53 protein-coding genes are annotated in these 53,077 nt (G+C 57.7%); 10 read left to right on the forward strand and 43 right to left on the reverse strand.

Going from position 1 to position 53,077, the window contains the following annotated elements:
• The 4 genes from L972_RS12690 to ampD form a co-directional block, all read right to left on the reverse strand.
• Positions 1-232 (reverse strand): biotin/lipoyl-containing protein (locus L972_RS12690; protein WP_047438641.1); only part of this gene is annotated, 232 nt, incomplete at its 3' end.
• Positions 233-351: 119 nt separating this feature from the next.
• Positions 352-3,012 carry a pyruvate dehydrogenase (acetyl-transferring), homodimeric type gene (gene aceE / locus L972_RS12695; RefSeq protein ID WP_005355086.1) on the reverse strand — a complete coding sequence of 887 codons (2,661 nt, stop codon included), beginning with the start codon at positions 3,010-3,012 and terminating at the stop codon, positions 352-354.
• 79 nt (positions 3,013-3,091) lie between these two features.
• Complete coding sequence (pdhR, locus tag L972_RS12700) at positions 3,092-3,856, reverse strand: pyruvate dehydrogenase complex transcriptional repressor PdhR (protein WP_005336127.1); 765 nt, start codon at positions 3,854-3,856, stop codon at positions 3,092-3,094.
• A gap of 278 nt (positions 3,857-4,134) precedes the next feature.
• Positions 4,135-4,704, reverse strand: coding sequence for a 1,6-anhydro-N-acetylmuramyl-L-alanine amidase AmpD (gene ampD / locus L972_RS12705; protein ID WP_047438643.1), 570 nt, complete (start codon positions 4,702-4,704; stop codon positions 4,135-4,137).
• A gap of 123 nt (positions 4,705-4,827) precedes the next feature.
• Here ampD and L972_RS12710 point away from each other — a divergent pair, with 123 nt between their 5' ends.
• The 9 genes from L972_RS12710 (at position 4,828) to yacG (ending at position 12,638) form a co-directional block, all read left to right on the forward strand.
• The gene (locus L972_RS12710; protein WP_040068932.1) at positions 4,828-5,298 is read left to right on the forward strand and encodes a retropepsin-like aspartic protease family protein; all 471 of its coding nucleotides are present in this window, start codon (positions 4,828-4,830) and stop codon (positions 5,296-5,298) included.
• A gap of 3 nt (positions 5,299-5,301) precedes the next feature.
• The gene (gene nadC, locus L972_RS12715; protein ID WP_047438645.1) at positions 5,302-6,171 is read left to right on the forward strand and encodes a carboxylating nicotinate-nucleotide diphosphorylase; all 870 of its coding nucleotides are present in this window, start codon (positions 5,302-5,304) and stop codon (positions 6,169-6,171) included.
• 285 nt (positions 6,172-6,456) lie between these two features.
• Complete coding sequence (locus L972_RS12720) at positions 6,457-6,921, forward strand: pilin (RefSeq protein ID WP_047438647.1); 465 nt, start codon at positions 6,457-6,459, stop codon at positions 6,919-6,921.
• 2 nt (positions 6,922-6,923) lie between these two features.
• Positions 6,924-8,630: a PilB family type IVa pilus assembly ATPase TapB gene (gene tapB, locus L972_RS12725; RefSeq protein ID WP_047438649.1), complete on the forward strand. Its 1,707-nt coding sequence runs from the start codon at positions 6,924-6,926 to the stop codon at positions 8,628-8,630.
• 240 nt (positions 8,631-8,870) lie between these two features.
• Complete coding sequence (locus L972_RS12730) at positions 8,871-10,112, forward strand: type II secretion system F family protein (protein WP_005336136.1); 1,242 nt, start codon at positions 8,871-8,873, stop codon at positions 10,110-10,112.
• A gap of 61 nt (positions 10,113-10,173) precedes the next feature.
• Positions 10,174-11,046, forward strand: coding sequence for a prepilin peptidase (locus L972_RS12735; protein WP_047438650.1), 873 nt, complete (start codon positions 10,174-10,176; stop codon positions 11,044-11,046).
• A 13-nt stretch (positions 11,047-11,059) separates the two neighbouring features.
• Positions 11,060-11,674: a dephospho-CoA kinase gene (gene coaE, locus L972_RS12740; RefSeq protein ID WP_047438652.1), complete on the forward strand. Its 615-nt coding sequence runs from the start codon at positions 11,060-11,062 to the stop codon at positions 11,672-11,674.
• A gap of 37 nt (positions 11,675-11,711) precedes the next feature.
• Entirely contained in the window at positions 11,712-12,434 is a 723-nt protein-coding gene (zapD, locus tag L972_RS12745) for a cell division protein ZapD (RefSeq protein WP_005336141.1), read from the forward strand.
• A 9-nt stretch (positions 12,435-12,443) separates the two neighbouring features.
• Entirely contained in the window at positions 12,444-12,638 is a 195-nt protein-coding gene (gene yacG, locus L972_RS12750; RefSeq protein WP_005336142.1) for a DNA gyrase inhibitor YacG, read from the forward strand.
• Positions 12,639-12,715: 77 nt separating this feature from the next.
• On the opposite strand, the gene mutT is transcribed toward yacG, so the two are convergent.
• The 18 genes from mutT to mraZ all read right to left on the reverse strand — a co-directional run bounded on the left by mutT (position 12,716) and on the right by mraZ (position 33,798).
• A complete protein-coding gene (mutT, locus tag L972_RS12755; RefSeq protein ID WP_019444787.1) occupies positions 12,716-13,120 on the reverse strand; it encodes an 8-oxo-dGTP diphosphatase MutT in 405 nt (134 codons plus the stop codon).
• A 74-nt stretch (positions 13,121-13,194) separates the two neighbouring features.
• A complete protein-coding gene (gene secA / locus L972_RS12760) occupies positions 13,195-15,915 on the reverse strand; it encodes a preprotein translocase subunit SecA (RefSeq protein WP_005336144.1) in 2,721 nt (906 codons plus the stop codon).
• A 59-nt stretch (positions 15,916-15,974) separates the two neighbouring features.
• A complete protein-coding gene (locus L972_RS12765; RefSeq protein ID WP_047438654.1) occupies positions 15,975-16,880 on the reverse strand; it encodes a M23 family metallopeptidase in 906 nt (301 codons plus the stop codon).
• Between the two features lie 140 nt (positions 16,881-17,020).
• A complete protein-coding gene (lpxC, locus tag L972_RS12770) occupies positions 17,021-17,944 on the reverse strand; it encodes a UDP-3-O-acyl-N-acetylglucosamine deacetylase (RefSeq protein WP_005336146.1) in 924 nt (307 codons plus the stop codon).
• A gap of 99 nt (positions 17,945-18,043) precedes the next feature.
• Positions 18,044-19,195, reverse strand: a complete 1,152-nt coding sequence (gene ftsZ / locus L972_RS12775) for a cell division protein FtsZ (RefSeq protein ID WP_005336147.1) — start codon at positions 19,193-19,195, stop codon at positions 18,044-18,046.
• Positions 19,196-19,234: 39 nt separating this feature from the next.
• Positions 19,235-20,494, reverse strand: coding sequence for a cell division protein FtsA (gene ftsA / locus L972_RS12780; protein ID WP_005336148.1), 1,260 nt, complete (start codon positions 20,492-20,494; stop codon positions 19,235-19,237).
• The gene (locus tag L972_RS12785) at positions 20,475-21,227 is read right to left on the reverse strand and encodes a cell division protein FtsQ/DivIB (RefSeq protein ID WP_005336149.1); all 753 of its coding nucleotides are present in this window, start codon (positions 21,225-21,227) and stop codon (positions 20,475-20,477) included. Before L972_RS12785 ends, ftsA begins: the two co-directional genes overlap by 20 nt.
• Before the next feature lie 97 nt (positions 21,228-21,324).
• Positions 21,325-22,779, reverse strand: coding sequence for a UDP-N-acetylmuramate--L-alanine ligase (gene murC, locus L972_RS12790; protein ID WP_005336150.1), 1,455 nt, complete (start codon positions 22,777-22,779; stop codon positions 21,325-21,327).
• 111 nt (positions 22,780-22,890) lie between these two features.
• The gene (murG, locus tag L972_RS12795; RefSeq protein ID WP_043821958.1) at positions 22,891-23,973 is read right to left on the reverse strand and encodes an undecaprenyldiphospho-muramoylpentapeptide beta-N-acetylglucosaminyltransferase; all 1,083 of its coding nucleotides are present in this window, start codon (positions 23,971-23,973) and stop codon (positions 22,891-22,893) included.
• The gene (gene ftsW, locus L972_RS12800; protein WP_005336154.1) at positions 23,973-25,154 is read right to left on the reverse strand and encodes a cell division protein FtsW; all 1,182 of its coding nucleotides are present in this window, start codon (positions 25,152-25,154) and stop codon (positions 23,973-23,975) included. Before ftsW ends, murG begins: the two co-directional genes overlap by 1 nt.
• Entirely contained in the window at positions 25,151-26,434 is a 1,284-nt protein-coding gene (murD, locus tag L972_RS12805) for a UDP-N-acetylmuramoyl-L-alanine--D-glutamate ligase (RefSeq protein WP_047438659.1), read from the reverse strand. Before murD ends, ftsW begins: the two co-directional genes overlap by 4 nt.
• Positions 26,435-26,438: 4 nt before the next feature.
• Complete coding sequence (mraY, locus tag L972_RS12810; RefSeq protein ID WP_005355120.1) at positions 26,439-27,521, reverse strand: phospho-N-acetylmuramoyl-pentapeptide-transferase; 1,083 nt, start codon at positions 27,519-27,521, stop codon at positions 26,439-26,441.
• Positions 27,515-28,870: a UDP-N-acetylmuramoyl-tripeptide--D-alanyl-D-alanine ligase gene (locus L972_RS12815; RefSeq protein WP_047438662.1), complete on the reverse strand. Its 1,356-nt coding sequence runs from the start codon at positions 28,868-28,870 to the stop codon at positions 27,515-27,517. The genes mraY and L972_RS12815 overlap by 7 nt, the downstream gene beginning before the upstream one ends.
• Positions 28,867-30,399, reverse strand: coding sequence for a UDP-N-acetylmuramoyl-L-alanyl-D-glutamate--2,6-diaminopimelate ligase (gene murE / locus L972_RS12820; protein WP_052200060.1), 1,533 nt, complete (start codon positions 30,397-30,399; stop codon positions 28,867-28,869). The genes L972_RS12815 and murE overlap by 4 nt, the downstream gene beginning before the upstream one ends.
• Positions 30,332-32,086, reverse strand: coding sequence for a penicillin-binding transpeptidase domain-containing protein (locus L972_RS12825; RefSeq protein ID WP_047438665.1), 1,755 nt, complete (start codon positions 32,084-32,086; stop codon positions 30,332-30,334). The genes murE and L972_RS12825 overlap by 68 nt, the downstream gene beginning before the upstream one ends.
• Entirely contained in the window at positions 32,083-32,397 is a 315-nt protein-coding gene (ftsL, locus tag L972_RS12830; protein WP_047438666.1) for a cell division protein FtsL, read from the reverse strand. Before ftsL ends, L972_RS12825 begins: the two co-directional genes overlap by 4 nt.
• 3 nt (positions 32,398-32,400) lie before the next feature.
• The gene (gene rsmH / locus L972_RS12835; RefSeq protein ID WP_047438668.1) at positions 32,401-33,339 is read right to left on the reverse strand and encodes a 16S rRNA (cytosine(1402)-N(4))-methyltransferase RsmH; all 939 of its coding nucleotides are present in this window, start codon (positions 33,337-33,339) and stop codon (positions 32,401-32,403) included.
• Entirely contained in the window at positions 33,340-33,798 is a 459-nt protein-coding gene (gene mraZ / locus L972_RS12840; protein WP_013723406.1) for a division/cell wall cluster transcriptional repressor MraZ, read from the reverse strand.
• Positions 33,799-34,475: 677 nt separating this feature from the next.
• On the opposite strand from mraZ, the gene L972_RS12850 reads away from it, so the two are divergent.
• A complete protein-coding gene (locus L972_RS12850) occupies positions 34,476-35,450 on the forward strand; it encodes a lytic transglycosylase domain-containing protein (protein ID WP_407060762.1) in 975 nt (324 codons plus the stop codon).
• Here the strand turns inward: L972_RS12850 and L972_RS20950 are convergent.
• The 21 genes from L972_RS20950 to flgC form a co-directional block, all read right to left on the reverse strand.
• Positions 35,383-35,844: a hypothetical protein gene (locus L972_RS20950; protein ID WP_081990729.1), complete on the reverse strand. Its 462-nt coding sequence runs from the start codon at positions 35,842-35,844 to the stop codon at positions 35,383-35,385. The genes L972_RS12850 and L972_RS20950 overlap by 68 nt on opposite strands.
• The gene (gene lafU, locus L972_RS12855) at positions 35,831-36,778 is read right to left on the reverse strand and encodes a lateral flagellar motor protein LafU (RefSeq protein WP_047438670.1); all 948 of its coding nucleotides are present in this window, start codon (positions 36,776-36,778) and stop codon (positions 35,831-35,833) included. The genes L972_RS20950 and lafU overlap by 14 nt, the downstream gene beginning before the upstream one ends.
• Positions 36,778-37,635 carry a lateral flagellar motor stator protein LafT gene (gene lafT, locus L972_RS12860; protein ID WP_019444796.1) on the reverse strand — a complete coding sequence of 286 codons (858 nt, stop codon included), beginning with the start codon at positions 37,633-37,635 and terminating at the stop codon, positions 36,778-36,780. The genes lafU and lafT overlap by 1 nt, the downstream gene beginning before the upstream one ends.
• Positions 37,636-37,685: 50 nt before the next feature.
• Positions 37,686-38,402 (reverse strand): lateral flagellar system RNA polymerase sigma factor LafS, encoded by a 717-nt coding sequence (lafS, locus tag L972_RS12865; protein ID WP_047438672.1) that lies wholly within the window; start codon positions 38,400-38,402, stop codon positions 37,686-37,688.
• A 7-nt stretch (positions 38,403-38,409) separates the two neighbouring features.
• Positions 38,410-38,832: a lateral flagellar basal body-associated protein LafF gene (gene lafF, locus L972_RS12870; protein WP_269428984.1), complete on the reverse strand. Its 423-nt coding sequence runs from the start codon at positions 38,830-38,832 to the stop codon at positions 38,410-38,412.
• Positions 38,833-38,903: 71 nt separating this feature from the next.
• Entirely contained in the window at positions 38,904-39,986 is a 1,083-nt protein-coding gene (locus tag L972_RS12875; protein ID WP_047438673.1) for a flagellar hook-length control protein FliK, read from the reverse strand.
• On the reverse strand, positions 39,977-40,378 hold the full coding sequence (locus tag L972_RS12880; protein WP_231560925.1) for a LafX: 402 nt from the start codon (positions 40,376-40,378) through the stop codon (positions 39,977-39,979). Before L972_RS12880 ends, L972_RS12875 begins: the two co-directional genes overlap by 10 nt.
• A 59-nt stretch (positions 40,379-40,437) precedes the next feature.
• Complete coding sequence (lafC, locus tag L972_RS12885) at positions 40,438-40,830, reverse strand: lateral flagellar export chaperone LafC (protein WP_005336195.1); 393 nt, start codon at positions 40,828-40,830, stop codon at positions 40,438-40,440.
• 48 nt (positions 40,831-40,878) lie between these two features.
• Positions 40,879-42,165, reverse strand: a complete 1,287-nt coding sequence (lafB, locus tag L972_RS12890; protein ID WP_047438675.1) for a lateral flagellar capping protein LafB — start codon at positions 42,163-42,165, stop codon at positions 40,879-40,881.
• Positions 42,166-42,286: 121 nt separating this feature from the next.
• Positions 42,287-43,444: a flagellin N-terminal helical domain-containing protein gene (locus L972_RS21925; RefSeq protein ID WP_047438677.1), complete on the reverse strand. Its 1,158-nt coding sequence runs from the start codon at positions 43,442-43,444 to the stop codon at positions 42,287-42,289.
• A 249-nt stretch (positions 43,445-43,693) separates the two neighbouring features.
• Positions 43,694-44,701 carry a hypothetical protein gene (locus tag L972_RS12900; RefSeq protein ID WP_231560926.1) on the reverse strand — a complete coding sequence of 336 codons (1,008 nt, stop codon included), beginning with the start codon at positions 44,699-44,701 and terminating at the stop codon, positions 43,694-43,696.
• Between the two features lie 14 nt (positions 44,702-44,715).
• Positions 44,716-45,615 (reverse strand): lateral flagellar hook-associated protein LfgL, encoded by a 900-nt coding sequence (lfgL, locus tag L972_RS12905; RefSeq protein ID WP_047438680.1) that lies wholly within the window; start codon positions 45,613-45,615, stop codon positions 44,716-44,718.
• A gap of 11 nt (positions 45,616-45,626) precedes the next feature.
• On the reverse strand, positions 45,627-46,970 hold the full coding sequence (gene lfgK / locus L972_RS12910; RefSeq protein WP_047438681.1) for a lateral flagellar hook-associated protein LfgK: 1,344 nt from the start codon (positions 46,968-46,970) through the stop codon (positions 45,627-45,629).
• Positions 46,970-47,368, reverse strand: a complete 399-nt coding sequence (locus L972_RS12915) for a rod-binding protein (protein ID WP_005336207.1) — start codon at positions 47,366-47,368, stop codon at positions 46,970-46,972. Before L972_RS12915 ends, lfgK begins: the two co-directional genes overlap by 1 nt.
• 8 nt (positions 47,369-47,376) lie before the next feature.
• Positions 47,377-48,483 (reverse strand): lateral flagellar basal body P-ring FlgIL, encoded by a 1,107-nt coding sequence (gene fgIL, locus L972_RS12920; RefSeq protein ID WP_047438683.1) that lies wholly within the window; start codon positions 48,481-48,483, stop codon positions 47,377-47,379.
• Between the two features lie 8 nt (positions 48,484-48,491).
• Entirely contained in the window at positions 48,492-49,163 is a 672-nt protein-coding gene (gene flgH, locus L972_RS12925; protein ID WP_047438686.1) for a flagellar basal body L-ring protein FlgH, read from the reverse strand.
• Positions 49,163-49,948, reverse strand: coding sequence for a lateral flagellar basal-body rod protein LfgG (lfgG, locus tag L972_RS12930; RefSeq protein ID WP_047438688.1), 786 nt, complete (start codon positions 49,946-49,948; stop codon positions 49,163-49,165). Before lfgG ends, flgH begins: the two co-directional genes overlap by 1 nt.
• Positions 49,949-50,026: 78 nt before the next feature.
• The gene (lfgF, locus tag L972_RS12935) at positions 50,027-50,761 is read right to left on the reverse strand and encodes a lateral flagellar basal-body rod protein LfgF (protein ID WP_047438690.1); all 735 of its coding nucleotides are present in this window, start codon (positions 50,759-50,761) and stop codon (positions 50,027-50,029) included.
• A 9-nt stretch (positions 50,762-50,770) separates the two neighbouring features.
• Complete coding sequence (flgEL, locus tag L972_RS12940; RefSeq protein ID WP_047438692.1) at positions 50,771-51,982, reverse strand: lateral flagellar hook protein FlgEL; 1,212 nt, start codon at positions 51,980-51,982, stop codon at positions 50,771-50,773.
• Between the two features lie 18 nt (positions 51,983-52,000).
• Positions 52,001-52,708, reverse strand: a complete 708-nt coding sequence (locus L972_RS12945; protein ID WP_047438693.1) for a flagellar hook assembly protein FlgD — start codon at positions 52,706-52,708, stop codon at positions 52,001-52,003.
• A 4-nt stretch (positions 52,709-52,712) separates the two neighbouring features.
• A partial coding sequence (gene flgC, locus L972_RS12950; protein WP_047438695.1) for a flagellar basal body rod protein FlgC occupies positions 52,713-53,077 on the reverse strand: 365 nt, incomplete at its 5' end.

Raw genomic sequence — 53,077 nt, forward strand, 5'->3', positions numbered from 1 at the left:
CTTCGGCTTCGAAGATCATGATCTGGGAACCGGTGGCAACCTTGTCGCCCACCTTGATCAGGATCTCTTTGACGATACCGGCTGACGGGGCCGGAACTTCCATGGAGGCCTTGTCGCCTTCTACCGCGATGATGGACTGGTCCAGCTCGACCTTGTCACCCACGGCCACCATGATCTCGGTGACTTCAACCTCATCGGCGCCGATATCCGGCACCATAATCTGTTTGGACATTGTGCTTTATCCTCTTGCGTCGATCCGCGTGGCTGGCTGATGCCGCCACGCACATCTCGCGTTAACCGTTTTAAATCCTGGCAGGGTCACGCCGCATGACGGCGCGACCCTTGATCCACTTACGCGTACAGCGGGTTGACCTTGTCGGCATCGATGCCGTACTTGGCGATGGCGTCGGCCACAACCTGCTTGTCTACCTCGCCGCGCTTGGCCAGTTCGGTCAGGGCAGCAACCACCACGTAGAACTCGTTCACTTCGAAGTGACGACGCAGGTTGGCACGGCTGTCGGAACGGCCGTAACCGTCGGTACCCAGCACGCGGTAGTTCTCGGTCGGAACAAAGGCGCGAACCTGATCGGCGAAGGACTTCATATAGTCGGTCGCAGCGATGGTGGCTTCAGAACCCAGTACCTGAGCGATGTACGGTACGCGAGCTTCGGCAGTCGGGTGCAGCATGTTCCAGCGATCCGCGTCCTGACCGTCACGAGCCAGCTCGTTGAAGGAGGTGACGCTGAATACATCGGAACCGATGCCATACTCGCTGGCCAGGATCTGGGCAGCCTTGCGCACGTGACCCAGGATGGAGCCACAACCCAGCAGCTGAACTTTCGCCTTGGCACCGGCGACGGATTCCAGCTTGTAGATACCCTTGCGGATGCCTTCCTCGGCGCCTTCCGGCATGGCCGGCATGGCGTAGTTCTCGTTCAGGGTGGTGATGTAGTAGAACACGTTCTCCGGGTTCTCACCGTACATGCGGCGCAGGCCGTCCTGTACGATCACCGCCACTTCATAGGCGTAGGACGGGTCGTAGGAGATGCAGTTCGGGATGGTGTTCGCCAGGATGTGGCTGTGACCATCTTCGTGCTGCAGACCTTCGCCGTTCAGGGTAGTACGACCGGAGGTTGCACCCAGCAGGAAGCCACGGGCTTGCTGGTCACCGGCTGCCCACGCCATGTCGCCGATCCGCTGGAAGCCGAACATGGAGTAGTAGATGTAGAACGGGATCATCGGGCAATCGTTGGTGCTGTAAGAGGTCGCAGCAGCCAGCCAGGAGGACATGGCGCCCAGCTCGTTGATACCGTCTTGCAGAACCTGACCCTGCTTGTCTTCCTTGTAGTAGGAGACGATGTCGCGGTCTTGCGGGGTGTACTGCTGACCGTGCGGGCTGTAGATACCGATCTGGCGGAACAGACCTTCCATACCGAAGGTACGGGCTTCGTCAGCGAGGATCGGAACGATGCGCTTGCCGATGGACTTGTCTTTCAGCATCACGTTCAGGGAACGCACGAACGCCATGGTGGTGGAGATTTCGCGCGCCTGCTCACCCAGCAGCGGGCCGAAGGCATCCAGTGCCGGGATTTCCAGCTTGGTGGTGCTTTCGCGCAGACGGGTCGGCACATAGCCTTTCAGGGCGGTGCGACGGTCGTGCAGGTATTTGTGCTCGGCAGAACCGGCTTCGATCTTCAGGTACGGCAGATCGGCCAGCTGCTCGTCGGCCACCGGCAGGTTGAAGCGGTCACGCAGGTGACGCACGGAGTCCAGCTCCATCTTCTTGACCTGGTGAGCGATGTTCTTGCCTTCGGCCGCTTCACCCATGCCGTAACCCTTGATGGTCTTGGCCAGAATAACGGTCGGCTTGCCCTTGGTCTGGGTCGCCTTGTTGAATGCGGCGAACAGCTTGCGAGGATCGTGACCACCGCGGTTCAGGGCGAAGATCTCCTCGTCGGTCATGTCTTTGACCAGCGCGGCAGTTTCCGGATAACGGTTGAAGAAGTGCTCACGGATGTAGCCACCGTCGCGGGACTTCATGGTCTGGTAGTCACCGTCCACGGTCTCGTTCATCAGCTGGATCAGCTTGCCGGAAGTGTCTTTCTTCAGCAGCTCATCCCACTTGCGACCCCAGATAACCTTGGTGACATCCCAACCGGCGCCGGCGAACAGGCCTTCCAGCTCGTTGATGACCTTGCCGTTACCGACAACCGGACCATCCAGACGCTGCAGGTTGCAGTTGACCACGAATACCAGGTTGTCGAGCTTTTCACGCACGGCAACGGTCAGGGCTCCCTTGGCTTCCGGCTCGTCCATCTCGCCGTCACCCAGGAAGGCGTAAACGGTCTGCTCGGAGCAATCCTTGATGCCACGGTCGGTCAGGTACTTCAGGAAGCGAGCCTGATAGATGGCGGCGATGGGGCCCAGACCCATGGAGACGGTCGGGAACTGCCAGAAGTCCGGCATCAGTTTCGGGTGCGGATAGGAAGGGATACCCTTGCCGTCCACTTCCTGACGGAAGTTGTCCAGCTGCTCTTCGGTCAGACGACCTTCAGCAAAGGCGCGAGCATAGATGCCCGGGGAGATATGACCCTGGAAGTAAACCAGATCGCCACCATCCTTCTCGTTGCGAGCACGGAAGAAGTGGTTGAAGCAGACATCATAGATGGTCGCAGAAGAAGCGAAGGAAGACATGTGACCACCCAGGTCCAGGTCTTTCTTGGACGCGCGCAGCACGATCATCATGGCGTTCCAGCGGATGATGGCGCGAATGCGGCGTTCCATCTCCAGGTCACCCGGGTAGTCCGGCTCATCGCTGGACGGGATGGTGTTGATGTAATCGCGATTTGCCTTGGCAGCCACGTCCACACCGCTTACGCGGGCTTTCTCGGCCAACTGTTCAAGGATGAACTGAGCGCGTTGCGGACCCTCTTCACGCAGCAGGGATTCCAGAGAGGCAAGCCACTCCAGCGTTTCTATCGGGTCCACATCGTTCTTCAGGATATCAGACATGGCTGGTTCCTATGTTGTTGTGATTGCACGGCATTGCACGGCGAAGGGCGCAAGCATTCGACAATAAAGCCTTGTGGGATTAGTTTTCCTGCTGACGGATCCGACGCATGGATCGCTGGATCCGGCTGTCTTCCCTCTGCATATCCAACAAGGTGTCCTCGATAAAGGCCAGATGCTCATGACAAGCTGTTCTGGCCCGCTCCGGAGCCCCCGAAAGAATAGCCTCGATCAGATTCGCGCGATGGCGACGTATCTTGGCTACCACTCCCGGGCGGCGATTCAAAATCTCGTTATTCTGCAGAATGTTCTGTTCGAGCATCGGGCTCATGGCCCGCAGCAGGTGCAGCAGCACCACGTTGTGGGACGCCTCGGCCACCGCCAGATAGAACTGGGTGACGGCTGCCGATTCGGCCACCAGCGAGCCCAGCTGGCCCGCCTCTTCGATGGTGGTTTGCACCTGACGAATACGCTCGAAATCAGACCCGGTTCCCCGCAAGGCCGCGTAGTAGGCACAGATGCCTTCCAGCGCGTGGCGAAATTCCAGCAGATCATACTGGGCTTCCGGGTGGGTACTGAGCAGTTCGAACAGGGGATCGGCGATCCCCTTGCTCAGGGCATTCTGCACATAAGTGCCGCCGCCCTGACGGCGATAGAGCAACCCGCGCGCTTCCAGTCGCTGGATGGCTTCGCGCAGGGAGGGGCGCGATACCTGAAACTGGATGGCGAGTTCGCGTTCGGGAGGCAATTTCTGCCCCGGCTGCAAACTGCCTTCCAGAATCATCTGTTCCAGCTCGGCGACAATGGAGTCGGCCAGCTTGGGTTGCGTAATCTTGCGATAGGGCATGAGGCTACTTTGTTAAATTGGTATTACCAATTTCATGGATGGGGCGAAAATTAGCAGAGGCCTTTTGAAAAGTCCACTCAAAAGATGATCTGAGTCAAGAATCCACCTCACCACTTAAGGGGTAAAGCAGAGGAAACATGATTTAGCTCATAGAAAATGGTCTGACCAATATTCTTGATTACGCTCACAAATAACATTTGCGCAACCAAAGACAAAAATGGCCTGCCAGATAGGCAAGCCATTGATTTTAAAATCCAAACTAAATTTGAATATTTGCTTTAGCTGTTTAGCAACTGCCGGTAGTAATCCCACTGGAAACTGGCGCCGGGATCCGTCTTGCGCCCTGGCGCTATATCGCAATGGCCGACAATTTTTTCGTGGGTAATCGCCGGATAGCGATCTGATATGGCTCGGGTGAGCCTCACCAAAGCCCGGTACTGAGCCTCGGTATAGGGTATTTCGTCGGTCCCTTCCAGCTCGATGCCGATGGAGAAGTCATTGCACGCCTCCCTCCCCTGCCAGCTCGATACTCCCGCATGCCAGGCTCTGGCACCAAACGGCACATACTGCACCAGCTCGCCATCACGGCGGATCAGGCTGTGGGCCGAAACCCGCAGCTGATGGATACCGGCAAAATAGGGGTGAGCCTCGGGGTCGAGCCGCCCCATAAAGAGGTCGTCGATAAAGGGGCCGCCAAACTCCCCCGGCGGCAGGCTGATGCCATGCACCACCAGCAGGGAGATATCGTCCGGCACGGCCCGCTCGTTGTGATGGGGAGAAGGCACCCGGCGCGCCTGCTGGCACCAGCCGGCATCATCGATGGAAAACATGGAGTCAGAATGAGTCATCGGCTACTCGATACGAGTTGAACAGAAAAGCGCGATCCGGGCAGGCATCTCGTCACCAAGCCGCTGAATCAGTGGAAAATTGTGTGTTAGGCTGAGTCATCTTCCGCTCGCAATGGATGGGATATGCAGCACACGGCACGCTGGATGTGGTTACTGGCCTGGCTCTCTCTGATGGGCCTGCTGACCCTCTATTTTCACTCCCGCAACCAACCGAGCGTCACCGCCAGCGGCGAGCTGTTGCTGCGGGCCGACCAGAGCGGCCACTATCGTCTGGAGGGTGCCATCAACGGCCAACCGGTGCAACTGCTGCTCGATACCGGCGCCACCCGCATCACCATTCCGCAGCAGGTTGCCGAGCGCCTCGGCCTGACCGCTCATGGCAGCAGCCAGGTCAATACCGCCGCGGGGCAGATCCGGGTCGGCAACGGCACCATCGAAACGCTGGCGATGGGGCCATTGACCTTGTACGATCTGGCCATCTTTATCAATCCGGCGGCAGACGGTGACGAAGTGCTGGTTGGCATGAACGCCCTCGGTCGGCTGGAGCTGGTTCAAAAAGAGCGGCAACTGCTGCTCAGACCCTTGCAGGAATAAGGCATGTTTCAACAGGATGTCAGCCGCGCCGTGCGCGCCGCACTACTCGAAGATCTGGGCGATGCCCTCACCGCGCTGGACCAACCGGATGCCAGCGTAGATATCACCGCCCAGCTGATCCCGGCCGACCGGATGGCCAGCGCCCGGGTGATCACCCGCGAAGCCGGCATATTCTGCGGCCAGCCTTGGGTGGATGAGGTCTTCTTGCAACTGAAGACCCAACTCGGCGGCGAGGTGAAGGTGGAGTGGAAGGTGCAGGATGGGGAAGTGCTCTCCCCCAATCAGGAGCTGTTCCGCCTCCACGGCCCTGCCCGCCTGCTGCTGACCGGCGAACGCACTGCGCTGAACTTTGTCCAGACCCTCTCCGGCGTCGCCACCCTCACTGCCCGCTATGTCGCTGAACTGGCGGGCACCGACTGTCGTCTGCTCGACACCCGCAAAACCATCCCCGGGCTGCGCACCGCCCAGAAGTACGCGGTCACCTGCGGCGGCGGCAAGAATCATCGCATCGGCCTCCATGACGCCTATCTCATCAAGGAGAACCATATCCTCGCCTGTGGCGGCATCGCCGAAGCGATTAACGAAGCTCGCCGGCTCAATCCGGGCAAACCGGTGGAGGTGGAGGTCGAATCGCTGGCAGAACTGGGACAGGCGCTGGCGGCCAAGGCCGATATCGTGATGCTCGACAACTTCGACGTGACCATGATGCGCGAAGCGGTCGCCATCAATCAGAGCCGTGCCAAGCTGGAAGTCTCCGGCAATGTGACGCTGGATACCCTGGCCGAGTTTGCGGCCACCGGCGTCGATTTTATCTCGGTCGGGGCGCTGACCAAGCATGTGCGGGCGCTGGATCTGTCGATGCGGATGATCTGAAGCGAGACATTGCGCGGCCCGCCAACATAAACCGCTCGTCGACTTGCAAAAGGTGCCCCCGGCACCTTTTCTTTATATGTCGTACCCGTCACCCAGGCAGGGAGGTGATTAAACAGAAACAGGTCAGTTTGCGCGCTTTTTTCACCCAATTAGCGGATTGGATCAAAAACTTTAACGACGGACCGGCACACGGGTTGCCAAGCTCGTCCGCTCGGATAAGATATTGACGTGTGGATAGTTTTCCACCGTCACTTCCCAGGAACCAAGGATAAAAGGATATTTAAAATGAAGAAACAGTCAGGCTTTACCCTTATTGAATTGATGATTGTGGTCGCGATTGTGGCCATCTTGGCGGCTATCGCGCTACCTGCGTATCAGAACTACACCAAAAAAGCCAAAATGACTGAATTAGTTGCAGCCACTGGTTCAGTCAAAACAGCCGTAGAAGTCTGCGCACAAACCAAGGCCACTACCACTGATTTCAAAACAAAGTGTGTAAATGGCCAAGCAGGAATTCCCGCGGATATTACTTCTGGTAATATCACAACGAAAACCGAAGGCGGTGCAACAAACGCTGAAGTCAAGATTACAACAGCTGTAAATGGTTCGAATTTATCACCATTAATTGATGGTGATAGCTACGTCATCACCGGCACTATGGATTCAACAAACAAAGTCACCTGGGTGGGTGCCTGCTTAGGTAAAGCGAATGCCAGTGGTGCACAAGCAACTTTAGAGTACTGCCCATAATAATGACCTCTAGTCCCCATAGCGGCCTGGCGTTAAGCCTGGCCGCCTCTTCACTGATCAGTGAAGAGGAGTCCCAGCGCTATCTGAGCCAGGCCAAGGCCCAGCGCAAACCCTTTGTCACCTTTCTGATAGAGAACGACATCCTCGACAGCAAGGCGCTCGCCGATTTTTGCGAGCTGGAGTATGGGGTACCTCTGCTGGATCTTGCCGCCTTCGACTTGGCCGAGATCCCGCAGAAGTACCTCAATCAGAAGCTGATTGAGAAGCACCACGTGCTGCCCATCTACACCCAGGGCCACACCCTCTATATCGCCATGTCGGATCCGACCAATGTGTCGGCCCTGGAGGACTTTGGCTTCAGCTTCGGCCTTCATACCGAGGCGCTGCTGGTGGAGGAGAACAAGCTCACCGCCGCCATCGGCAAGCTGCTGGAGAGTGAAAACGACGCCCTCGGCATGGAGGATATCGACGAATCCGAAATTTCGGATCTCGAGGTCTCCGACGAAAACAGCCGACTCGACGAGAGCGTCAATACCGCTGATGACGATGCCCCCATCGTCAAGTACATCAACAAGATCCTGATGGATGCCATCAAGCGCGGCGCCTCCGACCTGCATTTCGAGCCTTACGAGTTCAAGTATCGGGTCCGCTTTCGCATCGACGGCATTCTGCATGAAATCGCTACGCCGCCGGTCAACCTCTCCAACCGCTTCTCCGCCCGCCTTAAGGTCATGGCGCGACTCGATATTGCCGAGCGGCGGTTGCCGCAGGATGGCCGCATCAAGTTGAAGCTGTCGCGCAACAAGTCGATGGATATGCGGGTCAACACCTTGCCCACCATGTGGGGGGAGAAGATCGTTATCCGTCTGCTCGACTCCTCGGCGGCACGCCTCAATATCGAGCAACTCGGCTTTGATGACCGGCAGAAGGCGCAGTACCTGCGCGCCCTCTCCAAACCGCAGGGGATGATACTGGTCACCGGCCCCACCGGCTCGGGCAAAACGGTCTCGCTCTATACCGGCCTCAATATTCTCAACACCACCGAGGTGAACATCTCAACCGCCGAAGATCCGGTAGAGATCAACCTGCCCGGCGTCAATCAGGTGCAGGTCAATCCCAAGGCGGGGCTCACCTTCGCCAGCGCCCTGCGCTCCTTCTTGCGGCAAGACCCGGATGTGGTGATGGTGGGTGAAATACGGGATCTAGAAACCGCCGAGATCGCCATCAAGGCGGCGCAGACCGGCCATCTGGTGCTCTCCACCCTGCACACCAACTCCGCCGCCGAGACCCTGACCCGGATGATGAACATGGGGGTTCCGGCCTTCAACATCGCCTCCTCGGTGACCCTGATCATGGCCCAGCGGTTGGCCCGTAAACTGTGCGACCACTGCAAAGCGCCGGAAGTGGTGCCGGAAGCCGAACTGCTGGAGCTGGGCTTTACGCCGCAGCAGTTGGCGGCGGGGCTGCGACTGTTCAAACCGGTCGGCTGCAAGGAGTGTTCCGGCGGCTACAAGGGGCGGGTCGGCATCTACGAAATCATGTTGATGTCGGAGAACATCGCCAAATTGATCATGCAAGGGGCCAACTCCCTACAAATCGCAGCTATCGCGCAGAAAGAGGGGATGCGTACCCTGCGTACCTCGGGGCTGGAGAAGGCTCGGCTCGGGGTCACCAGTCTGGCCGAGGTCAATCGGGTCACCACCAACTGATCCATGTGGCGGAACGACCCGCCGGTTTGGTTGGCACAAAGCATCATTCACCCACAAACTCGCTATGGATGACAACCCGAGCGACAGAATAATCAGGTATTAAAGTGACCGGGCTGGCGCCAAGAAGGTACCACCCACCCTATCAGTACCCCGCAGGCATCAAGCCAGTCGGGCACCTTGACCAGGTTGGTGACGTGCGGAGTCCGACTCTGACAACCAACCCCATTGCAGGATGCAAAGATGGCAACCCTAACGAAAAAGAACAATGCCCCCAAGAAAGTCTTCGCCTTCCGCTGGCACGGGGTAAACCGCAAGGGGCAGAAGGTCTCCGGCGAGCTGCAGGCCGACAGCATCAACACCGTCAAGACCGAACTGCGCAAGCAGGGGGTCAACGTCACCAAGGTGGCCAAAAAATCCCAGGGGCTCTTCTCCAAGGGCGGCGCCAAGATCAAACCGATGGATATCGCCATCGTCTCCCGTCAGATCACCACCATGCTCTCCGCCGGCGTACCACTGGTGCAGAGCCTGCAGATCATCGCCCGCAGTCACGAGAAAGCCTCGATGCGCGAGCTGATGGGGCAGATTGCCGCCGATGTGGAGACTGGCACCCCCATGTCGGAGGCGCTGCGTCGCCATCCTCTCTATTTCGATGATCTCTACTGCGATCTGGTGGAAGCCGGTGAGCAATCCGGGGCGCTGGAGACCATCTACGACCGTATCGCTACCTATCGGGAAAAGTCGGAAGCGCTCAAGTCGAAGATCAAGAAGGCGATGTTCTACCCCACCATGGTCATTCTGGTCGCCATTGTGGTCACCTCCATCCTGCTGCTGTTCGTCATTCCGCAGTTCGAGGATATCTTCAAGAGCTTCGGCGCCGAGCTGCCGGTGTTCACCCAGTTTGTTATCGGCATCTCCCGCTTTATGCAGAACTGGTGGTATGTCTTCTTTGGTGGCACGGCCCTTGGCATCTTCCTTTACGTGCGAGCCTGGCGGGCCTCCCAGAAGGTGAAAGACAATACCGACAAGTTCGTCCTCACCATTCCGGTAGTCGGGATGATCCTGCACAAGGCGGCGATGGCCCGCTTTGCCCGCACCCTGTCGACCACCTTCTCCGCCGGTATCCCGCTGGTGGATGCGCTGATTTCGGCGGCTGGGGCCTCTGGTAACTATGTCTATCGCACCGCGGTCATGGCGATCCGCAACGAGGTGGTGGCCGGTATGCAGATCAACGTGGCGATGCGCACCGTCGATCTCTTCCCCGACATGGTGATCCAGATGGTGATGATCGGTGAGGAGTCCGGCGCCATCGATGATATGCTCTCCAAGGTCGCCACCATCTTCGAACAGGAGGTGGATGATCTGGTCGATGGCCTCACCAGCCTGCTGGAACCCCTCATCATGGTGGTACTTGGGGTGCTGGTCGGCGGCATGGTGATCGCCATGTACCTGCCCATCTTCAAGCTTGGCGACGTGGTAGGCTGATTCATCAGGGCATGGCACCACAACCATGTCCTCCCCCTCATTCAATAACTGACGGTTGGTTATGACACTTCTTCTCGAGCTGGCTCACAGCTTGCCCTGGCTCTACTTCTCGCTGGTTTTTCTTTTCTCCCTGATGATCGGCAGCTTCCTTAACGTAGTGATCCACCGCTTGCCCATCATGCTGGAGCGGGAGTGGCAGGCCGAGTATCGCGGCTACTTTTCCCCCGATGAGGAGGCCACTGCGCCAGAGCGCTACAACCTGATGGTGCCGCGCTCCGCATGCCCTCACTGTGGCCACGCCATCACTGCGCTGGAGAACATCCCGCTGTTGAGCTGGATCTGGCTCAAAGGGCGTTGCCGCGACTGTCAGGCCCCCATCTCGGCCCGCTATCCGCTGGTAGAGCTGCTGACCGCCCTGCTCTCGGTGGCCGTAGCCATGGTCATAACACCGGGCTGGGGCACACTGGCTGCCCTGCTGCTGACCTGGGTGCTAGTCGCCCTCACCTTTATCGATCTCGACAAGATGTTGCTGCCCGACCAGCTCACCCTGCCCCTGCTGTGGGGTGGGCTGCTGTTCAACCTGGCAGGCGGCTTCGTGCCGCTGGCGGATGCCGTGATCGGTGCCATGGCGGGCTATCTGGTGCTCTGGAGCCTCTACTGGGCTTTCAAGCTGCTCACTGGCAAGGAGGGGATGGGCTATGGCGACTTCAAGCTGCTGGCGGCGCTGGGCGCCTGGCTCGGTTGGCAGGCGCTGCCCATAATTCTGCTGCTCTCATCTCTGGTCGGTGCCGTGATCGGCATCAGCCTGATCGCCTTGCAAAAACATCATCAGGGCAAACCCATTCCCTTCGGCCCCTACCTCGCCATCGCGGGCTGGATCGCCCTGCTATGGGGCGATACCATCACCCGCTGGTATCTCTCTACCCTGCTTTGAGCAAGAGGCCCCCATGTATGTAGTTGCTATCACAGGTGGTATCGGCAGCGGCAAGACCACTATCGCCAATCAGTTTGCCGCGCTGGGTATCGAGGTGGTGGATGCCGATGTGATCGCCCGCGAAGTGGTCGAGCCGGGCACCCCGGCCCTTGCCGCCATCGCCGACCATTTTGGCCCTGATGTGATTGAACCTAGCGGTCAACTCGACCGTCGTGCCCTGCGCGAGCGGGTCTTCAGCGATCCACAGGCCAAGGAGTGGCTCAATGCCCTGCTTCACCCGCTTATTCGCAGTGAAATGCAGCGCCAATGTGCCGCAGCCAGTTCTCCTTACTGCCTGCTGGTGGTGCCGCTGCTGGTGGAGAACAAACTCACCGGCCTCGCCAACCGGGTGCTGGTGATCGATGTGGATGAAGCGACCCAGATTGAGCGCACCTGTCGCCGTGATGGGGTATCGGCCGAGCAGGCCCGAGCCATCATCGCCGCTCAGGCGAGCCAGTCGGAACGTCTCGCTGCGGCGGATGATGTCATCGAAAACCACAATGGCAGCGAAATGGCGATTAAAACGCGGATTTTGGCGCTGCACGAGACATATCTGGCAATTGCCTCTCAACAAGGCCGCCAAGTGTGAGTACACTAGGCCGGTTTATGGCTGGCCAGGATTAGGCATGATTTACGATTTCCCCCTCAATGAAAAAAGCCGGACCTATCTTCGTCTGGAGTCCCTGTTTTCCCAGATCCGCGACAATCTGGAGAGTGAACAATCCTGGGCACATATCGCCTTCTTCAAGGGGCTGTTCGATCTGCAGGAGTTGCTGGAGCGTGGAGACCTGCGCGCCGACCTCATCAAGGATCTGGAGCGTCTCGGCCAGCGTCTGAGCCACTGGGCCAGCCTGCCCGATGTCGATCTGGAGCAGATCAAACTGATGCAGCAAGAGAGCAGCCAGCTCTCCCGCAACCTGCTCAACTCGCCACGCCCGGGTGCCCGCCTGAAAGAGGATCGTCTGCTCGGCTCCATTCGCCAGCGTTTCTCCATCCCGGGTGGCCTGTGTGCCTTCGATGTGCCGCAGCTGCACCACTGGCTCGGTACCCCGGCCATCACCCGTCACCAGCAGATGCAGGGCTGGCTGAGCGATATTAACCTGCTGATGAATGCCATCACTCTGCTGCTGCGCCTGTGGCGTGAATCAGGCAGCTTCAGTGAGCAGGTTGCCAGCAACGGTTTCTTCCAGGACACCGCCGAGAGCGCCGAGCTGATCCGCATCAAGCTGCCGGGCAATCTGTTCTGCTACCCGACCCTGAGCGGCCACAAGAACCGCTTCGCCCTGCGCTTTCTGCCTACCGCAGAACAGCCGATTGGCGACGTGCCGTTCCAGCTCGCCTGCTGCTAAGGAGGGCTTATGGTCACCAAGGTAAAGTGTCCGACCTGTCAGAGCGAAGTGGAGTGGGGCCCGCAGAGTCCGTTCCGCCCCTTCTGCAGCAAGCGCTGCCAGCTGATCGATCTCGGCGAATGGGCCGATGAAGAGAAGCGGATCCCGGGGGAGATCAACCCGGATCTGCTGCCGGAGCCGGAAGAGGGCGATCAGTGGCTATAAGCCCCAAATCACCTACCTCCGCAATATCAAAAAAGGGCCGATTGGCCCTTTTTTCATGCTTGTTGATTGCTACCGGCTCACGCCAGCAGACCCTGTAGCCGCGCTACAATCGGGCCATTGGCATCGGGGAAGTGGTAGTTGTGCAGCTCGGCCACCGGCACCCACAGGCACTCCTGCCCCTCCTTGCCGAACGGCTCGCCGCTGAAACGGGTCACCTTCCAGATATCCAGCAATACCTGCTTCTCGGGGTAGTCGTGCTGCAGTTCCATGAAGGGGGCACAATCCAATACCCGGATGCCGATCTCTTCCCACAGCTCCCGATCCAGCGCAGTCAGCAGATCCTCACCGGACTCCACCTTGCCACCGGGAAACTCCCAGCGATCCCCCTGATGGCGATCGGAGGAGCGTCTGGCGATGAAGATATCGCCCCGTTCATTCTCGATGACGCCAACCGCCACCCAGATCCGTTTTTTCTGTTCCATCAATTACCTCTGTTCGCTTGTTGCCACCAATAACAAGGCGGGCACTTGGCCCGCCTGTTATGGCATAGCGTCGATCAGGTCAACTGACCGTGGCAGTGCTTGTACTTCTTGCCGGAGCCGCACGGGCAGGGATCGTTGCGACCGACCTTCTGCTCGTCACGTACGAAGGTGGTGTGCCCCTCTTCGCCTGCGGCCTGTTCATCGGCCAGCTGGCTCTCGGCAGCGGCGTGGGTATAAGTACGGGGAGCGGCTTCCGCCTGCTGGCGTTGCTGCTCTTCCATCGCTTCCACATCGCGCTCCTGCACCTGAACACGGCTCAGGATGCTGACCACGTCGCGCTTGAGGGTTTCCAGCATCTGGGTGAACAGATCGAAGGATTCGCGCTTGTACTCCTGCTTGGGGTTCTTCTGGGCGTAGCCGCGCAGATGGATGCCCTGACGCAGGTGATCCATGGCGGCCAGATGCTCTTTCCACAGACCATCCAGAGTTTGCAGCATCACCGCTTTCTCGAAGTTGCGCAGCACCTCTTTGCCGACCAGCTCCTCCTTGTGGGCATAGAGCTTGGTGGCTTCGTCCAGAATGCGCTCGCGCAGCTTCTCTTCATACAGCTTGTCATCTTCCGCCAGCCACTGCTGCAGCGGCAGATCCAGCGCGAAGTCGGCCTTCAGGCGTGCTTCCAGACCCGGCACGTCCCACATCTCTTCCAGAGACTGGGGCGGGATGTACTCGTCGATCACCGCGCCGTAGACGTCGTCACGGATAACGTGAATGGTCTCGGAGATGTCGTTGGTATCCAGCAGCTCATTGCGCTGCTCGTAGACCACCTTGCGCTGGTCGTTGGCGACGTCATCAAACTCCAGCAAGCTCTTGCGGATGTCGAAGTTGCGACCTTCCACCTTGCGCTGGGCATTTTCGATCGCCTTGGTGACCCACGGGTGCTCGATGGCTTCGCCCTCTTCCATGCCCAGCTTCTTCATCATGCCGGTCACGCGATCGGAGGCGAAGATCCGCATCAGGGTATCTTCCATGGAGAGATAGAAACGGGAGGAGCCCGGGTCACCCTGACGACCGGAACGACCGCGCAGCTGGTTATCGATACGACGGGATTCGTGACGCTCGGTACCGATAATGTGCAGGCCACCGGCGGCCAGCACCGCATCGTGACGCACCTGCCAGGCGGCTTTCAGCTCGGCAATCTGCTCGCTGGTCGGGTTCTCCAGCTTGGCAATCTCTGCCTGCCAGTTGCCGCCCAACACGATGTCGGTACCACGACCGGCCATGTTGGTGGCGATGGTCACCGCGCCAGTCTGACCGGCCTGGGCGACGATCTCCGCTTCCATAGCGTGGAACTTGGCGTTCAGCACCTTGTGCGGGATCTTCTCCTTGGTCAGGATGCCGGAGAGCAGCTCGGAGTTCTCGATAGAGACAGTACCAACCAGTACAGGCTGGCCCTTGGCCACGCACTGACGGATATCTTCGATGATGGCGGCATACTTCTCGTTGGCGGTCAGGTAGACCAGATCGCCCATGTCCTTGCGCACCATCGGCTTGTTGGTCGGGATAACCACGGTATCCAGGCCATAAATCTGCTGGAATTCAAAGGCTTCAGTATCCGCAGTCCCTGTCATCCCCGCCAGCTTGTTGTAGAGGCGGAAGTAGTTCTGGAAGGTGATGGATGCCAGCGTCTGGTTCTCGTTCTGGATCTTCACCCCTTCCTTCGCTTCAACGGCCTGATGCAGACCATCGGACCAGCGACGACCCGGCATGGTACGACCGGTGTGCTCGTCAACGATGACGATTTCGTCTTTCTGGACGATGTAGTCGACGTTGCGCTCGAACAGGGTGTGAGCGCGCAGACCGGCGTTGACGTGGTGCAGCAGGCTGATGTTGGAGGCGGAGAACAGGGAGTCGTTCTCATCCAGCAGCCCCTCTTTCTTGAGCAGCTCTTCCACGAAGATCTGACCGTTTTCGGTCAGCAGCGCCTGACGGTTCTTCTCGTCCACCGTGTAGTGACCGTCACCGGTGTACTCTTCGGTGTCTTCCTTGTCTTGCTTGACCAGTAGCGGGATCAGCTTGTTGACGCGGATATAGAGCTCGGAGCTGTCTTCGGCCGGGCCGGAGATGATAAGCGGAGTACGGGCTTCATCGATAAGCACCGAGTCCACCTCATCCACCAGCGCGTAGTTGAGCGGGCGCTGTACGCGCTGCTCCGGCGAGAACGCCATGTTGTCGCGCAGGTAGTCAAAACCGAATTCGTTGTTGGTACCGTAGGTGATGTCGGCGGCGTAGGCGTCACGCTTCTGGGACGCATCCATACCGGGAACGTTGCAATCGACGGTCATGCCGAGGAAGGCAAACAGCGGGCGGTTAGCTTCCGCATCACGTTTGGCCAGGTAGTCGTTCACCGTTACCACGTGGACGCCACGGCCGCTCAGGGCGTTCAGGTAAGCTGGCAGGGTTGCGGTCAGGGTTTTACCTTCACCGGTTTTCATTTCCGCGATGCGGTTAGAGTTCAGCACCATGCCGCCGATCAGCTGCACGTCGAAGTGACGCATGCCGAACACCCGCTTGGAGGCTTCACGCACGGTCGCGAACGCTTCCGGGAGCAACTGCTCCAGGGTCTCACCCTGCTCGATACGCTGACGATACTCGGCCGTTTTGGCCTGCAACTCGGCATCGGAGAGAGCCTCGAACTGCGGCTCCATGGCATTGATCTGTTTTACAATTTTGCGCAAAGCCTTGAGCGTTCTGTCGTTCCGGCTGCCGATAATCTTGGTAAGCAGTGTGCTAATCATGGGTACCAACTATTTCTGGTTATAAAAGCGTTCCGTCACTGGAACCTGAAGAAAAAAACCTAACCCCGTCTGGCACTGAGAAAGCGTGCGGGGTTGACCTGACGACCATCTTTCAACACTTCGTAATGCAGATGGACCCCGGTCGCGCGACCGGTGCGTCCCATCAAGGCAATCTTCTGACCCTGATCAACCAGGGTGCCCACCTCGACCAGCAACTTGGAGTTGTGGGCATAGCGGGTGACCAGGCCATTGCCGTGATTAATCTCCACCATATTGCCAAATTCCGGATGACGGCCCGCCCAGCTGACAATGCCGGGCCCGGTGGCCAGAATCGGGGTTCCGGGTTTGCCACGGAAATCGACCCCTTTGTGCATCTTGGCACGCCCGTTGAACGGATCGACCCGTCCACCAAACCCGGACGAGACCCAAACTCGCTCCTGTTTGACTGGCGTACCGGAAATAAAACCGGCATCGGTGATATGGTGATTCATGATGAAAGATTCAAGTACCGACAGCTGCTCTTCGCGGCTGCTGAGCTGCTGGCTGAGGTGCTTCATCGAGGCTTGCAGCTCGTTGAGGCTCACTTCCAGCTCTTCATCATAAGAAGGGCCTCCCATGGGGGGCAGCTCTTTGAAATTGAACTCGTCGGGATCGAGATCGGCCTGCTCGGTCAATCGCGCGCCGAGGGCATTGAGACGGCCAAGCTGGCCTTGCATGGTGCCCACCTGAGCAGCCAGCATTGCCAACTGTTCACGGGCTTCGTCGCCACTCTGGTCGACGGACTGTTGCTCGGCAACGGCAAGCGCCACTTCCAGCGCCTCCATTTTCTGCTGCCAACTCTGCCAGAGCCAACCACCACCAAGGGCCAACAGGGAGAAGAGAATACCGCCGACCCAGGCCAGACGTTGTTTGGGCAGGTGCAACTTGCGTCGCTGCTTGCCGTGGAGGATCAGGGTAATGCTCATAGAAATCAGTCTGCTCGGTCAGGTGCGGCCAAGAGCCTGCACGGGAAATAAAACCGGGAGATAATCGGTATTAAAGGATGGAGTAAACAAATGACGGAACGTCGGTGCGGAGAGAGGACCGACGTTCCGTTGCACAGCTATCAGGCCAGAACCAGACCGTTATCGTAGTAAGCGATAGGCGCTTTGTCGCCCTCACCCTCGAAGGTCACCAGTTCCCAAGCCTCCTGCTCGGCCAGCAAAGCACGCAGCAGCTTGTTGTTCAGGGCATGCCCGGTCTTGTAAGCGCGGAATTCACCGATGATGCTGCGGTTACACATATAGAGGTCACCGATCGCGTCCAGCATCTTGTGCTTGACGAACTCGTCCTCATAACGCAAACCGTCTTCGTTCAGCACCCGATAGTCGTCCAGTACCACGGCGTTTTCCAGGCTTCCGCCCAGCGCCAGGTTCTGGGAACGCAGGTACTCGATATCGCGCATGAACCCGAAGGTACGGGCACGGCTGATCTCTTTCACGAAGGAGGCACCGGAGAAATCCAGTACGCAACGCTGATTGCGCCCTTCAAAGACCGGATGCTGGAAATCGATCTCAAGATCCATCTTGAAGCCGTTGCGATAGGGGTGGAATTCCGCCCACTTGTCGCCGTCTTCAACCCGGATGCTCTTCTTGATCCGCACAAACTGCTTGGCAGCATTCTGCTCACGGATCCCGACTTCCTGCAGCAGGTAGATAAAGGGATGCGCACTGCCATCCATCACCGGGATCTCGGGCGCGTCAACCTCAACGTAGAGGTTGTCGATCCCCATCCCGGCCAGCGCGGCAGAGAGGTGCTCAATGGTAGAGACACGGACACCGGCTTCGTTGACCAGAGCGGTACAGAGCACGGTATCGCGCACCTGATCGGCATTGGCTGGCAGCTCCACCACAGGATTCAGGTCGGTACGCAAGTAAACGATCCCTGTGTTCACAGGCGCCGGACGGAACGTCATGGTGACTTTCCGGCCCGAATGCAGGCCGACACCAGTCGCCTGTACACTCGTTTTCAAGGTTCTTTGTCTAATCATGGGTGTACCCTAAACAGCTTAAAATCCGGACCAGATGGTCGTTGGCAGGCCATCTTAGCACATTCCTTGAACAACAAACAAACGAGAGCCATAAGAGGCTTAGTCAGCTTGCTTGCGCAGGAACGCCGGAATATCCAGGTAATCCGGTTCACGACGAGCTTGCGGCTCGGCGTTGACCACCTTGGCCGGGGCTTCGTCCATCACGCGGCCTTGCATCATGTCGCTAACCAGCGGCTGACGCACCGGGCGCTCTTGCACCTGGCTGCTCTTGACTAGCGTGATGTCCGGCTTGCGCTCGGCACCGATACCGGTAGCAACCACGGTCACACGCAGTTCGTCGTGCATTTCCGGATCGATTACGGTACCCACAACTACAGTGGCGTTCTCGGAAGCGAAGGCCTTGACCGCGTTACCCACGGTTTCGAACTCTTCGATGGTCATGTCCATACCGGCGGTGATGTTGACCAGGATGCCACGGGCACCAGCCAGATCCACATCTTCCAGCAGCGGGCTGGAGATGGCTTTCTCGGCCGCTTCTTCAGCACGGTCATCACCAGAGGCGGAACCGGTACCCATCATGGCAGTACCCATTTCGCGCATTACGGTACGCACGTCCGCGAAGTCGACGTTGATCAAGCCCGGACGGGTGATCAGCTCGGCAATGCCCTGTACCGCGCCAAGCAGTACATCGTTGGCCGCCTTGAAGGCATCCAGCAGGGAGATACCGCGCCCCAGCACCTTCAACAACTTGTCGTTGGGGATGGTGATCAGGGAGTCGACGTTTTTGGAGAGCTCTTCGATACCGTGAGCGGCGAAGCCCATCCGCTTCTTCCCTTCAAAGGAGAACGGCTTGGTGACCACGGCAACGGTCAGGATGCCCATCTCGCGTGCCACTTCGGCCACGATCGGCGCAGCACCGGTACCGGTACCACCACCCATACCGGCGGCGATGAACACCATGTCGGAACCGGTCAGCAGCTCACGCAGTGCTTCGCGATCTTCCATGGCCGCATCACGACCCACTTCCGGATTGGCTCCGGCACCCAGACCCTTGGTGATGCCACCGCCGATCTGCAGGGTAGTGTTGGCGCTGGAGTTACGCAGTGCCTGGGCGTCGGTGTTGACGGTAATAAACTCAACACCCTCAATATTTTGACGAACCATGTGCTCGACAGCGTTACCGCCGCCGCCACCTACACCGATCACTTTAATGACGGCTTCGTCAGTGTGGCTATCCATAAATTCAAACATGTTGTCTCTCCGCTTTATTTGCCTGACTCAGCAAAATTCTTAGAACTCGCCACGCAGCCAGTTGCTAACCCGTTTGACCAGGCCACCGACGCTTGCCTTGGCGGCATATTCTTTGTTGCTACCTGTGGCTTGATGGGTGCGGCCATATTGCAGCAACCCGACCGCAGTCGAGTACACCGGTGCCTGCACGTAATCACTCAAACCACGTATGTTCATGGGCTCTCCCACCCGGACCTGGCTCTGGAAGATCTGCTCTGCACACTCCACAATGCCTTCAATCTGGGCAGCGCCGCCGGTCAAGACCACACCGGCTGCCAGCTGATGCTTGACCCCCTGCGCTTTCAACTCGCTTTGTACCCGCACCAGCTCATCATTCACCATGGAGAGCAACTCGGTGTAACGGGGCTCAATCACTTCAGCCAGTGTCTGCCGTTGCAGGCTGCGCGCCGGGCGACCGCCGACACTGGGTACTTCAATATTGTCTTCCTTGCTGACCAGACGACCGAGGGCGCAACCATAGCGCACCTTGATCGCTTCCGCGTCGAGCGGCGGCGTGCCGAAGGCGTAGGCGATGTCGCTGGTCACAGTGCTGCCAGCGTACGGGATCACCTTGGTGTGGCGCAGGGCACCGCCGGTAAACAGCGACATATCCATGGTGCCGCCACCGATGTCCACCACGCAGACACCCAGCTCTTTCTCGTCTTCGGTCAACACCGCATAGCTGGAGGCCAGCGCGGAGAAGATCAGTTGATCGACTCGCAGACCCACTTTCTCGACACACTTCTCGATGTTGCGAGCCATGTCGTTGTGGCAGGTGATCAGGTGAACCTTGGCAGCCATCCGTACACCGGAGAGGCCGACCGGATTCTTGATCCCTTCCTGATAATCGATGGCAAACTCCTGAGGCAGCACATGCAGCACGCGCAGCTCGTCGGAGAGGCGAACCGACTTGGCGGTGTGGATCACGTTGTCCACATCCTCCTGGGTCACCTCTTCATCGGAGATGGGCACCATGCCGGTCTCGTTGCGGCAATCAATATGCTTGCCGGACAACCCCAGATAGACCGAGCTGATCTGGCAATCTGCCATCATCTCGGCCTCTTCCACCGCGCGGCGCAGTGACTTGACCACGGAGTCGAGGTCATTGACCCCGCCCTTCTCCATTCCGCGAGAAGCGTGACTGCCCATACCGATGACGTTCAGTTCACCGTCCGGCAATACTTCCCCGACCAGAACCGCCACCTTGGTTGTGCCGATATCCAGTCCGACAATCAAATTCCTATCTGCGGTGTTGGTCATGCACTTTCTCTTCGCTCTTCTTCCAGCCAACTGCCATTCCGGTGTCGTATCGAAGATCCACGTAGGCGACTTGCGCACGGGGTTCGATAACCGGGAAGGCATCGATAAACCGCTGCAGCCGGAGCGCAATGTCATTGCGTCCCAGGAACAGCTTGATATTGCCATCCAGGGTCAGTTCCCAGGCATGGCGGGGGGTCAGATTCACCCCCAGCAACTTGTATCCCTTGGCAGCCAGTTGCGACTCGTACTGCCGACTCTCTTTCAACACCCGGGCGGCCTGGTCATCCGGCCCTGACAGCTGCAACAGCGGCGTCTTGACCCGATCCGGGGCACTGAATACCTTGCCCTTGGTGTTGACGAAGCGGTTGCCATTCCAGCGCGCCGCCACATCTTGTTCCGTGAGGTAGATCTTGATCTTGTTCGGCCACTTCTTTCGTACCGAGACCGAGGCCACCCATGGCAAGGCATTGAGCCTTGCCTGCAATTCGTTGACATCCAATTCGAAGAAGTTGCGCAGCTCGGCGCCATCCAGCACGGCCATCCGCAGCTCTTCGGTTTGCAAATACTGGTGTTGCCCCTGCAGCAACAGCTCGCTCATGGGCAACCGGTTGGCATCTGTCAGCCAACCTTTAACATCCAGCGCCGTCCGGTAGCAGCCCCATATCACCAGCAGGAAAAATGCTACCCCTGCGATGAAGCCACCCTTGGTGCGCCCCTGTGCCCTTGCCTCCACCCGATCGATCCCCGTGTAACGCGCTAAACCGGCCTTTGACAGACCGGTTCGCCATTATATAGGCCCCGGCTTGGCGGTCAAAATACTCATTGGGCCCTCAGGCGCCAGATTTCATGCTATCTATGCTCAATTTCATCTCTCCGAGACGACGGGCCAGCGCCCCGACGTTCCCGGCGCCTTGAGTCAACACCAGATCCCCCTCGCCGATCAGGTCGGCCAGCACGGCTGGCACGTCATCTGGCGTAGCGACGAAGATGGGTTCCAGGTTGCCGCGCGAGCGAATGGAGCGGCATAGTGCCCGTCCATCAGCGCCCGGGATCGGCTCCTCACCGGCAGCATAAACCTCCAGCATCACCAGCACGTCTACCTTGGAGAGCACATCGGCGAAGTCCTCGTAGAGGTCGCGGGTGCGGGTATAACGGTGCGGCTGGAACACCATCACCAGACGCTTCTCGGGCCAACCGGCACGGGCAGCATTGATCGTGACCTTCACTTCGCTCGGGTGGTGACCGTAATCGTCCACCAGCATCGCCTTGCCGCGACCGGTTTCAAACTCGCCATACTGCTGGAAGCGACGGCCAACACCTTCAAACTTGGCCAGTGCAGAGATGATGGCCTCATCGCTGACACCGTCCTCTGTCGCGACAGCTATCGCCGCTGCGGCGTTCAATGCGTTGTGAATACCCGGCAAATTGAGGGTCACCTGCAGCTCACCGGCCTCTTTGCGGCGAACACGGAAGCAGCTGTGGTTGGTGGTCTGGACAAAATCCAGCACCTGCACATCCGCATCGTCAGAGAGACCGTAGGTCAGGGTCGGACGGGCAATCTCGGGCAACATGCCACGGATCACCGGATCATCGATGCAGACCACCGCCAGTCCGTAGAAGGGCAGGTTGTGCAGAAACTCGATGAAGGTGGCCTTCAGCTTGGAGAAGTCACCGCCGTAGGTATCCATGTGATCCGCTTCGATATTGGTCACGATGGAAACCATGGGCTGCAGATGCAGGAAAGAGGCGTCGCTCTCATCCGCCTCGGCAATCAGGTAGCGGCTGCTGCCCAGGCGGGCATTGGTGCCGGCACTGTTGAGCAGACCACCGATGACGAAGGTCGGATCGCGGTCGGCTTCGGCATAGATGCTCGCCACCAAACTGGTGGTGGTGGTCTTGCCGTGGGTACCGGCGATGGCGATACCGTGGCGGAAACGCATCAGCTCGGCCAGCATCTCGGCACGGCGCACCACCGGGATCCGCAGTTCACGGGCAGCCAGCAGCTCCGGGTTGTCCTGCTTGATGGCAGTAGAGACCACCACCACGCTGGCACCCTCAACGTGTTCGGCACTGTGGCCGACGAAGATGTGCGCGCCCAGTCCGGCCAATCGCTCGGTCACGGCGTTGCGAGCCAGATCAGAACCCGTTACCTGATACCCTTCGTTGGCAAGCACTTCGGCGATCCCGCCCATACCGGCACCACCGATGCCGATAAAGTGGATGCGACGCACGCGGCGCATTTCGGGGATCACAGTACGCAGTTTTGCCAGTTCAACCTTGGTCATAATTGTCTCTTTAGTCTGCCGCAGACCGTGTGCCGTCAAAGCGCGGCTGCACGGCGGCATCAATACATACAGGTACAAAGCTGCACGGTGTCACCGCTGCAACCTTGCTCATCAATCTTTACCACGCTGCCCGGTTGCGAGCTGTTTGCACTCATCCGCAACCCGCTCGGCCGCATCGGTGATGGCGACGCGGCGAGCCGCTTTCGCCATGTTAAACAGGGTCTCCCGGCGACCAGCCAGCCAGGTCAGGCGCGCCGCCAGTGAGGCTGTGTTCAGCTCGGACTGGGGCAGAAACTCAGCCGCACCGCCGTCGACCAGTGTCAGGGCGTTACGGGTCTGGTGATCATCCACCGCATGGGGCAGCGGCACGAAAATGGCTGCCACACCGGCGGCAGCCACTTCGGAAACAGTCAGCGCACCGGCACGGCAGACCACCAGGTCAGCCCAGGCGTAGGCGCTGGCCATATCCTTGATAAATTCGCTCACCTCGGCATTGATGCCGTGCTGGGCATAGGCAGCAGAGACGGCCTCTGCATTGCCCTTGCCACACTGATGACGCACTTCAATGGGCACGCCGGACGCTGCCACCGCAGCAGGTACCTGCTCGTTGAGCACCCGCGCACCCAGACTGCCACCCACGATCAGCAGATGCAGTGGCTCGGCTCCGCTGCGCAGTTGCGGATCCGGCAGGGCGACCACTTCGGGACGCACCGGATTGCCCACCACGGCGGTGCGACGGCTCGGCGCGAAGGCGCCCGGAAATGCCATCAACACCCGCCTGGCGATACGGGCCAGCAACTTGTTGGTCATGCCGGCAGCAGCATTCTGCTCATGGAGCAGCAACGGGATGCCGGAGAACCAGGCCGCCACGCCACCCGGGCCGGAAGCAAAACCGCCCATGCCGAGCACCACATCAGGGCGAACGGTCTTGAGCACCTGACGCGCCTGCAGGATCGATTTGACGATGCGATAGGGTGCCACCAGCAGTCGCTTGATGCCGTTGCCACGCACCCCCTGAATATCGATGAAGGAGATGGGATAACCGTGGGCGGGCACCAGCTCCGCCTCCATCCGGTCGGCAGTGCCGAGCCAGTGGACAGTCCAGCCCTGGGCCTTCAGGCGATCGGCCACGGCCAGACCGGGGAACACATGCCCACCGGTACCACCTGCCATCACCAACAGAGTCTTGCTCACTAAACCTCCCGCACGCGCGCCTGGGCTGTCGCCTGACGCAACTCAAAATCGATTCGAATCAACATGCTCACCGCCACCGACATGATGATGAGACTGGAACCACCGTAACTCACCAGCGGCAGGGTCAAGCCCTTGGTCGGCATCATGCCGCTGGCCGCGCCGACGTTGACGAAGGTCTGGAAGCTGAACCAGATGCCGATGCCGATGGCCAGATAACCGTCATAGAGCCGCTCTGCCACCAGCGCGCGATGCCCCAGCTTGAGCGCCTTGACCGCCAGCGCAAAAATCAGGAACAGGGCGCCCAGCACCCCGACGTAACCCAGCTCTTCACCGAGGATCGCAAACACGAAGTCGGTGTGCGCTTCCGGCAGGTACTCCATCTTCTGGATAGAGTTGCCAAGCCCTTCGCCAAACCAGCTGCCACGACCAAACGCCATCAGCGACTGGGTCAACTGGTAGCCGCTGCCGAACGGATCGGCCCAAGGATCCATAAAGGAGGTCACCCGCCGCATCCGGTAGGGCTCGACGATAATCAGCATCACCACAGAGCCGAGGCCCGCGCCGATCAGGGTCAAAAACTGCCCCAGTCGGGCTCCGGCCAGAAACAGCATGCCGAACGAGGTAACGAACATCACCACGGTGGAACCCAGGTCCGGCTGCAACAGCAGCAAGACCGCCAGCACCCCGAACACCGCCAGCGGTTTCAAAAAGCCGATCCAGGCTTCGCGTACTTCGCTCTGGCGCCGTACCAGATAGCCGGCCAGATAGACAAACAGCGCCAGCTTGCCAAACTCGGCAGGCTGCAGGTTGAAGGGGCCGAGCGGCAACCAGCGCACCGCACCGTTGACGTTCCGCCCCACCAGCAAAACCAGCACCAGCATCAAGATCGCCAGCAGCAACATGGGGCCGTTGTGCTGTTGCCAGCGCGCCATCGGTACCTGCAACACAAACCAGGAGATACCGAGCGCCATCACCAGAAACAGGGCGTGACGCTTCACAAACATGAAGGGGTCATCCCCCAGCGCAATCCCCTCGGGGATCGACGCCGAGGCCACGATGACCACCCCGACCGCCATCAGGGAGAGCGCCAGCAGTACCAGCTGCCGATCGTAGAGACCGGCAGGACGCGCCGGTAACAACCAGCGCTGGAACAGACCTGCTGCTGCACGAAGGGCGTTCATAGTGCCAGCACCATCTCGGTGAAGCGATCGCCGCGCACCTCGAACGACTTGAACTGATCGAGGCTGGCACAGGCCGGCGCCAACAGCACCCAGTCACCGGGCTTGGCATCGGCCGCTGCTTTGGCAACTGCAGCGGCCAGGTCGGCCACCCGTTCGGTCTGCTCGCCCAGTGCCAGCAGCACCTCGGCATCCTGACCAAAGCAGTACATGTGATCGATCTGGTTGCCCAGCAGCGCCTGGATCGGGCCAAAATCCTGCCCCTTGCCCTGACCACCGGCCAGCAACAGCAGGCGCCCCTTGACCGACTCGCGCACACCGGCAACGGCAGCCAGCGTGGCTCCCACGTTGGTGGCCTTGGAGTCGTTGATCCAGCGCACCCCGTTCACCTCCCGCACGAAGCGGGCACGGTGTGGCAAGCCCTCAAAACGACGCAGCACGGTAAGCTGAGCCGCACGAGGAATGCCGACCGCATCACACAGCGCCATGGCGGCCAGCGCGTTGGCCTGATTGTGGGCACCGACGATCTTCATCTCGTCTACCGCCAGCAGTGGTTCACCGTGCAACGTCAACCAGTAGCGGCCATCCAGCAGGCAACGGCCATAGCCATTGCAGTCGAGACCAAAGCTCTGCGACACCTGACCCACATCGGGCAGGGTCTGGGCATCGTCGCGATTGACCAGAATGTGTTTGGAGTGCTGATGGATCTCCATCTTGGCGGCGCGATAATCGGCCATGCCCTGATAGCGATCCATGTGATCTTCTGAGAGATTCAGCACCACGGAGGCGGCAGCACGCAAACTGTGAGTAGTTTCCAGCTGGAAGCTGGAGAGCTCCAGCACGCAGAGATCCATCGGCTGCTTGAGCAGCTCCAGCGCAGGCGTGCCGATATTGCCGCCCACACCGACATTGAGACCGGCTTCGGCAATCATCTCGCCCACCAAGGTGGTAACGGTGCTCTTGCCGTTCGAGCCGGTGATGGCGATGACCGGGGTCTGGGTCTCGCGCACAAACAGCTCGATATCACCGACGATCTGCACACCACACTCGGCAGCCGCTTTCAGTTCGGGGGTCGCCAGCGCGATACCCGGGCTCGCGACAATCATGTGCGCCTGCTTGAGCAGTGCCTCGTCGAGCCCGTGAATGAGCTCAACCTCAGGCGGCAGTTGATCCTTGCCGGGCGGGTTGGCGCGGGTATCCATCACCAGTGGCGTGACGCCACGGCCGAGGAAGTAATTGACACAGGAGAGTCCGGTTTTGCCCAATCCGATGATGATGACCATGACCTTACCTCACCTTCAGGGTGGCAAGACCCAGCAGCACCAGCACGAGGGTGATAATCCAGAAGCGCACGATGACGCGCGGCTCCGGCCAGCCCTTCTTCTCGTAGTGGTGATGGATCGGCGCCATGCGGAAGATCCGCACGCCGCGCAGTTTGTATGAACCCACCTGCAGGATCACCGAGACGGTCTCCATCACGAAGACGCCGCCCATGATCACCAGCAGGAACTCCTGACGGACCAGCACGGCGATGGTGCCGAGCGCGCCGCCCAGTGCCAGGGAACCAACGTCGCCCATGAAGACCTGCGCCGGATAGGTGTTGAACCAGAGGAAACCCAGACCTGCGCCGACGATGGCAGTACAGACGATCACCAGCTCGGAGGTATAGGGCACGTAGGGAATGTGCAGGTAGTTGGCAAAGTTGACGTTACCGGTAGCCCAGGCGATCAGGGCAAAGCCCCCCGCCACCATCACGGTCGGCATGATGGCCAGGCCGTCGAGACCGTCGGTCAGGTTGACCGCATTGGAGGTACCGACGATGACAAAGTAGGTCAGCACGATAAACATCAAGCCAAGCTGCGGCATCACATCCTTGAGGAAAGGCACCACCAGCTGGGTCTGTCCCTCATGGGTTGCAGTCGCATAGAGGAACACCGCCACCGCCAGCGCTACCGCGGATTGCCAGAAATACTTCCAGCGCGCGATCAGGCCGTCGGTATTCTTGCGCACCACCTTGAGGTAGTCGTCGGCAAAGCCGATGGCGCCGTAGGCACCCAGCACAAACAGCACCAGCCAGACATAGGGATTGTCGAGGCGGCACCAGAGCAGCACAGACGTGAAAATCGCAGCAATGATCATCAGGCCACCCATGGTCGGGGTACCCCGCTTGCTGAGGTGGGACTCGGGACCGTCGTTGCGGATCACCTGACCAAACTTCAGGATCTGCAGACGGCGAATGAGGCGTGGCCCCATCCAGAGGGCAACCCCCAGTCCGGTGATGATCGACAGGATGGCGCGAAACGTCAGGTAGGAGAAGACGTTGAAGAAGGTGAAGTGCGGGGTGAGCAGTTCGGCCAGCCAGACTAGCATGTGGCTGACTCCTTATGGCCTTTGACCATCTCGACGATATCTTCCATGCGGGAGCCACGGGCGCCCTTGACCAGAATCGAAATTTCCTGATGTGTATTTATCATTTGCGCAAGCACTTCAAACAACGACGCCTTGTTATCGAAATGTCGGCCAGCCGCGGCATCTGCGGTGTGGCGACTCTCTTCCCCCACTGTCAGCACGGCATCCAGACCGCGCTCGCGGGCATGACGGCCAACCCGGGCGTGTTGCTCGGCAGACTCCTCACCCAGTTCCCGCATATCACCAAACACCAGCACCTTGAAGCCGCCCATGGCGGTCAGGGCATCGATGCCCGCCAGCACGGATTCCACGCTTGCATTGTAGGTATCATCCACCAGAGTCAGACCGCCCCAGCGCTGGACGCAGAAGCGCCCCTTGACCGGCGCCATCTGTTCCAGCCCCGCCTTGACGGAGCCGAGGGATGCGCCGAGGGCCAGACAGCCCGCGGCGGCAGCCAGTGCGTTGGCCACGTTGTGGCGACCCGGGATCGCCAGCGTCAGGCTCAGCTCACCCTGCGGGGTCACCATCACGAACTCGGCGCAGCCTTGTTCGTTGAGTACAAGGTTGCGCGCATGGAACGGCTGGCTCTGATCTTCGATGGAGAAGGCGCACTGAATGCCGCATTCCCGCCACTTAGGCCAGAATTCGTTGTCGGCATTGACGATGGCGATGCCACCCTCGCTCAGCCCCTCAAAGATTTCGCTCTTGGCGTGGAACACCCCTTCCAGCGAGCCGAAGCCCTCCAGATGGGCCGCCGCCACGTTGTTGATGATGGCGGCATCGGGTTTGGCCAGCGAGGTAGTCCAGGCGATTTCGCCCGGATGGTTGGCACCCAGCTCCATTACTGCAAACCGGTGTTGCGGCTCGAGGCGCAGCAGGGTGAGCGGCACGCCCACCTCGTTGTTGAAGTTGCCAGCGGTGGCCAGCACTTCCCCTTCGTTGCGCAGGATGGCGGTTGCCATCTCCTTCACTGTGGTCTTGCCGCAGCTGCCGGTAATGGCCAGCACTTTCGGGTTGATGCGCTCACGCACCAGTTTGCCGAGACGGCCCAGCCCCTTCAGACTGTCGGTCACCACCAGCTGGGGGATGGCCAGCGGCAGCTCACGCTCGACCAGCAGGGCAGAGGCCCCTGCCTGAACAGCCTGCTCGCAAAAATCGTGGGCATCGAAGCGCTCGCCGCGCAGGGCAACGAACAGAGCGCCAGCACCAAGAGTGCGGGTATCGGTACTGACGACGCTGATCTCGCCATCGTTACCAATCAGACGGGCATCGAGTGCCTGCGCCAGCTCGGCAAGCCTGAGGGTCATCATTTGAATGACTCCAATAATGTGTGCAAGGCGGCCGCGACGGTTTCCCGGTCGCTGTAGTGCCGCTTGTCGGTTCCAATGATCTGATAATCCTCGTGACCCTTACCGGCCACCAGGATGATGTCCTGTTTGCTCGCCTGACCGATGGCCAGCGAAATCGCCTTGACCCGGTCGTGCTCCACCTGCACCGCAGCAGGATCGCGAAGACCCGCCACCATGTCGGCCATGATCCGGGCCGGCTCCTCGGTACGGGGATTGTCGTCGGTCAGGATCACGCGATCCGCATACTGTTCAGCCATGGCGGCCATCATGGGGCGCTTGCCGCGATCCCGATCACCACCACAACCGACCAGACACCAGAGCTGGCCTTTGCAATGCACCCGCAGGGCCTGCAATGCCTTCTCCAGCGCGTCCGGTGTGTGGGCGTAATCGACCACCGCCAGCGGCGTATCCCCACCGCCAAAACACTCCATACGACCGGTTACCGGCTGCAATTTCGGGGCCGTTGCCAGTAGCTCATGGAAGTCATAGCCGAGCACCAGCATCACACCCATCGCGGCCAGCACATTGCTGACGTTGAAGCGCCCGAGCAAGGGGGCGGATAATACACCATTCCCCCAGCTGGAGTTAATCTGCGCGCGAAAACCTTGCTGGTGAAAATCGAGCTGCTGCGCCGTTAATTGACGGCCAAAATGGTGTTCAATCGGGCCATTAACGCTGAACGCCACCGCTGCCGGGTAATTTTCGAGCCACTTGGCACCTAATTCGTCATCCCGGTTAATCACCGCATTCGACTCATCGACCAGTTGCAGCAACTGCTCTTTGGCCGCGCCATAGGCTTCCATGGTGCCGTGATAATCGAGGTGATCCCGGCTCAGGTTGGTGAAAACGGCAGCGGCAAACGGCAGTGCGGCAACACGATGCTGCACCAGACCATGGCTGGAGACCTCCATCGCCACCAGATCCGCCCCCTGCGCTTGCAGCGCAGCCAGATTGGCTTGCACCTGCACGGCGCTGCCGGTGGTGTTTTCCGCTTCGATCAAATTGCCGAACAGGCCGTTGCCGATGGTGCCCATCACACCCGCCTTGCCACCCAGCAGGGTGCGCCAGTTGGCGACCAGCAAAGCGGTAGTGCTCTTGCCGTTGGTGCCGGTGATCCCGACCAGCGCCAGTTTTTTCGCTGGCTGGTCGTAGAAGGTACCTGCGAGTGCTGAGAGGTGAGCGGGCAGATCCCGCATCCCGATACAGGGAACCGGAGTCGATGGTGGGATAAATTCACCATCCTCCTCAAACACAACAGCGGTCGCTCCCTGAGCCACCGCCTGTTCGATAAACCGTCTGCCATCCACCTGATGACCGCGAATGGCCACGAAGAGCGAGCCGGGGCCAACCCGCCGACTATCCAGCTGGATATCGGTCAGGGTGAGCGCCGGCGCCTGAATACCGAAGGGGCGCAGTAATACATCAAGTGCGCGGGACAAGAGAAGCCTCCGTACGGGCAAGTTTGGTGGGCACCGCTGGCGGCACCGCATCGGGACGAATATTGAAGAGCTGCAGCACCCCGCCCATGGCCTCTGCAAACGGTGGGGTAGCCACGGCGCCGCCATAATAGGCGCTGCCTTTTGGCTCGTTGATCACCACCACCATGACGAAACGGGGATCACTGGCGGGTGCGAAACCGGCAAACCAGGCCATGTAATCCTTGCCATAGCCACCGGCGACGGCGACCTTGGCGGTACCACTCTTGCCGCCAACCCGATAGCCCGGGATCTTGGCTTTTGGAATGGCGTTGTCGACCACATACTCCAGCGCCTGCAACATGGCAGCGGCGTTGTTGTGATCGATAACCTGCTCACCCTTGGGCGGCGTAGTCACCTTGACGATGGAGAGCGGCACCCGCTTGCCCTTGTTGGCCAGGGTGGCATAGGCGGAAGCCAGTTGCAGCGGGGTAACGCGCAGACCATAACCAAACGAAAGGGTCGCACGCTCGATATCGGACCAGCGGCGACGCTGGGGCAGCATGCCGCTGCTCTCGCCCATCAGGCCGCTACCGGTATCCATGCCGAAGCCGAACATACTGAGGGTGTTGATCATCTCCTGCGCCGGCATCCGCAGTGCGATGCGCGACATACCGATGTTGGAGGAGTAGCGCAGGATGTCGTAGAGGTTGGTCGCCTTGTGGATACTGACGTCCTTGATCTGCTTGGCGCCGATAAAGAGCGGCCCACCCTGAATGAAATCTTTCCAGCTGGTGACACCGGCTTGCAAGGCACTGAGCAAAATCAATGGCTTGACGGTAGAGCCCGGCTCGTAGGTATCGGTAACCACCCGGTTGCGCACCCGGAAGCTCTGATACTGGCCGCGGTTGTTCGGGTTGTAGGAGGGGGTGTTGACCATGGCGAGCACTTCACCGGTCTTGATATCCAGCATCACCATGGAGCCGGATGTCGCCTTGTTCTCGTCGGTGGCCCGCTTGAGGGCACGGTAGGCCAGCGCCTGTACCCGTTGATCGATACTGAGCTGCAAATCGTTGGCGTTCTTGCCCTCTTTGACGATGCCAAGGCGTTCGATGACCCGCCCCTGACGATCCTTGCGCACCCGCATCTCGCCCGGAGTTGCGGTCAGCCACTCGTCATAGCTGCGCTCGATACCTTCGATACCGTGGCCATCGATGTTGGTCACCCCAACCAGATGGGCACTGATCTCGCCAGTCGGATAGAAACGGCGAGACTCGGGACGCAGATAGACACCGCCCAGCTTGAGCCCCTTGATATATTCCGAAACGGCAGGGGTTACCTGACGCTGCAGATAGACAAAACGCTTGCTGGGATTGGCGATCCGTTGTTTGAGGGTATTGATGTCGAGCTTGAGCACGGCGGAAAGCGCCAGCCAGGCGCGCTCGTTATTGATGGCACCGGATTCATGTACTGTCTTGGGATCGGCCCAGACAGCTTCGACCGGTACAGAAACCGCCAGCTGCTCGCCGTTGCGATCTGTGATCATGCCGCGCACCGCCTGGGTAGAGGTGGTACGCAGGGAGCGCATGTCTCCTTCCTGACGCAGGCGATCCGGATTGATCACCTGGATCCAGGCCAGACGCAGGATCAGACCCACAAACGCGATGCCGATAAACACCGCAAGCGTGCGAAAGCGCCACGGATAGATCGATGGCGCTTTGACATTCGCTTTGGCAGCTTTGGCTGTAGCCTTGCGTTTCATGGTTGGGTAATTACCTTCTCGGTGGTCACCAGCGGACGACCCATCTGCAACTTGTCCATCGCCAGACTCGCCACCCGGGAGTGTTCAGCCAGGGTGCCCTGTTCCAGCAACAGGTGGCGCCATTCGATATTGAGGCGATCCTCTTCCGCCATCAGATCGTTCTGCTTGGCTGTCAGACCACGGGTCATGTTGGTCACCAGGATCACGGCAAACGCGGTCACCAGCACGGCGACCGACAGAAAAATCTGCAGCTTGTGCCGCCAGAGATCCGCAACGATCTCCTTGCCCAGATGAACACGCACTTCGCTCATCGCTTACTCCGCAAGCCGTTCGGCAACCCGCAGCACCGAGCTGCGTGACCGGCTGTTTTCAGATACTTCATGATCAGAAGGCTTGAGTGCCTTGCCGACCGACTTCAATTTGCGACCGCCAGCCAGCTGGGCCTCGGTCAACGGAATGCCGTAAGGCACTTCCGGCCCCTTCTCGTGCTTGCGGATGAAATGCTTCACCAAGCGGTCTTCCAGCGAATGGAAGCTGATCACTGACAGACGGCCATGAGGTGCCAGCACGTCCAGTGCACCGTTGAGCGCGGTTTCGATCTCGTCCAGCTCACTGTTGATATAGATGCGAATGGCCTGGAAACTGCGGGTTGCCGCATGCTTGCCCTTCTCCTTGCTCGGATTGACTCGGGCAATCATCTCCGCCAGTTGACGGGTACGCACATAAGGCTCGGTCACCCGGTCATGCACGATGGCACGGGCGATCTTCTTGGCAAAACGCTCCTCACCGAAGGTCTTCAACACCCAAGCGATGTCATCCACATCGGCCTTTGCCAGCCACTCGGCAGCGCTCTGGCCAGAGGTGGGGTCCATCCTCATATCGAGCGGACCATCTTTCATAAAGCTGAAGCCGCGCTCGGCATCATCCAGCTGGGGTGAAGAGACCCCCAGATCCAGCAGGAAGCCGTCCACCTTGCCCAGCAAACCGCGCTCATCCAGATAGGAGGCGATGCCGGAGAAGGGGCCGTGCACGATTTCGAAACGGGGATCCTGGATCTTGGCCGCTTCGGCGATCGCCTGGGGATCGCGGTCGATGGCGATCAGGCGGCCATTGGGGCCAAGGTGCTGCAGGATCAGACGAGAATGACCACCACGGCCAAAAGTACCGTCGACGTAGACACCGTCCGGCTTGATGGCCAGACCTTCAACGGCTTCGTGCAGCAGCACTGTGATGTGTTCAGCGGCTTGGGTCATTTATAAAGAGAAATCCTGTAGTCGTGGTGAGCTTGCCCAATCGTCCCCGGGCAGACCCAAGATGTCGTCATTGACCTGTTGTTGCCAGCGGGCTTCATCCCACAACTCAAACTTGTTGAGCTGGCCCACCAGCATGATTTTCTTGTCCAGCCCCGCATGGTTGCGCAGTGGCTGACTGAGCAGCAGACGGCCATTGCCATCCAGCTCGCATTCGGTTGCATGTCCCAGCAGCAGTCGCTGCAAACGGCGCTCTTGCGGATTCATGCTGGAGAGAGTCTTGAGCTTGCGCTCGACCTCTTCCCATTCATTCAGGGGATAAAGCAGCAGACAGGGATGGGCAATATCGATGGTGCAGACCAGCTGGCCGTCGCTTTCGTCGCGCAGCCAATCACGGAATTTGGTCGGAATTGCCAGCCGCCCTTTACTGTCCAGGCTGATGGCATGAGCGCCACGCAACAAATTGCAGTCCCTGAAGGTGAGTGAGCAGGCAGATTGCCCCTCTAAAAACCACTTTGATCCACTTTTCCCCACCTTGAAGTTTAAGGACGTGCAGGGGGCTTTTCAAGCAAGGAGATGGGACAGAGGGAACATATTGACGCAGCAATTGCATGCTGCGGATTGAGTAGGTTGATTTTCCAAGAGTTATTGCTGAAAAAACAGAAAGTGATTAATAAGCAGCAAGTCGGTGAGCAGTCACTATCTGGGCGATATGATGAAACGGAACAATACCACTGCACAAAGCAAAATACTGACACATATCACTGGATAGATGATGTAACCATCTTTCGAACGGCGAGCACGCAGAGACACTAGCTGGCAGAGCAACAGATTGTAAATAATCAGTAGAGATGTCAGCAGAATATTGGTGGCGAATGTGAGCTCGTGAGCATACCCGATGTACAGTCCCATCAGTATGAAATTGGCGAGTATCAGATACAGCAAAAACTTCTGAATCGCTTTACCTGAATTTCGGCTCTTTTTTACTCGTGTTATCATGCTTGCTAAGTCCTGGATTACACATGATCAAGCGACCTTAAATTCAAAAAACTGTTGAGATATATCATGTTTTTATTATTGCGCGATCCTTGTTCAACCATTACCCCATGACCAGGCTCATTTTTTTACTAATGTGCGGGATGTTAATGATATCAACATCTTGCCATGCATATCACAATTATCACTGGCAAGCAGGTTTCCTAATCCCGATCCAGGGAAAAGGGGTCGACTTGGTCAGCCAGCAGCAACAATTCCTGTTGAAGCAGCGCCCTTATCTCCAACAACGTCTTGCGGAGACACAACCCGTTATTCGCTGGGTCGCGGAACAGGTTCACGAACGCAAACTACCGCCCTTGCTTGCCTTTGTTCCTTTACTGGAGAGCAGTTACCGATTGGATGTGGTCTCTTCTGCTGGCGCCGCAGGCCCTTGGCAACTGATGCCAGATACCGCCACCCGATTTGCCATTCCCATCACCAGCGAATTTGATGGCCGCTATTCACTGCCATTGGCGACAGAGGCTGCCCTTTCCTATCTGGCATGGCTGTATCGCTTCTTTGGCAATGACTGGCTGCTTGCTTTGGCCGCCTACAACGCAGGAGAAGGGCGGGTACTCAATGCGGTTTTAAAAGCGGGGACACGTAATATATGGGAACTGGAGCTTCCGACTGAAACACGCTTTTATGTCGCGCGCTTTGTTGCGCTGGCAAGACTACTTGATATGGCTGACAGCTATCAGTTTCAACTTCCGCCATGGCACAGCGGCAATGATTTGCAAATATTCCGTCATCCGAACGGCTGCTCACTGCCCGCGTGGGCTCAGGCGAAGGGCGTGTCAATGAATGAAGCCAGCCGCTGGAATCCGGCCTGGCAACTCCCTATCGCACAAGGGATAACCAACTGTCCGATCGTCTATAGCAAGGGCAAGGCCCCCACCGCCAACCGGAAGAAAGGGGAGACCGTCATTGTCAAAGCGGTCTCACTGGACAGTCTGCATGACCCCCTGTTGCTGAAAGCTGCCAGGGGGCTTGATATGAGTCGAGGCGAGATCAGGCTGGAACGCTTGCCTGATCCTCTTGGGATTCAGCAGAAGCGGCCGCTGATTGCGGCACCATGAAACAGTGGCGCCAATGGCTCAGTACCGGAGCCAAATCAACCTCTTCCGGATATGACCAGCGAGCACCATAAAAGCAGAGCTGCCGGCCAATGGCGCGACGATGAGTGATGTTGCAATCCAGCGCAATTCGCGGCAACAGGGCGAGCTTCACCGTTTCGGGTAATTCAAATCGAGCCGGAGCAAGGAAACCGACCCCGCCCGGACCAATGTCTTTGATCACTGCGCGGCCAATGCTCTTGTCAAACAGCAATCCGGAAATCAGCAATCTGGCCGCAATACCACAACTCTGTGACTCGAAAGGCGTTGTTCCATCGTGCAGATACCAGCGCGGTACTTTTCTACGTGGATCATTGTGCGAGGTATGCAGCGGAAACTCGATCTCAGGGTCGTCCATGGGAAATCATCTCCTTGGCATGGGTGGTTGCCGCTTGCGTTTGGGAGCTGAAAAGTTGCTCCAGATTAGTTTCTGCCTGGGTTGTCATGACCAGCAATTCAATGCGCCGATTACGGCTGCTTTGTGGATTCCGGGTATCTTCCAGCATGGTATCGGCCATCGCGACAACCTGCCCGACCCGTTCAGGTGGCATGCCTCCCGCCAGCAACACCCGTCTTGCCATCATGGCGCGGTCTGACGATAGCTCCCAGTTGCTGTAATTGTCACCGGCAAACGGTGTGCTGTCGGTATGGCCAGAAATCATGACCCGATTCTCAATACGCTGGAATATGGGTGCCAGCGCCATCAACATATGGCGAAAGAAAGGGCTGATACGGGCACTGCCGCGGCTATACATTTCCCGATCCGCGTCATCACGGATCAGGATCCGCAATCCTTGGGGAACAATTTGAATCTCGAGGTTATTCTTCGCCTGCATCTGCTCAGCAAGATGGTCGATAAAGCTGGCCAGCTGCTTCATCTGGGCTTCACCTTCAAGCTTGCCTATCAACAGCTTTTCATACCCGCCGCCCGGGCCGTCAGAAAAAATGCTCTGATTACGGTCCATATGCTTGGGCATCAGCTGGCCCTGCTGATCGAACTTGGGATTCAACTCATCCATCACTGAAGGATTGCCGCCGAGATCGACAGGATAGGGGCTGTTGCGAATATCAAACGGGTTGGCTTCACTGTCCATGATGCTGTAGTCCCGCAGGCGGCTGGCAACGACTTCCCGCTCCTCCTGATTGGACACTGCCAGGATCCAGAGCACCATAAAGAACGCCATCATGGCCAACGTGAAGTCGGCAAATGCCACCTTCCAGGCGCCTCCCCCTTTGGGACCGCTGTTACGACGCTGCTGGCGCTTGACGATAATCTGTTCGTGATTGCGCATTACATCGCCCTGTTGGTCACCCAATCTTCCAACTCAAGGAAGCTTGGTTTGACTTCAGGCTCCAGGATCTTGCGACCCGAATCGACGGCAAGCAGCGGTGTCTTGCCACGCAACTGGGCAATCAGGATCGACTTGATGCACATCAACAGGCCGATACGGCGCTTGACCATCTCTTCCATGGCATTGCTGATTGGCTCCAGCAAGCAGTAGCAGAGGAAAATACCGATAAAGGTGCCCACCAGAGCGGCCGCCACATGGACACCGATATTGCTCAGGGGGCCGTCCAGTTGCTGCATGGTGATGATGATCCCCATCACCGCAGCAAGAATGCCGAAGCCCGGGCAGGCCTCGCCGGTTTTGTGCAAGGCATGAGCAGGCTTGAGCATGTCCTCTTCAATGGCCATGATCTCCTGCTCCAGCACGGTATCCAGTTCATGGGGTGTGATCTTGCCCATTCCGAGCAGACGCAGGTTATCGATAATGAAACCAAGCAGTTGGGGATCTTCCGAAATCTGGGGATACATCAAGAAAACCGAGCTCTGCTGGGGATTTTCAATATGCTCATCGAGCGCCTTCATCCCCTTGTTGCGTGTCTCTTCAAGCAGTTGATGCATCAGAGTTAACAGCTCACGATAGACCTCTTTCTCTTCTTTATTCGCTTTGAAGCACATCTTTATCTGCCGCCACATTTCATGCATCACCTCTTTCGAGTTGCCCAGAAACATGGAGCCTACCGCTGCGCCGATGATGATGATGAGCTCGGCTGGCTGCCACAAGGCTGCGAGGTTCCCCCCGGCCATCATGAAGCCACCCAGCACGCACACTAATATGACGCCGATGCCAATCTGTTTTTGCATGAATGTTCCCGCACGATACAAGAAGGGTCACCAGTAAAGGTGAAGCACTACTATATGGAGTCGACCAATCGCTGCTTTAGCTGAAGTACACATTGCTTGTGCAACTGACAAACCCGGGATTCGGTTAATCCCAGCACCAGCGCGATCTCTTTCATATTGAGCTCTTGCTGGTAATAGAGGGAAAGCAATAACTGCTCGCGTTTATCCAGAGTGGCCAACACCTTGCTGATGGTCATCGCCATATCGACATCATCAGACTCTGTGGTCGGAGCTTTGCCGCCATTCTCCAGCCACTCTTCCAGACTCTGCAGCGCTTCAGCCTGGCTGGCGTAGGACAACTGACGCACCTCATCCACCGAACAGTCGAGCGCAGCAGCAAGTTCTTGCTCTGAGGGGGGGCGCCCCAAACGATTGTGCAGTTCACGCTGCGCCTGATTATGGCCGTGTACCTGCTGTCGCAGTTGGCGGGGTCGCCAGTCCAGACGGCGCAACTCATCGAGCATGGCGCCACGAATCCGTTTGAAGGCATAACTTTCAAACTGGGCATCGGGCTCGCTGCCATAACGGCGCCACGCCTCCAGCAATCCCATCATTCCCACCTGCTCCATGTCCTCCTGATCAAAACAGGCACTGACCTGGCTGCGCAGATGGCTGGCGGCTCGCTTCACCAAGGGTAGATAGCGAGCAAGAATTGCGGGTTCTCCCGTGCGAGGAAGTTGCGGAGTATCGGCAAACTCTTGTTGAGCATCCCAAACGGAATCTGTCATATCGTGGCTACTGTACCAGTACCTTGGTGATCAGCACTTCATCAAGATAGGGCTTGTAGCCATATCCCTGTACCGTAGTGACCAGCTTGTCGCGCAGAGAGACCTGCAACTTGGAAATATTCTGCAGCTCGACTTTTACGTCGTCATGGGAGCGGTGGCTGAAATACTGCACCATGGCATTGCGGATCAGTGGCGTCAGTTCATCCAGCTTGGCAACCTGCGCCGGGTTGTAGGTCACCAGTGCCAGCTCCAGCACCAGATAATGAGACTGTTCACCCCCTTCCAGACTGATGACAAAGCGCTCCATCGGCTTGAACAGCGGAGTGCTGCTCAGTTCGGGCTTTGGCTCTGCCAATCCGAGCCAGACTTCGACCACATCGCGCTTAAGCCATGCGCCATAGGCCAGTATGGCCAACAGACACAGAGCCATGACGAATATCATCAACCACTTCATGACACGCCGCATAATGTAAAACCACTCTCGCTATTACGGGTTAAAAATCAGACCAGAGTATTGAGCCAGTCGTGCACCGTATCCCATTGGGAGTCCGGATCATCCTGCCACTGGCGACGGCCAGCCAGGATCTTCTCCTGTTGCCACCGCTCATGCTGTCCCTGTTCACCGCCTTGCCCCACATTGACCTCGACCCCACCGGCATGATGGGGAGCCAGGTTCATCCGCAAGCGCTCCATCGACTGGATCATCGCATCGCGCACCGCCGGATTGGTCACGTTCAACTGGACATTAAGCCGGTCACCATCGAGCTTGACGGTCAACTCCAGTCGCCCAAGATCTGGCGGGTCCAGCCGGATATGAGCCTGTTTCACCTGTTGATTGACCTGCAGTTCAACCTTGTCCTGAAGCAGGCTAACCAGCTGCTGTCCCCACTGGCTCTGGTTGTCTGACAACCGGACAGGAGCCCATTGATAGTCGACCGGACGCAGCGGTGCAGCGGCGAGTTGTCCGACAGCCAGCTGGCGAGCATCTGGCAGCCTGCTTTCTACGACAGCGGTATCAGATACACTTCCAGCATCAAAACCGGCAGCCATAACAGGCAAGGTGAAGCGGCCGGGCAATACACCGGTTTGCCCATTTGATTTGGCAAGCAACGTAGAAAGCGCTTGTTCCGCAGCGGCAGAGACCGTTTCACGACGCGGCATCACCTCTTGCTCGGGCAGCGCGGTCACACTCCCCATCAAGGCACGAAGAGAGGGCGGCAATTTGTTATCCACCATCACCTGCTGGCCGCCGGTGCTACCTTCAGCTCGGGAAAAAGTACGGCTTACACGAACACCATCAAGATCGGCATCACTCACTCTGACAAAGAGAGGAGGCATATTGGTAAACGCTTGCAGCTGTTCAGCCGGGTCGCCTTCCATCCTTGGCTGTTCGCTCTCTTTTTCCTCTACCGCAACATCGCTGGCAGCCAGCTCGGGCAAGGGCAATGCAAGCAGAGGGTCAACCGCCTCATCCAGCGGTTGATACAGCTCACCTTCACTGCCGGCTTGGCCGGACAAACGGTTCAAGGCCGTGACATCCGGCGAATACGCAGCGTCAAAACCGCTAAATTGAATCAATCCCATTGCTCTGTCTCACCGTAGGCGGTCAAACCTTCACGAATCGAAGAAAGCTGCTGCCACTCCTGTTTACGAACCTGGGTCTCCTGCTCGCAGAGTTGCAATGCCTGTCGATACAAAATTCGGGCTTTATCTCTTGCTGGTTGCAACGCAGTCCAGAGTTGGGGATTCCGGCTAACTTGAGAGACAAATTGTGCGAAACGTCCATCGGTTAGCCTGACTGCATCCCACTGGCCAGCTTGCGCTTGTTGCAGCAAGAGCGTACCCAACCCCAATAACTGACGCTGGCGAGTCTGCAGTTCGGTCTCACGCAACACGGGAGCAATACCTGACATGACAAGCCCCAAAAAGAAGATGAACCAGCCCACAAGCAAGGAGTGGGCCAGACCGAGAACCAAGAAATTTCAATATGTTGGGCGTGAGGAAGAACAGAGAGGAAGGAAGTACTACTTCCGTATTAACGAGGATGACGCGCCATTGCTTCCCAACCCTCTTTCAGCTCTTGCAGGATTTTGCGCACTTCGGCGAACCCCTCAACATTGTTGGAAACGCTGATTTCGAACAATTTTTGACCGCAGTAGTCATAAAGACGATGCAGATTGACCGCCAGTTCGCCCCCCTTATTCATATCAAGCGCACTGTCCAGCCCACCCAAGATCTGCAGACACTTGTTGATGGCCAACCCTTTGCGCTCAAACTGTTTCGCCAAGATATGCCCTTCTGCTCTGGCTATCTCATCAAGCAAGCCATCCATCAACATCAGCACCAGCTGATATGGATCGGCACTCGCGGCCTTGGCTTCTGTGGCGGCAAATCGATAGGCATCATAGCCATCTTCAGATTCAAACATGGGTCACTCGCTATTGCAGGTTCAAACCAGTTCATCCAGGGGAAAAGCTTACAGTGCTCCCATGGTCTGCATCATCTGGTTCATGGTGGTGAATTGATTGAGGTAACGCTTGTAAACAGATTCCATCCGTTTATTCAGCGACTCCATTTTATCATCAAGTCGCTTTTGATTGGCTTCCAATGTGCTCTTGCGAGTGGCCATCACCCCGTTGCTCTTGGAGAAAGGGTCGAGCACCTTGCTCATCCGCTTGAGCAAACCGTCATCCCCCATCAGCGCCTTGCCCAGCAGTTCAGGGTCCTTCTCGAGCGACTTTTTGAAATCAGAGTCACTAAACACCAGCTTGCCCGACTTCTCGGTTTTGATACCAAGCTGAGTCAGGGTCATGCCAGCAGGCAGATTGCGAACCGCGTTGGCCAGCGCACCTTTCAAACCTCGCACCGTGGCATCAGAAGCCAGTGCGCCTTTTGCCTTGATATCGGTGGATGTCTCTTTGTTCAGCAGATCCAGCAGTTCGTTATAGCTATCAACAAATTTTTTCAATGAGCCGGTGACGGCTTCATTGTCATAAGCCACCGTCACCTGCATCGGGCCATCGGTTGGCTTTTGCACCTTGGTGAGATCCAGCGTCAGCCCTTCAACTACGTTCTCAATTTTGTTGGTAGGCGACTTGATCTCCAGCGCACCGTCGCCAACCCCCATCTTGATGATGGAGTCCTGACCCGGGGTGATCACCTTGCCATCGATAAAAGCCTTGCCGAACGCAGAAGCCGGGTCGCCATCATAGGTGGGGGTAAACACCTTGGCTACTCCGCTCTCTTTGCTGGTCAGCACCAGGTTAACCTTGCCATCCGTGCGGATCAGGCTTGCCTTGACCCCTGGGTTATCCGCCGAATCATTTATCGCAGAAACCAGACTCTGGGCTGTCGCCCCCGCAGGCAAGGTCGCCAAATCGATAGCAAACGCCTTGCCATCGACGGTAAACGATACTTTGCCGGAGGTTGGCAATAGTGCCTTTTCATCCGTCAATTGCACCCCGAACTGATGGGCCTGTGCCAGTTGCTTGACCTCAAAGTTGTATTGCCCCGGGGTCGCCTTGCCATTGCTGGTGACCGTCATGATCCCCTCTTGCGAGAGGCTGGCTTTCTGGGCTTGCAACGTCGCCGGCTTGTTCAGGTCTTTCAGCAGAGTCTGAAAGCTGGAGAGCTTGGAATTGATAGATGACAGCGAACTCTGCTGCGCCTTGACATTGGCTAGCTGCCCCTTGAGCAGCTTGTCCATGTTCTTGCGCTCATTGGTCACCATATTCATCGCGGCTGAAGCGGGATCGACCTGCATATATCAACTCCTTCGGTATCAGGGCAAGACTTGCTTGTTGAAAAAGGCTGTTACGCCAGCACTTTTCAACCGGCAAGGGGAAGAAAAGAGGCCGCCACACAGGTAGCGGCCCTTATAGCGATTAACGCAGCAGACCGGTGACCATACCAGTCATCTGGTTTGCCTGACCCAGCACAGACATGCCAGCTTGCATCAGCATCTGGTTCTTGGTCATGTTGGTGCTTTCGGTGGCGAAATCGGCATCCATGATACGACCCTTGGCGATATCGGTGTTCTCTTTCATGTTGGAGAGGTTGTTAACGGTGTGCTCCAGACGGTTGATATTGGCACCGAAAGCGGAACGTACACTGGTGATATCCTGCATAAAGGATTCCAGCTCACCGATAGCTTTTTGAGCGTGTTCCTGGCTCTGCAGACCATATTTCAGGGTGCCAGAGTCCAAACCGGAGCCAGCGGTCATGGCAGCAGCAGAGACCGTATTCAACGCTTTCTGCTTGTCTTCAACCGCGATCTGGGCAGTAACTACTTCCGCATTTTTAGCGTCGGCTAATCCTTTTGCATCTTCCCAAATTTTCTTGTTACCGGCATTGGTCGTATCGGCATCATAGACTCGTTTGGCATCATCTTCCTTTTTCTTCAGAGGTGCATATTCATCCTGCTTGGTCTTCAGCGTAGCCTGAGTAGTTGTCAGGTCATTTTCCGGACTAGTCACTGCAGCAAAAGCCGCAGTATCTGTTGCGCTCATGGCGGCACCACCGACCACCTTCTTCAGGGTTTCACCAATATCCACGGTAAGTGTTTCTTGATCAGTGCCGCCAATCTGGAAAGTCACCTTACCCTTGGCAAATTTGCCATTGGTGCTATCCAGCAGGTTTTCACCACCGAAGGTGGTGTTGCCAGCGATATTTTTCAGCTCTTTGGTCAGCTCGCCAAATTCGGCGTTCATGGCGGCGATATCTTTATCGCTGCTGGTACCGTTGGCGGCCTGGGTAGCCAGATCCTTCATGCGCTGAACGATATTGGTCATCTCGTCCATGGCACCTTCGGCAGTCTGCATCATGGAGATAGCATCCTGGGCGTTGCGCATACCGGTCTTCTGGCTGTTGGACTGGGATTGCAGACGGGTGGCGATTTGCAGACCAGCAGCATCGTCAGCAGCAGAGTTGATGCGCATACCGGTACCCAGACGCTGCATGGCAGTGCTGGCCAGCTTATTGGTTGAAGCCAGCTGATTCTGGGTGACCATGGCGGCAAAGTTGGTGTGGATTGACAGACTCATTTTCGTTTCCTCGAAATAGATGCTGCCACAGGCAGCGTTTGGGTTGACCCCAATGAAGAACGACCACAGCGTCGTGAAAATTAAATCTTTTTTTGCTGAACGGCAGTTTCTCTTGGCCCCCCGTTCAGTACTCAACAATGTTCTCGCAAGCAGATCGCGTCGTCACAGGCACAAGAGGGCATCACAGAGATAAAAAAACCGCACAAGTCAGCTTGTGCGGTTTTTTAACGATGAGACAGGTCAGCGCTATCAAGTGAGTAACGCAACCACCCCTTGCCGAGTGACGTTGGCCTGCGCCAGCAGACCGGACATGGTGCCCATATAGCCGCCTTGTGAGAGGCGGGCGGCCAGAGAGGATTGCAACTGTGCCAGCTCCTCCTGTTTCAGGTTCTGACTGCGAGCCTTGACCTTGTCCAGTTGCAGCACCATCTTCTGGCGAAACTGTTTCAACTCCCGAACCGATTGCTCAATCTCGCCAAGTACTTTTTGCAGCCGCTGCCGCTCCTGACGGACCTCCCCTTTGGCAATCCCTTCGGCCATGCGAGTCAGCGCTCCGGCCCTGGGCTTGAACTGCACCGGGATCGGGTTGCCTGCCGGGATACGAATCCCCTCGCCCCGGATCAGTACCGGCTCATCCAGTTTGCGACGATGAGGTTCCGCGACAGAGAGCTCCAGCTTGCCCAACTCATTCAGCCGAGCCCGGATATGCTCTTTACGCAGCGCCCGATCGAGTATGGTTGCGACCTCCCCCTCTCGTGCTCCGGCCGGGATGGTCACCTCCACCGCACTACTGCTTTGAGGGAAAGAGAACACCAGTCGCTCAGTGCTATTTTTGGCGCTTAATAAATCCAGATGCTCGGCACTGAACCGGGTGCGCAGTTCCTGAGGTGACGCAAGAAGTCTGGGCTTGAGCTCGTCAGTCAAAGGGCCTCTTGGTTGGGTGACTTTCTCTTCCAGCATTTTTAAGCGGTTGGCAACGTCACTGCTGGCCAGCTCACGCTGACCCAACTGGCGTTCCAGCCGCTTCAATTCGCCCCAAACCTGATTGAGTGCCTGTTCCCCACCCTGAGCATGGGCAATGCGCTGTTGCGCTGCGCCGATCAGGGCCCATCTATCCATCCGGATAATATTGGGGTGGCGCTCGTTCTGCTTTCGATTTTCCGGAGTGTGAGCCTGTGCAGTTGCGCGGCCCTGCAACTTGGGCTTTGCCTGCGCCTCGGCAACGCCCCCAAGACGGGTTTGCTGGATCTGCATCATGACTCCTTCACTCGTTACGGCATGTAGTTGAACAGGCTAAGGCCATTAACCTTGGCAAAAGCTTGCTGTTGCACCTGTAATGCCATCAGGACATGGGCCTGTCGGGTCGCTGCCTCGGCATAATCCAGCGACTCTATCTGGTTGCTCACTTCCTTGCTATAGACACCTTTCTCGGCATGGCTCTCGTCAATCTGATCCAGCAGATTGATCCGGGCACCAATCGTGCTCACCGCCTGGCTGATACTATCTTGCAGCGTCTGGCTGCGGCCGAGCATGGCTCGGGCTTGATCGACGGCGTCAGGTGCTGCGTCATTAATTGCCGTCACCATGCTATCGAGTCGTTTGAAAAAATCGTCAGGCTTCAGAAACAGCTGGTCAGCAGTCTGGTTCAAGCCCACAGTGACGCCGTTTGCAATACTGACCTCACGCACCAGATTGTCCCCCTGGTAGCTGTAGTCACCACTCGCCTGCTTTACCAATGCAGTCTGATCAACCTTGCTACCGGTAAAGAGGCTGGAGCCACTCTCGTTACGCGCATTGGCCAGATCCAGCAGACCATCCTTGATAATGGCGACCTCGCTGGCTACCGCTTTACGATCCGCATCCGACAAAGAGCCTGTTGCAGCTGTCTGGGTCAACTCCCGCAACCGCATCAGCATGTTGGTCATGGTTTCAAACTGCAGTTCCCCTTGAGAGAGCTGGCTCTTGGCGTTGGCAATATTTTTCTGGTACTGCGCCATCGCCACCTGCTCTTTCTGCAAGCCCAGCAGTTGCACACTGCCAACAGGATCATCAGAGGGCTGAAGAATGCGTTTTTGCGTGGAGATTTGGCGATCAAGCCGGGCATATTCACCGAAGCCATGCTGCAAATTGTCTAGCATGCTGAGCTGGATCTGGTTGGTACTGATGCGCATGGTCACCCTCCTCAGAACATATTCAGAATGGAATTGAAGAGTTGTTCCGAGGTGCTGATCACCTTGGCATTGGCCTGATAAGCCTTGGTGTAAGCCATCACTTTCACCCCTTCCTCATCGGTATTCACCCCGCTAACACTGCTCAGCTTGGCCGCCATCTGTTTTTCCATATTGGCATCGGCCTGCATGCTCGCTTTCGCCTGCCCGCTCTGCACCGCCATCTTGCCAAGCAGGGCACTATAGGCATCGTATTGGCCATTTTTTATCGTCAGCAGGTCCTGCAGGTTGCGGTTATCGCCCTTGCCACCACCGGCCTTGGCAAAAGCCAGGTCGTCTCCGGTAAAACCATCAGCCACCCGCAATGTTCCCAACGCATTGATGTAGTTACCATGGATATCTTTTGTTTCGTCAAAAGCGAATAGCCGTTTCCCGGTTACTCCATGAAGGTCAAAACCACCGGCCTGTTTATCATTGAAATCCTTTGCGAGCTTGCCCGCTATCTGATTCAGCGCCTCTCTGGTCGGTCGCAATACTGTGGTGCGATAATCCATCACACCCGCCAGCGAACCACCGTGCAATTTAGGAACTTCAAACGTCTGACCACCGAAAGCGAGGCTGAGTTTATCGCCAGCAAGCGCGAGAGTACTGCTGCTTCCCCCCAACACCAGCGGCTGTCCTTGCGGCAGGCTGATCGCGAAAGCGCCGTCACTCTGACGATTTACCCGCACTTCCATATAGGTCGACAACTCACGAACAACCTGTTCGCGACTATCTTCCAGCGCTGAGGTATTGACTCCCTTGGCTGCTTGATCGCCAATCTGGACATTCAATTCGGCCAGTTGTGACAGGTAGCTGTTCACTTGGGAAACAGTGCTGCTCAACTGATCGTCGATCTGTTTTTCCTGGGTGACCAGGCTCTCGTCCAGCTGGGTAAAGCGGTTGGCGAGCGCCCCAGCCGAGCTGACGATCTGGCTGCGCTGTGCCGGGGTTTCCGGACTGTCGAGCGCAGCACTGAGCGAGGCAAAAAAGCTGTCGAGCCCTTTTGCGATATTCATCGACTCACTGCCCAGCAACTGCTCTGTCGTATTGATGTACTGATGAAAGGCATAAGAAGAACCGGTGGCCGAACGGCTACGCCAGTGTTGAGCAACCAGATAGTCATCCGTTACCCTGCGTACCCCTGTCACCTCGACACCGGCACCATTATCCAACCGCCCGAAACCGGACAGACTGCCCATCATGGCTTCCTGACGGCTATACCCGATGGTATTAACGTTCGCGATATTCTGGGCGGTCAGGTTCAATGCAATCTGGGCTGCATTTAGTCCGCTGGCGCCGATATTGAGCAGTGACATCAGTCAACCTTCTTCATTTTTGCCGAGTTGAGAGGCTGGCTGAACGCAGCCAGGGTCTGCTGCTCTGAAGCGACCACCCCGTCCGGATTCTTTAATGACGGAGCTAGCTGATTGACCATCTGCTCCCGCAGACCGATGCCACCTCGCTTAACCATGCTCATTGCCAACTGGCTGTCATACATATCACGATAGAGGGATTGCCCCTTGATGATCTTGTCGTCCTCATCCTGCAGGGCATCCGTCGCCGAGCGCATATGTTTGAGCACGGTTTGCAGAAAACTGACTTCAAACTGACCGGCTGCAGCATCCAGCGCGGCACGCTGATCCGGGTTGCTTTTGATTTGCTGCAATTCATTGAGATCCTGATAAAAACCGGGATCCGAGCTAATTCTGGTCATGATAGTCCTTAGATAACCACCAGCTCACCCTCAAGGGCGCCAGCCTCATTGAGCGCTTGCAAGATGGCCATGACATCATCGGGGGTTGCCCCGAGTGAATTGACAGCCTTGACGATCACTTCCAAGGAAGTGCCATCCGGCCAGACAAACATGTTGTTACGTTCCCGATCGACCTGGATCTTGGAGTTGGGGGTCGTGGTGGTCTGCCCATTGGAGAAGGCGTTGGGCTGACTGACCGTCTGACTCTCGCCAATGGTCACCGTCAGACTGCCATGACTGACGGCAGCCTTGTGAACCTTGACCCCCTGCCCCATCACCACAGTACCGGTTCGACTGTTGAAGACCACCTTCGGCCGCTCCTGACCCGGATCCACCTTTATATCTTCCAACAGTGCCATAAACGCGATGCGCTGACTCTCGTCCCTGGGAGCAGCAACCTGAACCCGCCCGGCACTCACCGCTCGGGCGACCGGCCCCAGCTGATGGTTGATGGCTCGCTCCACATTGCGCGCGGTCTTGAAGTTGGGTTGGTGCAGATTGAGAGTCACTTCCGGCTTTTCGGCAAAATTGCTGACCACCTCTCGCTCGATGGTGGCGCCATTGGGGATAATCCCGGCTGTCGGCACGTTAATCGTGACCGATGAACCGGATTGCCCTTCCGCTTTCACCCCGGCGACAACCAGATTGCCCTGCGCCACGGCATAGACTTCACCGTCGATACCACGCAGGGGGGTCAGCAACAGAGAACCGCCACGCAGACTCTTGGCATCACCAATGGAAGTCACGGTTACATCGAGCAACTGCCCCTTGCCAGCCAAAGCGGGTAGCGTGGCTTGGACCGAAACGGCTGCCACGTTCTTGAGCTTGGGATCGAGATCGTCCGGTAACTGCACGCCAAACTGCTTGAGCATGTTGGCCATGGATTGGCCGGTAAATTTGACCTGGCTTTTGTCACCGGTCCCGGAGAGACCGACCACCAGACCATAACCCACCAGCTGGTTGGTTCTCAGCCCCTGCACATCGGCAATATCCAGCAAGGCTCGTTTGGCCGGTGCGGCAGCCTGACTAACCCAGGGCAAGCAGAGACACAGCAGGGCGATAAACCATCTGTTCATGTGATTCCTCAAAATGGCGCAAACGCCGAGCTAAAGAAGCGGCCCAGCCACCCCATCTGGTTACTGTCGGCGAGGGCACCGCGACCGGCGTAGGTGATGCGGGCATCGGCAATGCGCTGGGACGAGATACGGTTGCTCTGGTCAATATCTTCAACCCGAACCATGCCGCCCAAGCGGATATACTCATCCCCCTGATTGAGACGGATCCACTTTTCACCGCGGATCCCCAGCACTCCGTTGGGCATCACTTCTGCCACGGTCACGGTAATGGAACCTGCCAGGGTATTTTGCTGACTGGAGGTCGCTCCGCCATCAAAATCCCGATCCGCACTGAGGGCGGCCCCCCAATCGGGGCGCAGTTTACCGCCAATAGAGGGGGCCGGCACATTCATGCTGCTGTTTTTGCTCATGCTGGTATTGGCTTTCTTGCTCGACTGGGTACGCTCTTCCAGCACCACGGTGAGAATGTCACCAACACGGTAAGCACGCCGATCCTGAAACAGGGTCATCATGTAGTTGCCACGATAGAGGCCACCATCTTCGCCCTGCGCAGCCGCGGTCACCTTGGGACGGGATGGTGCCCATTTCTCGTCACCCGGCTCGGGTGCCTGCAGCTCATAGGTGGCACAGCCGCCCAGCAACAATACCAACCAGATATAACGCAGCATCGACTTCATCATTACAGAGCCTGAGTGACAAACTTGAGCATCTGATCGGCGGAAGAGACCACCTTGGCATTCATCTCGTAAGCCCGCTGGGTCGTGATCATGTCGACCATCTCCTCAACCACGTTCACGTTGGAACTCTCCAGCGTGAATTGCTTGACGGCCCCCATCGCCTCTTCACCCGGTACACCTTCAATGGGCTCACCGGATGCACCGGTTGCACGGTATAGGTTGCCACCGAGCGCTTCCAGACCTGCCGGGTTGGCGAAATTGGTCAGGGTGATACGGCCCAGCTCGACACTCTCTTGCTGACCCGGCAAAGATGCACTGACGGTACCATCCGTACCAATAGAGATCTTGGTAGCGTTATCGGGGATCTGGATCTGCGGCACCATGGGCAAACCATCCGCGTTAACCAGTTGCCCCTCGGCATTGCGATGCCATTGACCATTGCGGGTATAGGCCGTCTCGCCATCTGGGCGCTCAACTCCGAAGAAACCGGCACCGACCACCGCCATATCCAGCTCCTGATTGGTATTCTGGAATTGGCCGGAGGTGAAGACCTTCTGGGTACCCACTACCCGCACACCATTACCCATCTGAATACCGATAGGAGCCAGATTCTGCTGATCTTGCTGAGCTCCCGGCTGGCGCTGCACCTGATAGAAAAGATCTTCAAACGCTACTCGATCGCGCTTGAAGCCGACCGTGTTCACGTTAGCCAGGTTGTTGGAGATACTGGACATCTTGGCATCTTGTGCCGACAGACCTGTTTTACTGACCCATAATGCTGCGTGCATTGTTATTCCACCTTGTTCATCAAGCCCAATCCACAAAGGAGTAGCCGGATACCGGACATCAGCCCGATACCGTCAATCTCAACCCTGACCGGAAATCAATCTAGCCCCTTGACGAGCCTGATCATCCGCCGCTTTCATCAACTTGACCTGCAGTTCGAAATTGCGGGTCAATGACATACTGCTGACCAGCTCATCCACGGCATTGACGTTGGCCCCTTCCAGAAAGCCGGATGCCATTACCACCTGCTCGCTACTTTCGGCATCCCCCCCCTGGCGCATCCGGAACAAGCCATCGTGGCCTTTTACCAGCTCAACCGGATCCGGATTGACCAGCTTCAGGCGGCCAACATCGAGCCGGGCGCCACCACCCGGAGGAGTGATGCTCAGGGTGCCATCCTTGCCGAAACTGATGTCACGATAAGCGGGCAGCACCAGCTCGCCACCCTCCCCCAGCACCGGCCGACCATTGAGGGTCAACAGCCCGTCAGCATCCGCTTCCAGGTTACCAGCACGGGTATAGGCCTCTTTGCCATCCTCAGTCTGTACGGCAAGAAAGCCTTCGCCACGAATCGCCACATCCAGCTTGCGACCCGTCTGCATCAGAGGGCCTGCTTTGAAGTTGGTGCCCGCCATCTCCTCCTTGGCCATCACCCGGCTCTGGTAACCATCGCCCGTCAGGGCATAAGCAGAAACCCGCTCAAAGTCAGCCCGAAAACCGGCGGTATTGACGTTGGCCAGGTTATTGGCCCGGATTTGCTGGGCCATCAGGGTATGTTGCGCCCCGGACATGGCGGTGTAGATAAGCTTTTCCACGGGTTACCCTTAGAAGGAGTTGAACAGAACCTGGGTCATCTTGTCAGCGGAACTGATAGTCTTGGCGTTGGCCTGATAGTTACGCTGGGAAGTCATCAGGCTTACCAGTTCACCGGTCAGATCCACGTTGGAGCTCTCGTAGGCCCCGGCAGTCAGCTTGCCCATGGTGCCGGTCCCCGGCGCCCCCAGTACCGGCTGGCCGGAACTGAACGACTGTTGCCAGGTGGTGTTGTTGGTCTGCAGCAGACCATTGGGATTGGTGAAGTTTGCCATCACGACCTGGCCCTGCAACAGGCTCTGACCGTTGGTAAAGGTGGCATAGACACCGCCATCGGCATCAACCCGTACACCGGTCAGGTCACCTGCGGTATAACCATTGGACTGGTTGCGAGTGGCGTTAAAATCGGAGGCATACTGGCTGACCCGGCTCATATCCAGTTGCAATGTAATGGGAGAGGCCCCCGTCTTCGCGGTAGGATCCAGCGTCAAGCTCGTTGTCGGGGCTGTCAGTAACTTTCCATCAGCGCTAAACACCATTTTTTCACCGCCGACGGGTGTCACATCAGCATCATTGAAGATGTAATGAACATCCCACTTGTTCGGGTCTGTTTTTACAAAATACTGGGTAACGGTATGCTCAGATCCGAGAGAGTCATACACCTTGCTGGATTGGGAATAGTTAAAGGTCTCTGACTTTTTCGGGTCGAACTTATTAGCAGCTACCGTCTGATCAATTTTGCTGGCATCGGCTTTGAGGTTTGCCACAAACTCCAGCTTGTCGGATGCCTTGGCTGGCAGGCTGCCCGCCTTGACCTGAATATCCCCGACCACACCGGATTGCAGTTTGCCAGCGTCATCCGTGGTATAACCCTGCAGACGGGTACCACTCGCCGTGGTCAGGTAGTTACCGCTATCACGCTGGAACATGCCCGCTCTGGTGTAGGAGGTTTGTCCGCTGCCATCTTTCAGCACAAAAAAGCCACTGCCAGAAATCGCCAGATCCAACCCGCGCCCGGTGCGCATCACATCACCGTTGCGATCAAAGTTCTGGGAGACGTTGTTCATCTCGACACCGCCAGCCTGACCACCACCATAGATGGCAGCAAACTCGGCACGGCTGGATTTGAAGCCTGCGGTACTGGCGTTAGCAACGTTGTTACTGATAACGCTCAATTCCTGGTTTACGGCGCGCAGGCCGCTCAATCCGATACTGAAAGACACAGTGTCGCTCCTTTCTGATTACGCTGATTTGCCGAACTGGATTGCACTGAACAGCGGGACATCGCCCACACCGGCAACCTGCAGCATGATTTCACCCGTACCGGGCAAGGCAACACGTTCAACCTTGCTCGCCACATAATTTTTGGTCGCCACCAAGGTCTTGCCCGCTGAGGCCTTGACCTCAAAGCGGTACTCTCCGGCAGGAAGGGGGGACAGTTCATAATCCAGCCCGCCCGCCTTGCTCTCACCCCAACTCTTGCTGGCCACCAGCACGCCGTGCTGGTCATACACTTTGAGATCCACTTGCTCCGCCGCACCTTGCAGCTCGATTTGACCGCGGATCTTGTGCTCTTGCTGTTGTTTAAGGGTTTTGCTCGGCACCATGACCTCTTTGTCGACCAAAGCGGTACTCTGCAACACCTGCTGGGTATCCATCTTGGTGTTGCTCTGTAACTGAAGCTTCTTCAGCCCTTCGACCCCTTCAACCATGCTGAACTGGGCCAGCTGGGCGACATACTGGGCACCATCAAGGGGGTTGGTGGGGTCCTGGTTCTGGATCTGCGCCACCATCATCTGCAGGAATTCGTTACGCAACTGCATCCCGCTATTCTGGTTGGCTTGCGTTTCCTGAGCAGCACCGGCGCCATTGCTGGCGATCTTGGGGTCAGCAACAGCCTGACCCGTACCACGCGCCGTATCCAGACTGCTTATCTGTGGCAGACTCATGGGCTTAGGCTCCCTGACCAAGACGCAGCAAACCTTGCTGCATACTGTTGATCCGGTTGATCACCTCTACCGAGGTTTCAAAACCGCGAGAGGCACTCATCATGTCGGCCATCTCTTCCACCACGTTGACGTTGGAGTAGTAGACAAAGCCATCCTGATCGGCCATCGGGTTGGTCGGCTCCAGCCGTTTCTCGACCTGACGGTCGGACTGTACGATACCCGCCACTTGCACCGACGCAGCTCCGAGGCCATCGGCATCCTGAATCTTCTGATAGAGAGTGGAAAAAACCGGCTTGATGGCACGAAACGCGGCATCTTCACTGGCGGCCGCGCTATCCACGTTGGCCAGGTTGGAGGCTACGGTATCCA

The sequence above is a fragment of the Aeromonas sp. ZOR0001 genome (genome assembly GCF_000801015.1).
In the GTDB taxonomy this organism is placed as follows: Bacteria; Pseudomonadota; Gammaproteobacteria; order Enterobacterales; family Aeromonadaceae; genus Aeromonas; species Aeromonas veronii.

Coding starts and splice junctions, on each gene's coding strand:
- aceE (WP_005355086.1), bottom strand. CDS start 3,012: ATGTCTGATATCCTGAAGAACGATGTGGACCCGATAGAAACGCTGGAG.
- pdhR (WP_005336127.1), bottom strand. CDS start 3,856: ATGCCCTATCGCAAGATTACGCAACCCAAGCTGGCCGACTCCATTGTC.
- ampD (WP_047438643.1), bottom strand. CDS start 4,704: ATGACTCATTCTGACTCCATGTTTTCCATCGATGATGCCGGCTGGTGC.
- L972_RS12710 (WP_040068932.1), top strand. CDS start 4,828: ATGCAGCACACGGCACGCTGGATGTGGTTACTGGCCTGGCTCTCTCTG.
- nadC (WP_047438645.1), top strand. CDS start 5,302: ATGTTTCAACAGGATGTCAGCCGCGCCGTGCGCGCCGCACTACTCGAA.
- L972_RS12720 (WP_047438647.1), top strand. CDS start 6,457: ATGAAGAAACAGTCAGGCTTTACCCTTATTGAATTGATGATTGTGGTC.
- tapB (WP_047438649.1), top strand. CDS start 6,924: ATGACCTCTAGTCCCCATAGCGGCCTGGCGTTAAGCCTGGCCGCCTCT.
- L972_RS12730 (WP_005336136.1), top strand. CDS start 8,871: ATGGCAACCCTAACGAAAAAGAACAATGCCCCCAAGAAAGTCTTCGCC.
- L972_RS12735 (WP_047438650.1), top strand. CDS start 10,174: ATGACACTTCTTCTCGAGCTGGCTCACAGCTTGCCCTGGCTCTACTTC.
- coaE (WP_047438652.1), top strand. CDS start 11,060: ATGTATGTAGTTGCTATCACAGGTGGTATCGGCAGCGGCAAGACCACT.
- zapD (WP_005336141.1), top strand. CDS start 11,712: ATGATTTACGATTTCCCCCTCAATGAAAAAAGCCGGACCTATCTTCGT.
- yacG (WP_005336142.1), top strand. CDS start 12,444: ATGGTCACCAAGGTAAAGTGTCCGACCTGTCAGAGCGAAGTGGAGTGG.
- mutT (WP_019444787.1), bottom strand. CDS start 13,120: ATGGAACAGAAAAAACGGATCTGGGTGGCGGTTGGCGTCATCGAGAAT.
- secA (WP_005336144.1), bottom strand. CDS start 15,915: ATGATTAGCACACTGCTTACCAAGATTATCGGCAGCCGGAACGACAGA.
- L972_RS12765 (WP_047438654.1), bottom strand. CDS start 16,880: ATGAGCATTACCCTGATCCTCCACGGCAAGCAGCGACGCAAGTTGCAC.
- lpxC (WP_005336146.1), bottom strand. CDS start 17,944: ATGATTAGACAAAGAACCTTGAAAACGAGTGTACAGGCGACTGGTGTC.
- ftsZ (WP_005336147.1), bottom strand. CDS start 19,195: ATGTTTGAATTTATGGATAGCCACACTGACGAAGCCGTCATTAAAGTG.
- ftsA (WP_005336148.1), bottom strand. CDS start 20,494: ATGACCAACACCGCAGATAGGAATTTGATTGTCGGACTGGATATCGGC.
- murC (WP_005336150.1), bottom strand. CDS start 22,779: ATGACCAAGGTTGAACTGGCAAAACTGCGTACTGTGATCCCCGAAATG.
- ftsW (WP_005336154.1), bottom strand. CDS start 25,154: ATGAACGCCCTTCGTGCAGCAGCAGGTCTGTTCCAGCGCTGGTTGTTA.
- murD (WP_047438659.1), bottom strand. CDS start 26,434: ATGGTCATCATCATCGGATTGGGCAAAACCGGACTCTCCTGTGTCAAT.
- mraY (WP_005355120.1), bottom strand. CDS start 27,521: ATGCTAGTCTGGCTGGCCGAACTGCTCACCCCGCACTTCACCTTCTTC.
- L972_RS12815 (WP_047438662.1), bottom strand. CDS start 28,870: ATGATGACCCTCAGGCTTGCCGAGCTGGCGCAGGCACTCGATGCCCGT.
- murE (WP_052200060.1), bottom strand. CDS start 30,399: ATGCGGTGCCGCCAGCGGTGCCCACCAAACTTGCCCGTACGGAGGCTT.
- L972_RS12825 (WP_047438665.1), bottom strand. CDS start 32,086: ATGAAACGCAAGGCTACAGCCAAAGCTGCCAAAGCGAATGTCAAAGCG.
- ftsL (WP_047438666.1), bottom strand. CDS start 32,397: ATGAGCGAAGTGCGTGTTCATCTGGGCAAGGAGATCGTTGCGGATCTC.
- rsmH (WP_047438668.1), bottom strand. CDS start 33,339: ATGACCCAAGCCGCTGAACACATCACAGTGCTGCTGCACGAAGCCGTT.
- L972_RS12850 (WP_407060762.1), top strand. CDS start 34,476: ATGTTAATGATATCAACATCTTGCCATGCATATCACAATTATCACTGG.
- L972_RS20950 (WP_081990729.1), bottom strand. CDS start 35,844: ATGGACGACCCTGAGATCGAGTTTCCGCTGCATACCTCGCACAATGAT.
- lafU (WP_047438670.1), bottom strand. CDS start 36,778: ATGCGCAATCACGAACAGATTATCGTCAAGCGCCAGCAGCGTCGTAAC.
- lafT (WP_019444796.1), bottom strand. CDS start 37,635: ATGCAAAAACAGATTGGCATCGGCGTCATATTAGTGTGCGTGCTGGGT.
- lafS (WP_047438672.1), bottom strand. CDS start 38,402: ATGACAGATTCCGTTTGGGATGCTCAACAAGAGTTTGCCGATACTCCG.
- lafF (WP_269428984.1), bottom strand. CDS start 38,832: ATGGCTCTGTGTCTGTTGGCCATACTGGCCTATGGCGCATGGCTTAAG.
- L972_RS12875 (WP_047438673.1), bottom strand. CDS start 39,986: ATGGGATTGATTCAATTTAGCGGTTTTGACGCTGCGTATTCGCCGGAT.
- lafC (WP_005336195.1), bottom strand. CDS start 40,830: ATGTTTGAATCTGAAGATGGCTATGATGCCTATCGATTTGCCGCCACA.
- lafB (WP_047438675.1), bottom strand. CDS start 42,165: ATGCAGGTCGATCCCGCTTCAGCCGCGATGAATATGGTGACCAATGAG.
- L972_RS21925 (WP_047438677.1), bottom strand. CDS start 43,444: ATGAGTCTGTCAATCCACACCAACTTTGCCGCCATGGTCACCCAGAAT.
- L972_RS12900 (WP_231560926.1), bottom strand. CDS start 44,701: ATGATGCAGATCCAGCAAACCCGTCTTGGGGGCGTTGCCGAGGCGCAG.
- lfgL (WP_047438680.1), bottom strand. CDS start 45,615: ATGCGCATCAGTACCAACCAGATCCAGCTCAGCATGCTAGACAATTTG.
- lfgK (WP_047438681.1), bottom strand. CDS start 46,970: ATGTCACTGCTCAATATCGGCGCCAGCGGACTAAATGCAGCCCAGATT.
- L972_RS12915 (WP_005336207.1), bottom strand. CDS start 47,368: ATGACCAGAATTAGCTCGGATCCCGGTTTTTATCAGGATCTCAATGAA.
- fgIL (WP_047438683.1), bottom strand. CDS start 48,483: ATGAACAGATGGTTTATCGCCCTGCTGTGTCTCTGCTTGCCCTGGGTT.
- flgH (WP_047438686.1), bottom strand. CDS start 49,163: ATGATGAAGTCGATGCTGCGTTATATCTGGTTGGTATTGTTGCTGGGC.
- lfgG (WP_047438688.1), bottom strand. CDS start 49,948: ATGCACGCAGCATTATGGGTCAGTAAAACAGGTCTGTCGGCACAAGAT.
- L972_RS12945 (WP_047438693.1), bottom strand. CDS start 52,708: ATGAGTCTGCCACAGATAAGCAGTCTGGATACGGCGCGTGGTACGGGT.